The organism is Pseudomonas sp. EggHat1 (assembly GCF_014892995.1).
Taxonomy (GTDB): domain Bacteria; phylum Pseudomonadota; class Gammaproteobacteria; order Pseudomonadales; family Pseudomonadaceae; genus Aquipseudomonas; species Aquipseudomonas chaetocerotis.
Genome location: NZ_JACKQK010000003.1, coordinates 55,108 through 112,778, shown reverse-complemented (window position 1 = coordinate 112,778; position 57,671 = coordinate 55,108). Strand labels below are relative to the sequence as shown.

The following is a 57,671-nucleotide window of genomic DNA, read 5'->3' as shown; positions in this document are numbered from 1 at the left end:
CAGGCAGATGGTCGCGATGCCCTGTGGGCTGCCGAACAATGTTTGCGCTCAGGGAGTTGTGGTGCAGTGTTGAGCTGGTTGCGTCAGGCCGATGATCGCTCGCTGAGACGTCTGCAAGTAGCGGCTGCTACCGGACAAACCCTGGCTTTTGCCTATCGGCCGCAGGTAGAAGCGACCAATCCTTCACCAGCAGCACTACGACTGGTGCTCGACAGCCAGCCGGCGCAGCTGCGGGTGATCAAGTGCCGCGGTGGTCTACCACCCGCGCAGCCGCTCGCGTTTGCCTGGCATTGAGCCTGCCATGCTCTGGGCTTGCATCTTGTTGCCGCAACTGGCCATGGACGGCGTGCAGCGCCACCGCGCCAATCCCGACGAGCCGTTGGTGCTGCTTACCGGCTCGCCACAACGGCGCGTTCTACAGGCGGTCAACCCGGCAGCCCGAGCCCTGGGACTGAAGCCCGGCCAGTCACTGACTGCAGCGCAGGCGCTGACACGTGGGTTTGCCACGGCAGAATACGATCTTGCGGCCATCGAGCGCTGGCAGCAGTTTCTGGCCGCCTGGGCCTATGGGTTCAGTGCCCAGGTCAGCCTGCACTATCCGCGCTGCCTGCTGCTGGAGGTGCAGTCCAGCCTGGGACTGTTCGGTCCATGGTCGCGTTTCGAAGCACGCCTGCGCGCCGAGCTTTCGGCGCTGGCCTTTCAGCACCGCATTGCCGTCGCGCCGAATCCGGCAGCGGCCCGAGTGCTGGTCAATGTCGGTGATGGGTTGATGGCAAGTGATGAGCGGATGCTCAAGCAGATGCTCGATCCCTTGCCAGTGGATCGGCTCGGGCTATCCGCTACGGTTACCATGGCCTTCAATCGCATGGGGCTCAGGCAGTTGCGGCAATTGTTGGCTCTACCGCGTGACAGCCTGGCCAAGCGTTTTCCTGCCGAAGTGCTACGTCATCTCGATACCCTGTCTGGCCAGCGCCCGTTAGCGCTGGATTTCTTCATGCCTGCGGATGTTTTCGATACTCGTATCGAGCTGAATTTCGAAGTGGAATCGCATCAGGCACTGCTGTTCCCGTTGCGCCGGCTGACAGCCGATCTGGCGGCTTACCTAGCCTGTCGTGACAGTGGCGTGCAGCGTTTCACCCTGCATCTGGAACACCGCGCGGGTGCCGATACGCAGATACAGGTGGGCCTGCTCAGCGCCGAGCGTGATCCCGGCATGCTGTTCGAGCTGACACGCGGCCGTCTGGAGCATCAGCAGCTACCAGCGCCAGTGCTGGCCGTGCGACTGGAGGCGCGTGAATTGCCGGTCTTTGCGCCGCAGCATCAGCAACTGTTCGACGAGCGTCCACAACAGAACCAGCCCTGGGAGCAATTACGTGAGCGGCTAAGGGCGCGCCTCGGTGATGACGCCCTGCATGGCCTCGGTGCCAGAGCCGATCACCGTCCCGAGCATGCCTGGCAACATGAACCGACCAACCCCTTGCTGCCTCCCAGGGGCCCGCGCCCCGGCTGGCTGCTGAGCGAGCCCCAGCCGCTGCGTGAGGCCTCGCTGCGCATTCTCTCCGGCCCGGAACGCATCGAGTCCGGCTGGTGGGATGGCGAGGATGTGCGCCGCGACTATTACGTGGTGCAAACCCGTGCCGGTCAGCGCGGCTGGGCGTATCGCACAGTCGGTAGTGATGGGCCATTGCTGCTGCACGGCTGGTTTGCATGAGTGATTACGCCGAGCTGCATTGCCTGTCGAACTTCAGCTTCCAGCGCGGCGCGTCCAGTGCGCAGGAATTGTTCGAGCGCGCGGCAAGGTTGGGTTATCGCGCCCTGGCAATCACCGATGAATGCACACTGGGGGGCATCGTGCGCGCCTGGGAAGCCTCGAAGAAGACTGGCGTAAAGCTGATCGTGGGCAGCGAGGTGGTCATTGAAAAAGGCCCGAAGCTGGTGCTGCTGGCCGAGAACCTGACGGGCTATCAGGCACTATGCGGCCTGATCACTCGGGCGCGGCGCCGAGCGGCAAAAGGCACCTACCGATTGCTGCACGAGGATTTCGTGGCGCCGCTCGATGGCCTGCTGGCCATCTGGCTCAGCGACGGTGACGCCAGCGCCCTGCCCTGGCTTCGCTCGCTGTTTCCCGAGCGCCTGTGGCTGGGCGTTGAGCTGCACCGCAGCGCGGACGATACCGCGCGCCTGCAGCGCCTACTCGAGCTGGCAGGCGATCACGGCCTGCCGGCCGTGGCCTGTGGCGACGTACATATGCATGCCCGTGGCCGCCGCGCCCTGCAGGATTGCATGACCGCCATCCGTCATCATCTGCCCGTGGCTGAGGCCGGCGCCTATCTGTTTGCCAATGGCGAACGGCATCTGCGCCGAGTTGAGGAGCTGGCCGAGCTGTATCCGCCCGAGCTGCTCGCACAGAGCCTGCGTATCGCCGAGCGCTGCAACTTCGATCTCGATCAGCTGGAGTATCACTACCCGCACGAGCTGGTGCCGGCAGGTCATGACGCCACATCCTGGCTGCGCGTTCTGGTGGAGCGTGGCACTGCCGAGCGCTGGCCTGAGGGAGTGCCGGCCAGGGCCCGCGCACAGATCGAACACGAGCTGGCACTGATCGCCGAACTGGAATACGAAAGCTACTTTCTGACCGTGCACGACATCGTCCGCTTCGCCCGCGAGCAACATATTCTTTGCCAGGGTCGGGGATCGGCAGCCAACTCGAGCGTCTGTTTTGCGCTCGGCATCACCGAGCTGGACCCCACGCAAAGTCGGTTGTTGTTCGAGCGTTTTCTCTCTCGCGAACGTAACGAGCCGCCGGACATCGACGTCGACTTCGAGCACGAACGGCGCGAGGAAGTCATCCAGTACGTGTTTCGTCGCTACGGTCGAACGCGGGCTGCGCTCACGGCCGTGGTCAACACCTATCACGGCGCCGGGGCGATACGCGACGTCGCCAAGGCTCTTGGTTTGCCGCCTGATCAGGTCAATGCGCTGGCTGACTGCTGTGGCCGCTGGAGCAGCGGCCCGCCAGCGCCCGAGCGCCTGCTGGAAGCGGGGTTCGATCCGCAGAATCCACTGCTCAGGCGTGTGCTGATACTGACTGGCGAGTTGATCGGCTTCCCTCGCCATCTGTCGCAGCATCCGGGCGGTTTCGTCATTTCCGAGCATGCCCTCGATACGCTGGTGCCGGTGGAGAACGCGACGATGGCCGAGCGTACTGTCATCCAGTGGGACAAGGACGATCTGGACAGGGTCGGCCTGCTCAAGGTCGACGTGCTGGCTTTGGGTATGCTCAGCGCCCTGCGCCGTTGTTTCGGCCTGATCGAGCGCTACCGCGGCACACAGTGGACGCTGGCCACCCTGCCCAAGGAAGACCCGGCCACCTACGCCATGATCAGCCGTGCAGACACCATCGGCGCGTTCCAGATCGAGTCCCGTGCGCAGATGGCGATGCTGCCACGACTGCGCCCGAACACCTTCTACGACCTGGTGATCCAGGTGGCCATCGTCCGTCCGGGACCGATCCAGGGTGACATGGTGCATCCCTACCTGCGTCGGCGAAACGGCGAAGAACCAATCGACTATCCCTCTGATGAACTCAAGCCGGTCTTCGAGCGCACGCTCGGCGTGCCGCTGTTTCAGGAGCAGGTCATGGAGCTGGCCATCGTCGCTGCCGAGTACACACCCGGCGAGGCGGATGAACTACGCCGCAGCATGGCCGCCTGGAAACGTCATGGCGGGCTCGAACCGCATCGTCAGCGGCTGACCTCGCGCATGCTGGAAAAGGGTTACACGCAGGCATTCACCGAGCGGATCTTCCGCCAGATCGAGGGCTTCGGTAGTTACGGTTTTCCCGAGTCGCACGCGGCCAGCTTCGCCCTGCTCGCCTATGCCAGTTGCTGGCTGAAGTGCCACGAGCCCGCTGCCTATGCCTGCGCGCTGGTCAACAGTTGGCCGATGGGCTTCTACAGCCCGGATCAAGTGCTGCAGGATGCACGGCGGCATGATGTCGAGGTGCGTCCCGTGGACGTGCGCTACAGCGACTGGGATTGCAGCCTGGAGCCCGATGAACATGGCGAGCCGACCATCCGCCTGGGGCTGAGGATGATTCGTGGCATGCGCGAAGACGATGCGGGCCGTATCGAACAGGCGCGCCAGTGCGGCGCATTCCGTGATGTCGAAGACCTCAGCATACGTGCATGCCTGGATGCATCGGCGCGCGAGCGATTGGCCGATGCAGGCGCACTCTGCGGCCTGGTTGGCCACCGCTACCAGGCGCGCTGGGCGGTTGCTGGCGTCGAGGAGCAACTGCCTCTGTTCGCTGGCGTGTCTGCGCCGAGTGAAGAAATCCTGAGTCTGCCTGCACCATCGCAAGGAGAAGACCTGCTGACCGACTATGTCACGCTTGGCACCACGCTCGGTCCGCATCCTCTGGCCCTGCTGCGCCAGGCGCTGCGCGCGATACGCTGCAAGAGCTCGCGGGAGCTACAGGCAGTCGAGCACGGCCGGCCTGTCAGCATTGCCGGTCTGGTGATCGGCCGGCAAAGGCCGCAAACCGCCAGCGGCGTCATTTTCGTCACCCTCGAAGATGAGTTCGGTCTGGTCAATGTGGTCGTCTGGCACGACCTGGCCGAGCGGCAGCGCCGAGTTCTGGTGCAGTCGCAGATGCTGCGCATCGATGGCCACCTGGAGACCGTCGACGGTGTGCGCCACGTGATCGCCGGGCGTCTGACGGACATGACGACTATGCTGACGGGGCTGGATATACGCAGTCGGGATTTTCACTGAGCCGTCGACTGCACCACCAAGCACTGTACGAACGCAAAAAAAAGCCGCACTGGATCACCAGGCGGCCACAAGTCGTCTTAACCAAAGGAGATGAAGTGGAGCCAGAGTGTCGGCTTGCGGGAGAGATGCAAAAGCCGCCACCCCTGGAATCTTCATCGGGGAGAAGCCTACCCCCGCTCACTGCCAAGCCCTCATCGAAGAAGTCGATAGTGACCATCGACCACCTTCAGTAGTGCCTGCGCCGTCTCGGTGGTATCTATGAGCGGTCCGTCTGGACTGGGCTTTGTCTCGATGCGAGGCCTGACAAGAAAACATACCAACACCGGAGCACTCATGCACAAGAAGCACTGTCTCGCGCTGGCTTGCGGCCTCGCGCTTGGCGGGCAGTTGGCCCACGCCAGCAGCCAGTCCGAAGCCAATGGTTTCGTCGAGGACGCCAGCCTCGATCTGTTGCTGCGCAATGCCTACTTCAACCGTGATTTCAAAGACAACACCAACGATGCGAAGACCTGGGGTCAGGGTTTCATCGCTACCTTCGAGTCCGGTTTTACCCAGGGCACCGTCGGCTTCGGCGTCGATGCTTTCGGCCTGCTCGGGGTCAAGCTCGACAGTGGCCGCGGCCGCAACTATCGCCCCTTCTTCGATACCGACAGCGAAGGTCGCCCAGTGGACGAGCTGTCCCAGGCAGGCGGTGCGGTGAAGCTGCGCATCTCCAATACCGTGATCAAGTACGGCAACCAGTTCCCTTCCCTGCCGGTTCTGGCCCATGACGACACTCGTCTGCTGCCACAGTCTTTCACCGGCACGCTGGTCACCAGCAACGAAATTGAAGGCCTGGAACTGAATGCAGGTCGTTTCACTGCTGACAGCCCGATGGGTGACTCGGCACGCGATCCCAACCGACTCAAGAGCATCGACGTGCTCGGTGGCAGCTACGCTGTCAGCGACGATCTGAGCCTGGCGCTCTATCACGCCGACCTTGAGGACATGTACAAACGCTATTACGCCAACGTCAATTACAACCTGGTGTTGGCCGCCGAACAGGCGTTGAATTTCGACTTCAACATCTATCGCACCAAGTACGACACCGGTTCCGTGGCAGCCCTGGATTACGGCGGCGATGGTAAAGGTGACCGCAACACCATCTGGAGCCTGGCGGCCAAATACAGCATTGGCGCCCATGCCTTTATCGTCGCTCACCAGCGCAACAGCGGCGATGCCGGATTTGCCAAAGATTATGGCGACGGCGGCGGAAGCATCTATGTGGCCAACTCCTACTACTCGGACTTCAACCTGAAGGACGAGCGCTCCTGGCAGGCCAGCTACGAGCTGAACTTCGCCGAGTACGGCGTGCCGGGTCTGCGCTACAAGTTCGCTTACGTACGTGGTGACAACATCGATACCGGTAGCGACAACAACGGTACCGAACGCGAGATCTTCAACCAGATCGGCTACACCTTCCAGAGTGGCGCGGCCAAGGATCTGCATCTGCGCCTGCGTAACTCCATCTACCGTTCCAGCACCGACGTAGGGCCGGATCTCAACGAGATTCGTGCCTTTGTCGAATACCCGCTGAGTATCCTCTGATGGTCGCTGCCCCGGCCTTGGCCGGGGCAGTTCTCAACCACGCAGAGCTTGCGCAACGGCCCTGGTAGCATCCTCGATGGCCCGTTCCTCATAGGGCGCAAAGCCCATTACCAGTCCCGGCCCTCGCGGCTTGACGCAGTAACTCGCCAGTGGCAGCGCGTCGATACCGGCAGCCTGCAGACGGCCAAAAACATCCTGTTCGGTCTCTACCTGCAAACGACAGGCGATATCCATCCCAGCACGAATTTCCGGCACCTCGATCAGCCCTTGCCAATGCTTGTGCGCAGCTTCGGCGAAGGCGTCGGCACGTGATGCGTAGATCTTGCGCATGCGCCGCACATGGCGGTCGAAATGCCCCTCATGGATGAAGTCGGCCAGCACGGCCTGCGCCAGGCTGTTGGCATGGCGCGACATTAGTGCCGAAGCACGGGTGAAACTCTCCATCAGATGCTCAGGCAGCACCAGATAGGCCAGGCGAATCGAGGGGAACAGCAGTTTGCTGAAGGTCCCGGCCATGATGACCGAGTGCTCGGCACCCGGCATGGAGCGCAACGCTGGAATGGGCTTGGCGATGAAACGGTACTCGCTGTCGTAGTCGTCTTCGAAGATGTAACTGCCCTGCTCCGTCGCCCACTTCAGCAAGGCCAGGCGGCGTGCAGGCGACAACTCACCGCCCAGTGGTGCCTGGCGTGAAGGTGTGACGTAGGCCAGTCGTGCACCAGGCGCCGAACGTATGCCCTCTTCCACTCGCAAGCCTGCTTGATCCACCGAAACGTCCACTCGCGTCACACCAGAGATGTCCATCAACTGCCGTGCGCCGGGATAACCCGGATCTTCCATCCACACCTGAGAGTCGCCTGGTGCCAGCAAGCGCAGGCAGATATCCAGGCCTTGTTGCACGCTGCCGAGCACCAGGATGCGCTCCGGCGAAACCTGTACCCCGCGAGCGATGGCCAGGTAGCCGGCGATGGCTTCACGCAGCTCGGGCAAGCCTGCCGGGTCGGCGTCGAGCAGCATCGTCAGGCGCGAACTGCGCAACTGCTGCGTGTGCAACTTGCGCCACAGGTCGATGGGAAAGGCGTTGATATCGCCACGGTGAGGAAAGAACGGGCGCACGCCGGTTGGCAGCGTTCGCCGAGAGAAGATGGGCTCGTTCTCGGCCAGACGCCTCAGCCAAGGCGTGTCAGGTGCTGTGCGCTTCTCTTCCACCTCGGCCACCACCTTGCGCCGAACGTATCCCGCGTTCAGCGTCGGGTCCGGTAATACCTCGCTGACGCGCGTACCACTGCCGGTCCGAGCTTGCAGATAGCCTTCGGAAAGCAGTTGCTGATAGGCAGCCTGCACCGTCCCGCGCGCCAAGCCGTAGTACTCGGCCATGGAGCGAGTACTGGGCAGCTTGCTGCCAGCGGGCAGGCGCCCACCCAGAATCGCGCGGCGCAGCGATTCGTATAGCCATGCCTGTAGGCTGACTCCCTCCTCCGGCGTTCCCAGCGGCAGAAAGACCACTTGCGGTGGGGTTTTATCGAGTGGCATAGGGCCTCGAAGTGGACTAGTTATTTTTGCAGATACTGGATCAATACCTTGATCCAAAACAACCACACAATCGATCCCGTAGCCAGCCAACACTTCTTTTCTTCAACGACTATGGGAATTCACGATATGAAACAGCAGATCCTGATCATCGGTGCCGGCTTCGGCGGTATGTGGAGTGCGCTGAGCGCCGTTCGCCTGCTGGACCAGCACCAGCGCCTGGACGTCGCCGTTACCCTCCTCGCTCCGCAAGCGGAACTGCGCGTACGCCCGCGTTTCTATGAAAGCGACCTGGCCACCACCGTTGCCCCACTCGGCCCGTTGTTCGATGCAGTCGGCGTGCAGTTCGTCCAGGGCAGCGCTACGCGTATCGATGCCGCAGGCAAGCGAGTGGTCTACCGTGACGCGAGCGGCGCCCAGGCCGAACTGAGTTTCGATCGGTTGATTCTGGCCTCTGGTAGCCAGGTCGCCCGGCCTCCACTGGCCGGTATCGACCGCTTCGCCTTCGATGTCGACAGCCTGGAGTCGGCGCAGAAACTTGAAGCCCATCTGCAGAGCCTACACGACAAACCGTCCAGCCAGGCTCGTAACACCGTGGTGGTGGTCGGAGGTGGTTTCACAGGTATCGAAACGGCCACGGAAATGCCGGCGCGGCTGCGCGCCATTCTGGGTAAAGAAGCCGATGTGCGGGTGATTGTCGTCGACATGGGCAAACAGGTCGGCAGCATCATGGGCGAGCAGATCGCCTCGGTGATCGCCGAAGCCAGTGACACACTGGGCGTGACCTGGAAGCTCGGTAGCCCGGTGTCGATAGTCGATGAGCATGGCGTCCAGCTCGACAACGGCGAACGTATCGAAGCCAGCACCGTAGTCTGGACCGTCGGGGTTAAGGCCTCGCCGCTGACGCAGCAGATCGATGGCGAGCGCGACGCCTTTGGCCGCCTGCACGTCGACCGTAACCTGAAAGTACTCGGTCAGGACGCCATCTACGCCACCGGCGATACCGCCTATGCCGCGGTGGATGAACTTGGCAACCACGCACTGATGACCTGCCAGCACGCCATCGCTCTCGGCCGCTCCTCCGGCAATAACGCGGCAGCCGATCTGCTGGGTGTCGAGCCGATTCCCTACAGCCAACCCAAGTACGTCACCTGCCTGGACCTGGGCGCCTGGGGCGCTGTGTTCACCGAAGGCTGGGAGCGCAAGGTGGTGCTGACCGGCAAGGAAGGCAAAGAGCTGAAAATGCAGATCAACACCCAGTGGATCTACCCGCCGGAGGCCAAGCGCGAGATCGCCCTGGCAGCCGCCGACCCGCTGATTCCGGTCGTCGCCTGATCGATGAGACATGCTCAGGGCGTCGGCTGCCCTGGGCATGTCACGCTCAATCGCGGTAAATCTGCACCTGCAGCTTCGCCGGCGGGTCCTCCCCTTCAGTCCGCAACCATTCGCCTGGCGGTTGCCCGACCTGCTGGGCAAAGGTGCGCGAGAACGACGCCTGCGAGGCGTAGCCCACAGCATCGGCGATCACCTTGATCGGCTTCCCCTCACGCAGCAGGTCCTGCGCCACCTTCATGCGCCAGGCCGTCACATAGGCCATGGGCGTCATGCTCATGACCTCAGAGAACAGCGCTGCGAACTTGGTACGCGACATCTTCGCCAACGCTGCCAGACGCTCGACGCTCCAGGCCAGCTGGGGTTCCTGGTGAATGCAGATCAGCGCGGGCCCCAGTTGACTGTCTTGCAGCGCATAAAGCAGGCCGCTGGTTATGCGCCCTTCGTTCACCGCGCGGCGCACCAGCAGGACGAACACGTATTCGAACAGCAGGTTCAACGCCTTGCTCCGGCCGGGTGCCTGTGTACGGAATTCGTTGACCAGTGAGCCGATCACCGGCCCGAGCTGCTCGAGGGCGCTCAGCGGAAACACCAGGGTTTCCAAAAGGCCCAGCGGAAACGGCTGCTGCCCCGAACGCCCGAACTGGAACGAGGAGCAGATCAGATCCACGCCGCCGGGCTGGTGCGCTCGCAGCTTGTAGCAGCAGGTGCTGGGACAGAACAGAACGCTGGGTTCACTGATCGCGATACGAGGCTTGTCGGCGTGCACCATATCCAGTGCACCTCGCTCGATCACGTGGATGAATGCCATGCCAGGGGGCTTATCCAGCACCAGGGTACCGTCTACCGGGCCGGCGAATAACAGTCGCCCTTGCAGGCTCGTGCGCTCGAAGAACTCGGAAAGAACATCCATATTGGTAACGACCTGATAAAGATTCTCTACGTTGGTGAAAGCTCAACCGGTTAGAGCCCATGGGTTGAACCGTCGTCGATTGATAGACAGTTAAACCCATGAAAATTCCAACGGTCATTCACCAGGACGGAGAATCATCCGTGATTTACATCACGGTTTTTACAGGCCCAACCCTGAACTACCCATCCAACAAGGCGCACGCCGATCAGACCAGCCCATAGGAATGACCATTGTCTTCTGACTGGGCCTGCATCTTGGCTCGCTCCTCCATGCGCTGGGCAATTTCTTCTTCGACTGCCTTCTGCTGCTCAGGTGGCAGCGCCTCGATCTCCTCTTCTGTCATGCCTATTTCCTTGAGGATACTGTCGCGCATCTTCTCGGCCGGAGTCATCGCCATGTAGGCCTTGAAAGCCTCCAGCGCGGCGTTACCACCCTCATCTCCCAGTGGCTTTTCAACGCGCCCTGAACTGACTGATGTCTCGACCTTGCCATCCGACGCGTTCTGCAGGGCGACGCGCAAACGAGCAAAGCCCTCCTCAGTAGCCTGCCTGGCGCGGAACTCGCGTTCAGACTCGGCGTTCGCCGTGCGCGTGGTCTTCTCGACATTGCGCGCCAACTGGGCCAGCTCGCCCTGCTCTTCACTCTGCTTGTTGCGAAATCCCGTCAGGGATATGCCACCGTAACTGCCAATACCTCCAATCGTGCTCATGCCGTGCTCCTTGACTGAGTTGCAATTGCCAGGCGCACTGATTCAAAGCGCATGCCAGCTCATGAGGCGCGCTTAACCAATTGAAAGTATTGAATTTTATAATCGACTAGAAAGGAAGCGAGGCAACCCCTTGCCGCCAAGCGGCAAGGGGTTGCAGTGGCGGGCTCAGTGCTGCCCGCTCATTTGCCGGAAGGCATCGAGCAGTGCCTGGCTGAGATCGACCGAGGAAAACTTGGTCAGTACTGCGTTGGCTCCGACCGAACGCGCCTTCTCGGTATTCATGGTGCTGTCCAGCGAGGTGTGCAGCAGCACGTAAGTGTCGGCAATATCGGGACTGCGACGAATTTCCTGAACCAGGCTGTAGCCATCCAGCTCCGGCATCTCGATGTCCGAGACCAGAAGCTCGAATGGCATGCCAGCCTGATGGTATTCGTGCAGTTGCTGCAGAGCAGCCTGGGCACTGCGTACCGCCGTGCAATCGAGCCCCAGCTGGCGCAGTACGTTGAGGGTCTGTTGCAGCGCGACTTGCGAGTCGTCGACCAGCAACACGCGGCGACCTTGCAGCAAGCGGGCATCCTGGCCGTCGAGCAGTTGCCCGACGGGGGCTTCCTCCAGCGCAGGTGCAATGTCGTGCAGTACCTTCTCGATATCGAGAACCTGCACGATGGCGCCATCGATCTGGGTCACACCCGTAATGAAGGCACGATTACCGGCCCCGGCAGGTGGCGGACGCACGTCACGGGTGGAGCACTGCACGATACGCTCGACACTTTTCACGTGCAGCCCCTGACGCGAGCGGCTCAACTCGGTGACGATCAGGCAGCCGTCGTCTTCGTCAGCCGCACCGCGTTCGCCGATGGCGCGAGCCAGATCGATCACCGTCATCGCGGCGCCACGCAAGGTGGCGATGCCGCGCACGTTGGGGTGACGATTGGGCAGCTTGGTCAAGGCTGGACAGGGAATGATCTCGTTGACCTTGAGCAGGTTGATCCCCAGCAGGCGGCCGCTATGCAAACGAAACAACAACAGCGATAGCGCGTCGCCGGTAACCAGACTCATGTACCTATCCTTAGAACGAACGTAGACCTAGGTTATAGCGACCGCATGGCCAAGGACTTTAGGGTCTGTGCGAAAAGTCGTCGAGCGAAGGTCAGGCAAGGCAAAAACAGGCGAAGAACGGCCGGGGTCGCGCACGACTTTACGTGCTGTAAATGAGCATTCTGAGCCTGTTATTAACGCAGCATCACCGAGCGCAGGCACTTTTCGTACAGAGCCTAATCCGTGGCCAGTTTCAGGGCCACTCGCCCGCGGTTCGGGCAGGTTTCCATGTAGCGATGCGCTTCGACAAAATCTTCGAAGTCGAACACCTTGTCGATCACCGGCGTCAGCAGGCGGTCCGCAGTCATCTGATTGATGTGCGTGAGCGCGCGTTGCACGGCATCATTGTTCGGCTCGATACCCAGCTCCGGGCACCCGGTGAAATCCAGCACGCAGTGACGGAAGAACTGCAGGTGCTTCTTGAATGCGGCGCAAGCAGGGAAAGCCGTATCGTTGCCGCCATTGATGCCATACAGGATCAGCTTGCCGCGCGGCGCGGCGATATCACCCAGCAGCTTCATCTGCGGGCCGGCACACTGGTCGAGAATCACCTCGACACCCTTGCCTTCGGTGTAGCGCTCGACTTCCAGGACCAGGTCCTGTTCCTCGGTGGCGATCACCTTGTCGGCACCCAGGCCACGCAGAAACTCGCGATCCTCCGAAGAACTGGTGGAAACGATGACCTTGGCACCCAGCGCCTTGGCCAGTTGCACGGTCTGTGGTGCCATGCAGTGGCTGGCCTCGGTGATCAGCACATGCTGGCCGGGTTTGAGGTGAGCGAGATCGTTCAGCGCCAGGTAGCCGAACAGCAGGCTGGTGTAATGAACACTGGCCTCGACCGGGCTGAGAACGTCGGGATAACGGGTCAGGGCATGGCTGGGCATCAGCACCAGATCACCCCAGGTCGGGTAACGGTTCGGCGTGCTCGCCGGGAAACCTGCAACGGCGGTGCCGACTTCGAAGTCGTTCACGCCCTCGCCCAGCACCGCAACGGTGCCGGCCAGTTCGAAACCGGTACCGGCTGGAAGCTTGGCCTGCTCGGCCGCCAGGTTCTGACGCCACAGCACGTCTTTCCAGCCCAGGCCGACGGCCTGAACGCGCACCAAGACTTCGCCAGGGCCGGGCACAGGGGTCGGAACCTCTTCGTACTGGAGCACATCGGCATCGCCGAACTTATGAAAACGGATCATGCGGGACATCGCTTACCTCGAGCTTGATCGCGGATTAACACTTCAATGACTGTGGACTCTATCCGCTGTGCGGCGGCGACACTATCAGACTCTATCGATAGTCTTCATGCCTGTCAGTGATTCAGCGACTTTCAATCCGCTACACACTGCCCGTACTATTGCCCGGGCAAAGGCTCTCATTTGCAGCGCCGTGCTGACAAGGCCCGTATCCCTCGAATGGTACCCGGATGAACCGCAACGACCTGCGCCGCCTCGATCTGAACCTGTTGATTGTCTTCGAGACCCTGATGCACGAGCGTAGCGTGACGCGAGCCGCGGAAAAGTTGTTTCTCGGCCAGCCCGCCATCAGTGCGGCGCTTGCTCGCCTGCGTACCCTGTTCGATGACCCCCTGTTCGTGCGTACCGGTCGCAGCATGGAACCGACACCGCGCGCGCAGGAGATTTTTGCCCTGCTCTCGCCGGCGCTTGACTCGATCTCCACCGCTGTCAGCCGCGCCGCCGATTTCGATCCCGCGACCAGCAAAGCTATATTTCGCATCGGCCTCTCCGACGACGTCGAGTTCGCCCTGCTGCCGGCTATGCTCCGACGCCTGCGCGCAGAAGCGCCGGGCGTGGTGCTGGTGATTCGCCGCACCAACTATCTGATGATGCCCGGCCTGCTGGCATCTGGTGAGATTTCGGTGGGCGTGGCCTACACCGAAGAGCTGCCGGCCAACGCCAAGCGCAAGGTGCTGCGTCGCACAAAGGCCAAGCTGCTGCGCGCCGACACCGTACCCGGCGCGCTCAGCCTTGACGATTTCTGTGCACGTCCCCATGCGCTGGTCTCCTTCGCCGGAGACCTAACCGGTTTCATCGATGACGAACTGGCCAAGCTTGGACGCGAGCGCCACATCGTATTGGCCGTTCCGCAGTTCAACGGCCTGGCGACTCTGCTGGCGGAAACCGATATCGTCGCCAGCGTGCCGGACTACACTGCAGCCGCCTTGACCGCAGCCGGCGGCCTGCGCGCCGAGGATCTGCCGCTAGAGGCGCAAACCTACGAACTGCATATGGCTTGGCGTGGCGCCCAGGACAACGACCCAGCCGAGCGCTGGCTGCGCTCACGCATCCAGATGTTCTGCGGCGACCCAGACAGCCTCTGACAAACATCCGGAAACGCACCATCCAGGTGCCGCCAGGAACCTTGGCGCACCTTCGTAGATCGAAATTGATATAAGTGCGTCGTTTATCATTCCCGATGATATTCAAATTCATGGCATTCGATTCGTAGCCCTTCAATACTCGTCGCAGACTCCGCCAATCCACAAATCCGACTGGCGGAGTCACCCATGGAACAGCAGCACAAGAACATCTGGATATTCCCCCTGGCCCTCGCCGGTGTACTCGCACTCAGCGGGTGCGAACAGGCTGCGCAAACTCAGGCGCAAATGCCCGCTCCCAAGGTCAGCGTCGCCGAAGTCATCGAACAGCCGATCAACGAGTGGGACGAGTTCACCGGGCGTCTCGAAGCGCCGCAGTCCGTCGAAATCCGCCCGCGCGTTTCCGGTTACATAGACAAGGTCGCTTTCGACGAAGGCACCCTGGTGAAAAAAGGCGATCTGCTGTTCCAGATCGACCCGCGTCCGTTCCAGGCGGAAGTCAAACGCCTCGAAGCCCAGCTGCAACAGGCCCGCGCCGGCCAGGCCCGCGCCGCCAACGAAGCACGCCGTGGTGAGCGTCTGCGTCAAAGCAACGCCATCTCCGCCGAACTGGCCGATGCTCGTGCCAGCGCCGCCACCGAAGCACAGGCTCAGGTCGCCGCAATCGCCGCCGAGTTGGAAAACGCCCGCCTCAACCTCAGCTTCACCCGCATCACCGCGCCCATCGACGGCCGCGTCAGCCGCGCCGAAATCACCGAAGGCAACCTGGTCGGAGCCGGCGAGAGCCTGCTGACCTCGGTGGTCTCCACCGACAAGGTCTATGCCTACTTCGATGCCGATGAACGTGCCTTCCTCAAGTATGTCGAGCTGGCCCGTGAATCCGGCTCCGACGCCCGTGGTGCCAGCCCGGTGTACCTCGGTCTGTCCGATGAGACCGACCATCCACACCTGGGCCAACTGGACTTTCTCGACAACCAGGTCAACCCGCGCACCGGCACCATTCGCGGCCGCGCCGTGTTCGACAACCAGGATGGCCGCTTCACCCCGGGCCTGTATGCCCGTCTGAAGCTGGTGGGCAGCAAGCCCTACGCTGCCACCCTGATCAAGGACGAAGCCGTCGGTACCGACCTGGGCAAGAAGTACGTGCTGGTGCTGGGTGACGACAACGCCGTGGCCTATCGCTCCATCGAGCTGGGGCCGAAGCTTGAAGGTCTGCGCATCGTCCGCAGCGGCCTGAGCAAGGGCGAGAAGATCGTGGTCAACGGCCTGCAGCGCGCCATGCCTGGCTCCACCGTCGATCCGCAACCGGTGTCCATGGCCGATGACAGCACCCTCGAACAACTGGCCCGTATGCGCCAGGCCGTCGATGGTAGCCAGGCCCCGCGCATCGCCGCCGACAAAATCGAAGCTCGCTCGCCGCGCGGCTGATCAAGCCCGCGCGACTAGAGGAAAGACTCATGAATTTCTCGCAATTCTTCATCCAGCGGCCGATATTCGCCGCGGTGCTGTCGCTGCTGATCCTGATCGGCGGTGCCATCTCGCTGTTCCAGCTACCGATCAGCGAATACCCGGAAGTGGTGCCTCCCACCGTCGTGGTGCGTGCCGACTTCCCGGGTGCCAACCCCAAGGTGATCGGTGAAACCGTCGCCTCGCCGCTGGAACAGGCCATCGTCGGCGTCGAAGGCATGCTCTATATGTCGTCGCAGTCGACCATCGACGGCCGCCTGACGCTGACCGTGACCTTCGCCCTCGGCACCGACCTGGACAATGCCCAGGTACAGGTGCAGAACCGCGTCACCCGCACCATGCCGACACTGCCCACCGAAGTGCAGCGTCTCGGTGTGACCGTGGACAAGGCCTCCCCGGACCTGACCATGGTGGTGCACCTGACCTCGCCGGATCAGCGCTACGACATGCTCTACCTGTCCAACTACGCCGCGCTCAACGTCAAAGACGAGCTGGCGCGCCTGAACGGCGTGGGCGACGTACAGCTGTTCGGCATGGGCAACTATTCACTGCGCGTGTGGCTCGACCCGAACAAAGTGGCCTCGCGCGGGCTGACCGCCACTGACGTGGTCACCGCCATTCGTGAGCAGAATCGTCAGGTCGCCGCCGGTGCCCTCGGCGCGCCGCCTTCCGATGCAGGCAACAGCTTCCAACTGTCGATCAACGCCCAGGGCCGCCTGGTCTCCGAGGAAGAGTTCGAGAACATCATCATCCGCGTCGGCGACAACGGCGAGATCACGCGTCTTCGCGATATTGCCCGCATCGAACTGGGCTCCAATCAGTACGCACTGCGCTCGCTGCTGAACAACCAGCCGGCGGTCGCCATCCCGGTGTTCCAGCGACCCGGCTCCAACGCCATCGAGATTTCCGACTCGGTGCGCGAGCGCATGGCCGAACTGAAGAAGTCCTTTCCGCAAGGCATGGACTACGAAGTCGTCTATGACCCGACCATCTTCGTCCGCGGCTCCATCGAGGCGGTGGTGCACACCCTGCTCGAAGCCGTTGTGCTGGTGGTGCTGGTGGTGGTGCTGTTCCTGCAGACCTGGCGTGCCTCGATCATCCCCCTGGCTGCCGTGCCGGTGTCCTTGATCGGTACCTTCGCGGTGATGCACATGTTCGGCTTCTCGCTCAATGCCCTGTCGCTGTTCGGCCTGGTGCTGGCAATCGGTATCGTGGTGGATGACGCCATCGTCGTGGTGGAGAACGTCGAGCGCAATATCGCTCTTGGCAAATCGCCGGTCGAGGCCACTCGGCAGGCCATGAAGGAGGTGACCGGCCCTATCGTCGCCACCGCCCTGGTACTGTGCGCCGTATTCGTGCCGACTGCTTTCATCTCGGGGCTCTCGGGCCAGTTCTACCAGCAGTTCGCACTGACCATCGCGATTTCCACGGTGATCTCGGCGATCAACTCGCTGACCCTGTCGCCAGCACTCGCCGCCATCCTGCTCAAGGATCACAACGCGCCGAAGGATGCCTTCTCACGCTGGCTCGACAAGTTGTTCGGTGGCTGGCTGTTCGCTCCGTTCAACCGCATGTTCGAGCGCGCCAGCAACCGCTATGTCGGCACTGTGCGCCGTGTGCTACGTGGCAGCAGCATCGCCATGCTGGTCTATGGTGGCCTGCTGGTGCTCGGTTACCTGGGCTTCGCCAGCACTCCGACCGGTTTCGTGCCGCAGCAGGACAAGCAGTACCTGGTGGCCTTCGCCCAGTTGCCGGACGCCGCGACGCTCGATCGCACCGAAGCAGTGATCAAGCACATGAGCGAAATTGCCGGTAAACATCCGGGTGTGGAAAACACCATTGCCTTTCCCGGCCTGTCGATCAACGGTTTTACCAACAGCCCGAACAGCGGCATCGTCTTCGTCGCCCTCAAGGACTTCAGTCTGCGCAAGGACGAAAGCATGTCTGCCGGCGCCATTGCCGCAGAGCTCAATGGCCAGTTCGGTGAGATTCAGGAGGCCTACCTCGCCATCTTCCCGCCACCGCCGGTACAGGGCCTGGGCACCATTGGCGGCTTCCGCCTGCAAGTTCAGGATCGAGGCAACCTGGGCTATGAAGAGCTGTACGCGCAGACCCAGAACATCCTCAACAAGGCCCGCCAGTTGCCGGAGCTGAACCCAATGTCGGTGTTCACCAGCTATCAGGTCAACGTACCGCAGGTCGATGCCGCCATCGACCGCGAAAAGGCCAAGACCCACGGTGTGGCCATCAGCGATATCTTCGACACCCTGCAGGTGTACCTGGGCTCGCTGTACGCCAACGATTTCAACCGTTTCGGCCGCACTTACCAGGTCAACGTCCAGGCCGACCAGCAATTCCGCCTGGAGCCGGAGCAGATCGGTCAGCTCAAGGTGCGTAACAACCGTGGTGAGATGGTGCCACTGTCGACCTTCGTCAAGGTCGATGACAGTTCCGGCCCTGATCGGGTGATGCACTACAACGGCTTCCTCACCGCCGAGATCAACGGTGCCGCCGCGCCGGGTTACAGCTCGGGCCAGGCTGAAGCGGCCATCGCCAAACTGCTCAACGAGGAACTGCCGATCGGCATGACCTTCGAGTGGACAGATCTGACTTACCAGCAGATCCTCGCCGGCAATACTGCGATCTTTATCTTCCCGCTCTGCGTGCTGCTGGCCTTCCTCGTGCTGGCCGCCCAGTACGAAAGCTGGAGCCTGCCAATGGCGGTGATCCTGATCGTGCCGATCGTGCTCTTCACCGCCATCGCCGGGGTGATCATCGCGGGTCTCGACAACAACATCTTCACTCAGATCGGTCTGATCGTGCTGGTGGGCCTGGCGTGCAAGAACGCCATTCTGATCGTCGAGTTCGCCAAGGAGAAACAGGAAGAGGGGCTCGATCGTGTCGCGGCCGTGCTTGAGGCCTGCCGCCTGCGTCTGCGCCCGATCCTGATGACCTCGATCGCCTTCATCATGGCCGTGGTGCCGCTGGTGCTGTCCAGCGGTGCAGGCGCCGAGATGCGCCATGCCATGGGCGTGGCAGTGTTCTCCGGGATGATCGGCGTGACCTTCTTCGGTCTGCTGCTGACGCCGGTGTTCTATGTCCTGATCCGCGGCTTCGTCGAAAAACGCGAAGCCCGCAAAGCCGCCCGTCTGCAGGAGTCGCATGCATGAAAGCCTTTGCCCCCGCTCTCCTGACCCTGGCGCTGTCGGCCTGCGCCGTCGGCCCGGATTATCGAGCGCCCGTGACCGACCCAGCGCGCATTGCCGCGCTGGAAGCGGCAGATTACGACCGCAGCCGTTTCGAAGCCGCCTGGTGGCAGCAATTCGACGACCCGACGCTGAACCAGTTGGTGCAGCGCTCGTTGCAGGACAACCGCGAGCTGCGCGTGGCCTTCAACCGCCTGCGTGCGGCACGGGCGATCCGCGATGACGTGGCCAACGACCGCTTCCCCACCGTCACCAGCCGCGCCAGTGGCGAGTTTGGCAAGGCCCAGCAGCCGCCGACCACGGACGAGCGCATCCGGCAGGAACGCTACGACCTGGGGCTGGACATGGCCTGGGAAGTGGACCTGTTCGGTCGTATCCAGCGCCAATTGGAAGCCAATGAAGCGCGCATCGAAGTGGCCGAAGCTGATTACTACCAGTTGCAGGTCAGCCTGATCGCCGAACTGGTCGATGCCTACGGAACCCTGCGTGGCGCACAACTGCGCGAAAGCATCGCCCGCGAGAACCTGAAGAATCAGCAGGATTCGCGTGCCATCACCGAGCAGTTGCGCGATGCCGGTGTTGGCAACGAGCTGGACGTACTGCGCGCCGATGCACGTCTGGCCGCCACCGAAGCCAGCCTGCCGCAACTGCAGGCGCAACAGGTGCGTGCACAGAATCGCATCGCTACCCTGCTTGGCCAGCGCCCGGAGCAGTTGCAGATCGATCTGTCGCCAAAACCCCTGCCGGTGATTGCCAAGGCGCTGCCCATCGGCAATCCGGCCGAGCTGCTGCGTCGTCGTCCTGATATCCAGGCTGCCGAGCGGCAACTGGCGGCGGCTACTGCAGAGGTTGGCGTGGCGACGGCAGATTTGTTCCCGCGCGTCAGCCTCTCCGGCTTTCTCGGCTTTACCGCCGGACGTGGCTCGCAGCTGGGTTCGTCAGCTGCCCGCGCCTGGGGTGTAGCGCCAAGTATCAGCTGGGCGGCCTTCGATCTCGGTAGCGTGCGGGCGCGCCTGCGTGGCGCCGAAGCCGAGGCCGATGGCGCGTTGTCGCAGTACGAGCAGCAGGTGTTGCTGGCGTTGGAAGAATCGGAAAACGCCTTCAGCGACTACGGCAAGCGCCAGCAACGTCTGGTTTCCCTGGTGCGCCAGGCCGAAGCCAGCCGCGCGGCGGCGGATCAAGCGGCGATTCGCTATCGTGAAGGCACGGTGGATTTCCTCGTGCTGCTGGACGCCGAACGTGAGCGCCTGGCCGCCGAAGATGCCCAGGCCTCGGCGGAGGTCGAGCTCTACAGCGGTATCGTCGCGATCTACAAGGCGCTCGGTGGCGGTTGGCAGCCGCAGGCCTGAACCCACTCTCCCCGGTCGGCGTCATGCCGACCCTCCTCAGCCCCAGGGTTCGATGCTCTGGGGCTTTTTTATGAGTCGCTCGCTACCCGGTTACGGCCCAGCGCCTTGGCCCGATACAACGCGGCATCGGCCCGTTGCAGGAGGCTTTGTGGCGGGCTTGCGGCATCGCTTCGCATCGAGGCGACGCCGATGCTGATGCTGATATGGCCCAACGGCGAGTGCTCGTGCGGCAGCGCCAATGCCGCCACGGCTTCTACCAGCTTCTCTGCCATGCTTTGCGCGCCATCGAGGCCGGTAGACGGTGCCAGAAAGACGAATTCCTCACCCCCATAGCGCGCCACCAGGTCGGTGGAGCGATTGATGGTCGCAGCCAGGGTATGTGCAATCTGCTGCAGGCAGCTGTCGCCAGCCAGATGGCCGTAGTGGTCGTTATAGGCCTTGAACCAGTCGACATCCACCAGGGCCAACGCCAGAGGGTAGCCAACACGCTGGGCACGCTGCCATTCCTTGATCAAGACCTCGTCGAAGTGTCGGCGGTTGGCGATACCGGTCAAGGCATCGGTCAGGCTCAGCGTCTGCAGGCGGCTGTTGAGCACTCGCAGCTCTTCGGTACGCTCGGTGACGCGGTACTCCAGCTCGCGCTCCGAACGTTGCAGGGTTTCGACCAGTTGCTCCTGAGTTTGCAAAAGTCGTGCTTGCGCCTGGAGCTTTTCCTGGCGCATGACGTTGATACGGTCGGCCAGGGCGAAGGCCAGTAGCAGCATCTCCAGCGATGAGCCGATCTGCAGGCCATCCACGGTAAAGGCATTGGTCGGCAAGATGCCCATGGCACGCAGGGTGGTGGTTGCGCCACCCAGAATCAGCAGGCCAAAGGCGGCCAGGAAGAAGTAGGCGCTGCGCTGACGCTTGAGGGCGCAGGCCAAGGCCACGCCCATCATCACGAAAGCCGTCAGCAGATTGATCACGATGGCTATGCGCGATACCTGCGCCAGGGCGGCGGCGTAGATCAGCGGGGAAATCAGATACAACGCTACCAACGCCAGCAACCAGCGGTCGACCCGCGGCAGAAGACGTGCGGTCTGCAACATGCTGCGCATGAACAGCAGCATGCCGCTCAGCGCCAGTGATGCGCCCGAGTAATAGGCCACGTTGGAGTTGAGCGGCAGGCCGAACAGCGTCCAGTGTGGCGCCATACCGTTCTTTATGGTCAGGGCGCAGACGGCGCACAGCACGAAGGTCACGTAGAGCAGGTAAATACGCTCACGCAGGGCGATGAACAGCATCAGGTTGAACAGGATCATCGCGACGGCGATGCCCATGTAGCCGGCGCGCGCCATGTAGTCCTCACGCGCATAGGCTTGAAAACCTTCGACGGTCCAGAGCTGCAGCGGCACCAGCAGGCCAATGCTCGACTCGACCCGAAGGTAGATCTCCTGCTGCGAGTTCGCGGCCAGTTGCAGCGCGAAGACGAAGTTGCGGTTGTCGTAGGCCTTGGCAGTCTGCGGTCGGTCAGCACCTGTGCGCCAGACACGATAGCCGCCCTGCCCGTCCGGCACGTAGGCGTCGACCTGGGAAATGCGCGGGTTGTCCACCACCAGCAAACGGGTCAGTGCCTGGTTGCTGCTGTTGCCGATGGCCAGGCGGAACCAGTAGGCCGAACGCGTGAAACCCAAAGCAAACGACGCGCTTGCGATGCGCTCATGATGGAAGCGCTCGGCCATTTCGGCCGAGCGAGCGGTCTCGATCGTCAGTGTACGAGTAGAATCCTCCAGGAGCCCTACCCATGTCGTCAGTGACAAAGGCTCCTCTTTCAGCTGCGCACTATCGAGTACACGATCGTCTGCCCACGCGCCAAGCGAGCAGATCATCGAACTCAACAACAACCAGCGGATTAACCGAAGACGATGGCGGCGATTCATGAGCACATTTCGAGGGCAGCGCGGACCGAGATATGGTCGGCGCATGATCAGAGACCTAAAGGCTTCAGCACAAGCTTAATAGATGCCAAAAAGCCAGGAGCCTTTACTGGCCAGCCCAGGCTGTCACCCTGGACACTCAAAACAGGCAAGGAGACCCACTATGACGCCGGATCAGATCGCCGCCTTCTGCCTCGCCTTGCCCGGCGCCCGCGAAGACCTCAAGTGGGGTAGCAACCGGGTGTTCTCAGTGGCCGGCAACAAGATGTTCGCCATTCTCGATTTTCTTGGCGAGGACCTGGCCTTCAAGGTCGATAACGACTTGTTTCTCGGTCATGTAGACCGACCTGGCATCCGCCCTGCCCCATACCTGGCTCGTGCCTACTGGATCAGCATGAACGCTCACCGGCCGCCGCTGGGCGACGATGAGCTGCGCCAACTATTGACTCGCTCGCATCAACTGGTGGTTCGCCGCCTGCCCAAGCGCCTGCAACCTGGCCTGCTACTGGACGAATAAGGGTATGTGGCGGGCGACGTAGATGCCGTCGAGCAACAGCAGATCGATCCAGAACAGCTGATGAACTGCGACAATCAGCCAGAAAACGGCCTGATAGGACGCCTTGCGCGTCTTGTGCCGGAACATCTGCTGAGCGATCAGCGCACCTGGCCAGCCACCCGCCAGCTCGACCAGATGCAGCATATTTTCCGCTGTGCGTCGGTCACCCGTCTGGGCACTGCGTTTATCCAGCCAGTACTGCAGGAAACTCAGCAGGCTGGCCAGCAGATAGAGCGGTAATACCCACCACCCCCCCTTGCCGAACAGAGTTACGGCGCCGAGCAATGGCAGGAGGCAGAGCAACGCGAGCACCACAGCCTTGCTGGAGACGTTGTGGATGGAGCCTTGAGTGGATGACCGCAGTGCGGGTTTGGCAGCAGCCTTGCGTGCTGCAGGAACAGCCTTGCCGGGCGCTTTCGGTTTACGCCGGATCGATTGGCGATCGAGACTGAGCTCGCCAGCCAGGCGCAAGTGCTCGGCGCGTGGCCGCCCTTTTTTGTCACGCCCTTCGATGAACAGCACCTCGTCGCCCGGCTGCGGACGGCGATCACCGCGCATCACCGAGATGTGCGCGAAGACCTCAGCGCCACCATTGAGCGGCTGGATGAAACCAAAACCCTTGGCGTCATCCCAGCTTTTCAGGCGCCCCTTGCGCTCGTTGCCAATCACGGCTGCGCCGTGCTCCAGTCGATCAGGTGCAACTGCCAGGTCGCGAGAATCACCAGGCCGAAGGCGATGCGGTACCAGGCGAACACCGCATAACTGTGGCTGGTGATGAACTTGAGCAGCGCGCGCACGGTGATCATTGCAACGATGAAGGTGCTGATGAAACCGATGGCGAAGATCGGCAAGTCACTCATCTGCAGGATGTCGCGGTACTTGACCAGCGAATAGACCGTAGCTGCGACCATGGTCGGCATGGCCAGGAAGAAGGAGAACTCGGTCGCCGCCTTGCGCGACAAACCGAATACCAGGCCGCCGATGATGGTGGCACCCGAACGGGACGTACCCGGAATCAGCGCCAGACATTGCGCAAAGCCAACCTTCAGCGCCAGCTTCCAGGTCATGTCGTCGACCGTTTCGGCCTTGATCGCGTGCTCGCGCTTCTCTGCCCAGAGCATGATGATGCCGCCAATGATCAACGCCATGGCGACCGTGATCGGATTGAACAACCAATGCTCGATCAGATCGGCGAAGGCCAGGCCGAAAATCACCGCAGGAATGAATGCCAGCAGCAGGTTGAAGGTGAAACGCTGCGCGTTCGGGTCGCTGGGCAAGCCGATTACGACACCGAGTACCTTCGCTCGAAACTCCCAGATGACAGCCAGGATGGCGCCAAGCTGGATGATGATCTTGAACGCCGTCGCCTTCTCGCCATTGAACCCCAGCAAATCACCAACCACGATCAGGTGCCCGGTGCTGGAAATCGGCAAGAACTCGGTCAGGCCTTCCACTATGCCCAGAATCAGGGCCTGAAAGGCCACCCATAAATCCATCAAATCCCCCAAAGCGCGGCAACTACCTACGCGTAAAACTCAGAACGTGGAGCATGGCCCCGGCCCTGGGACACAAAACCGTCATGGAGGTTCCTTGCAACGGTCTAGCCCGGTACTCATTCAGGTTCTGCGCCGGGCTGCCGAAATGCTATCAGACAACTAGAGTGAATAATGCCTCGATGTGACAGTATTGCTCTGCGCCCTTCGAGGCGGCCCTGAAGCCGACAATTACAACAATCAGGAATTCGTCCATGAACAGCTTACGTAGTCTTCCCATCAGCCGCCGTCTATGGCTGATCCTGGCGCTGGCCATTCTGACGCTGATCTTGCAGGGCGCTTATATGCTGCGCCAGATCCACATTGATCTTTACGCCGGCAAATCGGAAAAGACCGAGCATGTGGTGCAGAGTGCGGCCGGTATTCTCAAGCATTTCCACAGCCTGGAAAGCGCCGGCAGCCTGAGCCGCGAAGAGGCGCAGAAGCAGGCCATGGAGACGGTGCGCGGTTTGCGCTACGACGGCCAGGAGTACTTCTGGATCAACGACCAGACCCCGGTCATGCTCATGCACCCGATGAATGCCAAGCTCGAGGGCCAGAATCTTTCCGGCTTCAAGGATCCAGACGGCAAGGCGCTGTTCAACGAGATGGTCGCCATCTCCCGTAGCCAGGGGGCCGGCCAGGTCGACTACCGCTGGCCGAAACCCGGCGCCACTGACCCGGTACCGAAAATCTCCTACGTCGAACTGTTCCAGCCCTGGGGCTGGATCATCGGCTCCGGCGTCTATGTCGATGACGTGCAGGTGGAGTTCAGGGCCCAGGCGGTGAAAGCCATGAGCATCGGCCTGCTGATCGCCCTGCTCCTGACTGGACTGGTGGTGCTGATCACTCGCAGCATCGTGCAGCCTCTGCAGGCGGCCGTGGACGCCATGGCCAGCATTTCCAGCGGCGAAGGTGACCTGACCCGCAACCTCGACACCCACGGGCGTGACGAATTGACCGCCCTGGCGACCTATTTCAATGCCTTCACCGCGAAGCTGCGCCATGTGATCCGGCAGATGCTCGATTCGGCGGGGTCGCTCGACCAGGCCGCCCGCTCGCTTGGCGACATCTCCAGCGAAGCGCAGCGCCACAGCCAGCAACAGGCGCAGCAGATGGAGCTGGTGGCGACCGCTGTCAACGAGGTGACCTACGGCGTGCAAGACGTGGCGAAGAACGCCGAGCACGCCTCCAGCGAGATGCATACCGCCGAGGACCAGGCCAGCCAGGGCCAGCAAAACATCGAAGCGAGCCTGCGCCAGATCGATCAGTTGTCGGGCACCATCGACAAGGCTGTCGAGGTGATTCAGTCACTGGCCAGCGAGAGCACGCAGATCGGCAGCGTGCTCGAGGTGATCCGCTCCATTGCCGAGCAAACCAACCTGCTCGCTCTCAACGCCGCCATCGAGGCTGCCCGCGCCGGTGAGCAGGGCCGTGGTTTCGCTGTGGTCGCGGACGAAGTGAGACTCCTGGCGCAGCGGACGCAAACGTCCACCGCCGAAATTCAGGGCATGATCGAGCGCCTGCAAGGCAACTCCGAAGCCGCCGTCAAGGTGATCAACGAAAGCAGCCGCGCTTCCCAACTGACCGTGGAGCAGGCCAGCCAGGCTGGCGAGAGTCTCGCCCAGATCGCCCAATCGCTGCGCAACCTGACCGGGCTCAACGCCTCGATCGCCAGCGCCACCCTGCAACAATCTCACGTGGTGGAAGACATCAATCAGAACGTCACGCAGACGGCAGCGCTGGCACACAACACCGCCGAGGCTGCCGAGCAGTCGAGCGCGGCCAGTCAGCACCTGAAACAGCTGGCCGACCAGCTCAATCGTCTGCTTGGGCAGTTCCGCGTATGAGACGGACATGAGCAGCATGCAACATCAGGAGGTCGATTTCAGTCGGCCACAGAACCAGGACCTGATCTGGGACCTGGACAGCATGGCCCGCCGCGAGCTGGCCGAGCGTTTCATCAAGCTGTTCGAGAATCGCCTGTGCGTCTATTCCGAATCGGTGGGGCAGTTGTACACCAACTACAGCCTGCACTTCCCCACCGATCTTGGGCGCAAGATGGTGGTGCTGCCCAACCCCTACGCCTTCCACGACACCCTGCACGGCATCGATAGCCAGGCCATCCGCAAGACGGGCCTGTGCGTGTTGCCGGGCAAGGTCATGGGCAAGCCGGGGCTCTTGCTCAGCACCCAGATCAAGGATGGTGGGCCGGCGCCCAAGACCATGCCCTTCAAACCGGCACTGGCGCAGATCATCAGCAACCAGAAGAAAATTGGTGATCTGTTCTTGCCGGTATTGATGAAGGGCGATCTGCGCGAATTCGACCAGCAGATGCCCTATATCCACCTGCATCGCTTGCAACTGGCACGTCTGGAGCGATTGTCGAGCTTCGAGCGCGACGACATCCAGCAAACCATCACCCGCAAGCTGCTGATGCTCTATCGACAAGCCGACAGCCTGGTGTGCTGAGTCGCCTGCATCAGTACAATCGCCACCCTTTCCTTATTTGAGGGCGCCGGATGTCCTGGCTCGAACTCGTTGCCGCCGGATTCGGCATCGTCGCCGTCTGGCTGACCGTCAGACAGAACCCCTGGTGCTGGCCCATCGGCCTGATCATGGTGTTGCTCTACGCCTGGCTGTTCTATGACTGGCGGCTGTATTCCAACCTGCTCCTGCAACTGTTGTTCGCTGCGCTGCAGCTCTACGGCTGGTGGCAGTGGACCCGTGGCGGCGAACGCCACGATGGGCGCAATGTCAGCCGCCTGAGCGCGGTCGCAGTCCTGACTGGGCTACTGATCGGCGCGCTCGGTACCGGGCTGCTCGGCTATCTCATGGCGACCTACACCGACGCCAGCTCGCCCTGGCTGGATTCGGCGCTGACCGCATTCAGCCTGGTCGCACAATTGTGGATGGCGCAGAAGCGCCTGCAATGCTGGGTGCTTTGGGTAATCGTCGACCTCTGCTACGTGGCCTTCTTCCTCTATAGCGAGCTGTATCTGACTGCGGGTCTCTACGCCGCCTTCACCGCTTTGGCCGTCAGCGGTTGGCTGAGCTGGCGCCGCGACCCCGCGTTGCAGTGCGCGCCATGAAGGTGCTGGTACTGACCGGGCCGGAGTCCAGCGGCAAAAGCTGGCTGGCGGCGCACATACAGGCGCGCTTCGGTGGCATTGTGGTGGGCGAGTACGTGCGCGACTTCATCGACGAGCAGCAGCGCGATACCTGCTACGCAGACATCGACGAGATCGCTCGCGGTCAACTGGCCTGGGAGGATGCTGCGCGGGCAGCCAGGCCGCCGCTGCTGATCCTCGACACGCACCTGCTGAGCAACATGCTCTGGAGCCGTTGCCTGTTCGGCGATTGTCCACAGTGGTTGGAGGCCGAGTTGCTGGCGCGCCACTACGACCAGCATCTGTTGCTCGACCCCGCTGGCGTGCCCTGGATCGAAGATGGCCAGCGTTGCCAGCCACAGCTGGCAGAGCGGCAGGCCTTTCATCAGGCCTGCCGCGGCTGGCTGCAGGGTAACGGGCAGCGTTTCTGCGAACTTTCAGGTGGCTGGGACGAACGACGCCAGGCAGCGCTGAAGCAGGTCGCAATGCTCCTCGGCTCAGCGGATCAGGACGCTGGCCCAGGCCACTAACAGGCTCAGGCACACCACCAGCGTCAGTGGCGTACGTAGTGCCGGATACCATTGCGGCGCCAGTTCGACGCGTACCGCGTGCATGTCCGCCAGATACAGACCGATAAAGGCAAAAAGGAAAATCGGCAGCGACAAGCCCATCGGCAGTCCGCCAGCCAGTGCAGCCCAGCCCAGCAAGGGTGGAATCACCGAAAGCCCCAGCTGCAACTTGGCCTTCTCGTCGGTTTCCTCCGCACGCATCGCCAGCCCCCAGTGAATGGCGCCCATGAAGGCCAGGATCACGGCAGCGAAATCCAGCAATGCATCCAGCACGAAAGGCCGCCAGCCGATGGGAATCACCCAGATGCCCAGCGCACCGCCAACGAATGGCACCAGCCCGGCATAACCCAGCAACACGGCCAGTTGCGGCGGCTTCTCGGCGTCGAACGGGTGCATGACGATCTCCTTGGCGATAGGTGTGCCGAGCACCTTAGCAGTGTTTCTCGAGCGTTACAGCCATGAGCCTCAGCGCAGGCGATGCTTGTGCAGCAAGCGATAGAAGGTTGGTCGCGACACCCCGAGCGTCCGCGCCGCCTGGCTCATGTTGTTGGTGTAGCGACCCAGGACGTCGTTCAGCGCCTGCCGTTCGGCGCGCAGTATGTAGTCCTCCAGCGTCACCGGGGCGTCGATGCTGGCCTGTGCCGGGCGCAAGCCAAGGTCGGCTGCGAGAATCTGTCGTCCTTGAGCCCGCACCAGCGCGCGGACCACGCGATTGCGCAGCTCGCGAACATTGCCTGGCCAGGGATGGCTGATCATGGCGTCTATCGCTTCTTCGCTGAAACGCCGATGATGCCGCCCGATCATTGCCCCGTGCTGTTTGGCGAAATGCTCGGCCAGCAGCGACAGATCACCAGGATGCTCGCGCAGATTCGGCGTTTGCAGCTGTTGCGCTGCCAATTGATGAAACAGATCCCGTCTGAAACATCCCTGATGCAGGGCCTGCACCAACTCGCCTCGGTCCAGGGTCAACAGATGCGCTTGAGGATTGCGCTGCAGGTAGTCCAGCAACCTTTGCTGGTCCATCTCAGAAAGCCGAGAGGCGTTTTCGAGTAGCACGCTGGTGATGCTCGATGCGGCGAGAGCAGCACCGTCGAGAGGTTCGGCGCAGTCGATAACGCGCATGGCCTCGGCTGAGAAAGATGAACGCTGGTGGAGCAAGCGTGCCAGAAGATGCTTGCCGCTGCCGCGCTCCCCGCTGACAAGCAGCGGTCCATCGGTATGACTCAGGCGATCCAGCTGCCGACGCAGACTGCGCGCTGCAGCGCAATTGCCCAAAAACTGCGGCGCATGTCGTCCTTCATTTTTTAATCTGCGCAAGCGAGTGGCTGCCTGCGCCTGTTGCAAGGTTTCCAGTAACCGGGGCATTTCCACTGGCAATGTCAGCGCGGCGAAACACCATTCACCGACCAGCTCATCACCGCCGACCTGCATCAATCGCTCGGCATCCGCCAGCACGATGCAGCCAAGCTTTGTCAGTTGCAGTTGCTTGAGCAGCGCATGACCAGGTTGCTGATCGAGGTAAAGCAGGAGTGCATCGCCTGCATGGCCGTTGAGCGTTTCTGGCGTGCAGCGCTGCACGGTCCAGCCAGCGGCCTGCAACGGCTGAAACAGCACTTCGCATGCCTCGAAAGGATCGAGCACGAGTAATTGCCGGGATGCGACGGAAACAGCCTCCAACATACTCCATCCTTGGCGCCATTATTTTGTAATTCCAATAAAAACAACAATTTGGCGCTCGCAAACGTAAAGTTAGCAAGAACTTTGACGCTTCATGGATCATTTCTCTATATGCATTGTTCCTGCTGGTTATTGAAGAGTTTTCATGATCACGGCGATGGCACCTTGCCAATAGCCTGCAGTATTGGCATAACAGGCTGATTAATAAGAACGCTACAAGGAAGTCTCTGATGCGTCTGCTGCGCCGCACCCTGAAACTCGTCATTTTGTTGGCACTGATCGGCCTGGCGGTTGCGCTGTATTACGTGGCCAACCCCAACCTCCCGACCTATCAGCAGCCCAGTGAGCTGCACTATCTGGACCAGTGGAGCGAGGAGCAGCGCCAGACCTATTACTACACGCCACAGGGCACCACGGTTAAAGGCCTGCGTTATGACTGGTTCAGCGCGCTGGAAATGCCGTTCGGCACCGAGAAATTCGCCCGCCTCGATTATCTGGCCCGCTTCGGTTTTCTCACCGATCCCGGGCAGCGGCCAAGCGATCTGAATCCCGGCAATCTTCCGGTCGGCTTTACCCGTCACCAGGACAGCGAAAGCGGCGAGCACTTCCTCGATATCAGCTGCGCCGCCTGCCATACCGGCGAGCTGCGCTACAAAGGTCAGGCCGTACGTATCGACGGTGGTGCAGCCCTGCACTCGCTGGCCTCCACCGTGCCGACCCTGCGTGGCGGCGGCTTTGGCCAGGCGCTGGGTATGAGCATGGCCTTCACCTATTACAACCCACTGAAATTCCGTCGTTTTGCCCAGGAAGTCCTGGGTGATCAATACCCAGAGGGCCGTGATCAACTGCGCGAAGATTTCAAGCAAGTGCTCGACCGGCTGCTGGCGACCGCCTTCAACGACTGGCACCGCGGCCTGTATCCGACCGAAGAAGGTTTTGGCCGTACCGATGCATTCGGTCGTATCGCCAATACCGTGTTCGGTGATGTGCTGGATGACGCCAACTACCGCGTCGCGAATGCCCCGGTCAGCTACCCGCAACTCTGGGATATCTGGAAATTCGACTGGGTGCAATGGAATGGCTCGGCCATGCAGCCGATGGCGCGCAACGTTGGCGAAGCCCTTGGCGTCGGCGCCAGCCTGCATCTGCTCGACGAACATGGCAAAGGCGTCGCCGAGGCTGATCGCTACGCCTCCAGCGTGCGCCTGCATGACCTCTACACCCTGGAGGAAACCTTGAAACGGCTGCAGCCACCCAAGTGGCCAGAGGCTGTATTCGGCAAGGTGGATCTGCCGCTGGCTAGCCGTGGCAAAGCGCTCTACACCGAGAATTGCGCCTATTGCCATGCCCCCGATCCCAAGCCGCGCGACCAGCGCCTGGCACCGTCGCGCGACCCTGAGTGGAAGATGCGTGTCGTACCAATCAGCATCGTCGGCACCGATCCAACTACCGCCGACAACATCGCTGACCATCGTTTCGACATCAGCCGTCTGGGCTGGACCAAGGCTGAACTATCGCGCCTGGATGTGAAGCTGTTCGGTTCCAGCCTGGATGATGTCGATTTCAAGAGCATTTCCAGCGCCAAGGGTCTGGCCTATATCACCGCCTACGTGGAAAACCGCGCCTATCAGGACGCCGGTATCGGACCACAACAGCGCAAGGAAATGGATGGCTATGGCCTGCCCATCGGCGTACAGGAAAAGCGCGGCTACAAGGCCCGTCCACTCGACGGCATCTGGGCGACCCCGCCCTTCCTGCACAACGGCTCGGTACCCAACCTGTTCGAACTGCTCTCTCCCGTATACGAGAGGCAGGCTCAGTTCTGGGTCGGCGACTTCGAATTCGACCCGGTACGCGTGGGCTATCGCAGCGACAAGTTTCCAGGCGGTTTCCTGCTCGATACCCGCGTTACCGGCAACGGCAATGGTGGCCATGAGTTCCGCGATGGCTGCCGCCAGGAGGGTGTCATCGGGCGCGCCTTGTCGCCGGACGAGCGCCTGGCGCTGATCGAATACCTCAAGGTGCTCGGTAACGCTGACCTGGAAACCCGGCTCAGTGACGTGCCGGTACAAGCCTGGACGCCCGGTCCGAGCTGCGAAGGCTGATTTCAACCAACAGGTTCGAGAACAAGGATTGCAACGATGTTGAAACGCTTCTGGCTCTGGCTCGGCCGCCTGCTCGGCAAACTGCTGCTCACCGTCGCCCTGGTCGGCCTGGTTGGCTGGGGATTGGGCGAAGCCTATTACGCTTGGAAATTCTCCGGCCCGGTCTCCACGCAAGAGCAGATCGAGCCGGATGAAGCCGCGCTCACCAGGCTGATCATCGAAGACGCTGTACGTATCGTCGAGCAACACCGCGATAACACCCGCGTGCTGCGTGACGCCCATGCCAAGGCCCACGGCTGTGTCAAAGCCGAGGTGCAAGTGCTCGATACACTGGATGAGTCACTGCGCCAGGGTGTGTTCAGTGAGCCGGGGCACACCTGGCAGGCCTGGATGCGCCTCTCCAACGGCAATGCCTACCCGCAGTTCGACCGTGCCCGCGATGCGCGCGGCATGGCCATCAAGTTGCTCGATGTGCCTGGCGAGAAGCTCATGAAGAGCCCGGCGCATGCTGGCGAGCAGGATTTCGTGATGTTCAACCATCCGGCCTTCTTCGTTCGCGACGTGGCTGAATACCGCACCAACTTCGCCGCCCAGGCCGATGGCAAGAAGGCCCTGGCGTTCTTCCCCAGCTGGGACCCACGCACCTGGGAGGTGCGTCACCTGATAATCGCCCTGAAAACGCTGGCTCCAGCCCCAGAAAGCCCCGTGGCCACTACCTACAACTCCATCGCGCCATTCAAGCTCGGCGAGTTGAACATCAAGTACCGCGTGGTACCGGCTCCACAGAATTGCCCACCCTACGAGCTGCCGGAACAAAACACTGACTTGCCCAACTTCCTGCGCAATGCGCTCTACCAGCAGTTGTCACTGGACCGCGCACCGGCCTGTTTTGAACTTCAGGTGCAAAAACAGAACGCGCAGTACTACATGCCCATCGAAGATCCGACAGTCGAATGGAGTGAAAAGATATCGCCCTTCGAGAGCGTTGCGCGTATTACCGTACACCCTCAGGACTTCGATAGCCGCGAACAAAACCTGTTCTGCGACAATTTGTCCTTCAACCCCTGGCATGCACTTCCCGAACACCGCCCTATCGGTGGCATAAACCGTTTGCGCAAAACGGTATATGAGGCGGTAAGCGCCTATCGTCATCAGCGCAACGCCCCAGCCCCTGCCAGCGCTGCGCCACAGCCACTTACGCAAGAAACAGAGGCGGAACTTTTGCAGTAGAAAGTTGTAGCCGGCTAGACGCCAGAAGTTTTTATCAAGGCACACTACGCCGGTAATAAAACTTTTTTCAGGCATGTGTGACTTATGGGTCGACTGAGTTCATCAACAACATTGAAAGGCCAACATCAATAACCTGTTGGTCGCCATTGATTGTTGGGATCAACTCGGAGAAACCGACCCCATGAACACACCGCTGCGTTTCAACGAAGCCCTGCTGATTGCCGATCGCGCCTTCCGCCCGTTCCAGTGCGTGGCCTGGGCTCCGCAGGATGGCACCGGCGTCGTCAGCATCAGCGTCATCGACCGCACCAACACTCGCCTGCTTGGCCGCACCCAGCTGTCCAGCGCTACCTACAGTGACCCGCAACAGCTGGAAGACGCACTGCAGCGCTCGCGCGATGAGTTGAGCCGCCAGGGCTTCGATCTCGCGCCGTGGAGCATGCCGGAGTAAGTACTTTTCGGGGCGCCTTGTGCGCCCCCAGATTTGCCCCGTTGCGCTTAATCTCCGGCGGTTGCAGACTGCTGCAACGACCCACTGTGCCGAGCTTAGCGCCATGCTTGAACTGCGCCCCAATTGCGAGAACTGCGACTGCGATCTGCCTGCAGCCAGTGTTGACGCCTTGATCTGCTCCTTCGAGTGCACCTTCTGCCGCTCCTGTGCAGAATCCGTGCTGACGCTACGCTGCCCGAACTGCGGCGGCGAACTGGTAAGGCGCCCGATTCGCCCTGCCGAAAAGCTCGAGCGTTTCCCCGCCTCCAGCGAACGTGTGCTCAAAGCCTGAAATAAAAAAGGGGCGACCTTGGTCGCCCCTTTTTCATGTGCATGCGCTTATCAGTAGTAAGCGTTCTCGCGATTGCTGTGGTCGGTCACGTCACGCACACCCTTGAGCTCCGGAATGCGCTCGAGCAGGGTTTTCTCGATGCCTTCCTTGAGGGTATAGTCGGCCTGACCACAACCTTGGCAACCGCCGCCGAACTGCAGGACGGCGATGCCCTCCTCGACCACGTCGATCAGCGTCACCTGGCCGCCGTGGCTGGCCAGGCCAGGGTTGATCTCGGTCTGCAGGTAGTAGTTGATTCGCTCGTTGAGCGGGCTGTCTTCGTTGACCATCGGCACCTTGGCGTTCGGCGCCTTGATGGTCAGTTGGCCGCCCATACGATCGGTGGCGTAGTCGACGACTGCGTCTTCCAGGAAAGGCTCGCTGACACCATCAATCCAGGCGGTGAAACTGGCCAGGCCGACGGCGTTGTCTTCAGGCTTCTGCTCACCCGGCTTGCAGTAGGCAATGCAGGTTTCCGCGTAAGGCGTACCTGGCTGGGTGATGAAAACTCGGATGCCGATACCCGGCGTGTCCTGCTTGCTCAGCAGCTCGGCCAGGTAATCTTCGGCAGCTTGGGTAATGATGATGGCGCTCATGGCAACTCCTCGCGAACATGGGCGCAGTGTACGCCAGAGCGCCGCCCGGTTAAAGCCCAACTAAATTAGTAGGAATTGATCGCAGCCATAGCCGCCATGTGACAAGCAATCCGGAGCGCACTTCACATGCGCTCCGGTGATGCGCTCAGAGGTTTTGGTAGCGGTTCATGTCCAGCACGCCCGCCTCCAACGGTTGGGTTTCGCGAATATGCTCGGCGATATCATGGAAATAGCGCCAAAACTCGGGATGACTACGCCGTACGCCCCAGCGCTCGACAAGACGCTCGAAGGATTTTGCGTCGCTGACGCCCTCCATCTGCTTGACGAAGGCATCCACCTCGCCCGCTTTGACCGTGAACAGGAAATTCGGATAACTGCTCAGCACTTCCGGGTAGATGGTCAGGGTGTCCAGGCGCGGCTGATAGCGCAGCTCCTCTCCCAGCATGAACGCCACGTTGCTGTGTGCGCGGTTGCGCAGCAGGCTGTAGATCTCACGCGAACCATCGCTCAGCTCCACCCGCAGCATCGTCGCTTCTGGCAGTTGATCGATCACCCGCAAGCCGCCCGCCGGACGACTGGCCAGGCGCGCCAACGTCTGCTCGACATGTTGCAGCTCCCTGGGCAAACCGTCGCGATAACACTGTGCGCCCGTGCAGCGGTTGATCGGATCAGGACGCGCGTTGAGTTTGCCGTAGCGTTGCAGCAGTTGCTCGGCGAACTGCTTCTTCGGATCGTCACCGGTCAGGCCAATGGCGCTTGGCGAGCGATGATCGACCGAGGTGTAGTCCAGCAGCATCTTCAACTTGCCGCTGTTCTGATACCAGTCATCCAGATAAGCCTCACGAGAACGTGCTGGCAGCAGGCGCAGGAAGTTCACCTCGGCACCATTGCGGATCAGATCGAAATACAACCGCGTCTGCGCCTGGTGCGAGACGTTACCGAACACGTCGAAGTTGACCACCAGTTGGTAGTAGGTGCGCTCCAGCAGCGGGTAATCCATCCACCACAGGGTCTGCGGAATCTCGCCGAGCAGGCCTTTGCGCACCGAGGCACTGTCGTGCTGACGGAAGATCGACAGCAGCGCGTTGTCGTTGCCGCTCCAGATATGCGCCCAGTCTGCAGGAGGGGCGTCGGCGTAAGCGTCCTTGCGCAGGTTCTCGTAATCGTTGCGCTTGTCGCGATAGTTGCGCCACAGCCCCAGCAGATCGCCGATATCGTCGAACTGGCCGGGCATGGCCAACAGCGGCGTGGCCTCGCGCTGGTAATTGGCATCGGTGATGTAGAGATCGTGCTCCGGCGCCTGGAACACGGCCCAAAAGTTGTCGCGAATCACGTCAGTGGCGATCTGCCCGCGACACACCGGGCCACGGATAAAGGTGCGGACGAAGTACTCGGCGTTATCCAGCATGAACTGATAACGCGCACGCGCCGGAATCGCGGCGAAGGTTTCGAAGGGGTTGGCGCGACGTTGTGCGCCGTAACCCGGTACAGCGTCCAGCGCCCAATCTTCGCCGAAGAACAGCTCCTTGACCCGCGCCAGCTTGGCGTCACCCAAAGGATAGGTGATGTGCGTCTTGTGCACGATCACACCCTGGATCGGCCACAGCCGGTAGTAGAACTCGGTGCCCGGATCGTCGTTGGGGCGGCGCGTGGCGATCGGATCGATGGGTTTGCCGCTGGGGGTGCGCGAACGGACCACCTGGAAGAAGTGCCCAGACTCACCGCCCTCGAAGTGCAGATGCGCGAGGAACAAATGCTCGTACAACCAGCGCGACACAAGATCCTGCCGCGCACCGGGCGCATTCATGAAGCTTTCCCACTCTGCCACCTGGCGCAACTCGACCGCGCTTGGCGTGAGCGCCAGCTCGGCGACCGGGGCGCCCTGCGCCAGCCACTGTTCCAGGGTGGCGTACTCGTCATCGTTCAGACCCGTCACGGCGAACGGCATACCGCCATGGGGATTCTTCTGTGCGTAGGCGGCGAACTCACCCGGCAATGAACAGCTGTTGCTGCGGGTGATGGCAATATCGAGATTGTCCGGGAGCTTGGCATTGGGCTCCAATGGCTGACTGCGACCCAGCTCCAACATGCGCTTGATCAGCGCAGCCTGGCCGTTCTCGCCATCGAGCACCGAATGAAAGTCGCGCTGGCGCCAGGCGGCCTCGCCCTGTGCATCCAGATAAAGCCGAGTGGTCGCTTGCGCCTTGCTGCGCGTGCCGTCGTACACCAGCTGCTTGCTGGCGCCGCGTGCAATGCCTTCGCCACTGCCAAGATTGAGCTGGCACGGCGCGTCATAGCAGGTATGGCAGGCCACACATTTGTGGGTAAGGATCGGTTGGACGTCGTCGATATAGGAAATCGCTTCCGCTCGGGCCAGGCCGGCTGCGAAAGAAAGAAGAAACAGAGCAGCGGGCTTGAGCATGACCACGTCCTTGATTGCGATGCTGGCAATTCTAACGAGACGCCGCCCCTAGCAACATGAATGAAATTCATGGAAAGTCCTCTGGCGCTCCAGAACCCTGCAGCTTTGCTATCATCGCGCCCCTCTGTTTTCGCTTTGCTCAGGTAGTTCTCATGTCCGATCGCAGCGCCCGCCTCCAAGCCCTCCAGCAAGCTCTGAAGGAGCGCATCCTGATCCTCGATGGCGGCATGGGCACCATGATCCAGAGCTACAAGCTGGATGAGGCCGACTACCGTGGTGAGCGCTTTGCCGACTGGCCGAGCGACGTAAAAGGCAACAACGACCTGCTGCTGCTCAGCCAGCCGCAGATCATCGCAGCCATCGAGAAAGCTTATCTGGATGCCGGCGCCGACATTCTGGAAACCAATACCTTCAACGCCACTCAGGTATCCCAGGCCGACTACGGCATGGAAAGCCTGGCCTATGAGCTGAACCTGGCCGGTGCCCGCGTAGCCCGTGAAGTGGCCGATGCCAAGACGTTGGAAACCCCGGATCGCCCGCGCTTCGTTGCAGGCGTGCTGGGCCCAACCAGCCGCACCTGCTCGATCTCCCCGGACGTCAACGATCCCGGCTACCGCAACGTCACGTTCGACGAACTGGTAGACAACTACACCGAGGCCACTCGCGGCCTTATCGCCGGCGGCGCCGACCTGATCCTGATCGAGACCATCTTCGACACCTTGAACGCCAAGGCAGCGATCTTCGCCGTGCAGCAGGTCTTCGACGAAGACGGCGTCGAGCTGCCGATCATGATTTCCGGCACCATCACCGATGCCTCCGGCCGTACGCTGTCCGGACAGACCACCGAGGCATTCTGGAACTCGGTGCGGCACGCCAACCCAATCTCCGTCGGCCTGAACTGCGCCCTTGGCGCCAAGGACCTGCGCCCCTACCTGGAAGAACTGGCCAACAAGGCCGACACCCATGTGTCCGCCCACCCCAACGCCGGCCTGCCCAACGCCTTCGGCGAATACGACGAATCGCCCGCCGAGATGGCTGCGGTGGTCGAAGAGTTCGCCGCCAGCGGTTTTCTGAACATCATCGGCGGTTGCTGCGGCACTACGCCGGGACATATCCAGGCCATCGCCGAGGCCGTGGCCAAGTACCCGCCGCGCGTGATCCCGGACATTCCCAAGGCCTGCCGCCTGTCCGGCCTCGAGCCCTTCACCATCGACCGCAACTCGCTGTTCGTGAACGTCGGCGAGCGTACCAACATCACTGGCTCGGCCAAGTTCGCCCGCCTGATCCGCGAGGAGAATTACACCGAGGCGCTGGAAGTCGCCCTGCAGCAGGTGGAAGCCGGCGCTCAGGTGATCGACATCAACATGGACGAGGGCATGCTCGACTCGAAAGCCGCCATGGTCAGGTTCCTTAACCTGATTGCCGGTGAGCCGGACATCTCTCGTGTGCCGATCATGATCGACTCCTCCAAGTGGGAGGTGATCGAAGCCGGCCTGAAATGCATCCAGGGCAAGGGCATCGTCAACTCCATCTCCATGAAGGAAGGCGTCGAGCAGTTCAAGCACCACGCCAAGCTGTGCAAACGCTATGGCGCCGCCGTGGTGGTGATGGCCTTCGACGAAGTCGGACAAGCCGACACCGCTGCACGCAAGAAGGAAATCTGCCAGCGCAGCTACGATATCCTGGTCAATGAAGTGGGCTTTCCGCCGGAAGACATCATCTTCGACCCGAACATCTTCGCCGTCGCCACCGGCATCGAGGAGCACAACAACTACGCGGTCGATTTCATCGAGGCCTGCGCCTTCATTCGCGACAACCTGCCCTATGCACTGAGCTCGGGCGGCGTGTCCAACGTGTCGTTCTCGTTCCGTGGTAACAACCCGGTGCGCGAGGCGATCCACTCGGTGTTCCTCTACTACGCGATCCAGAACGGCCTGACCATGGGCATCGTCAACGCCGGCCAGCTGGAAATCTACGATGAGATTCCCAAGGAGCTGCGCGACAGGGTCGAGGACGTGGTGCTCAACCGCACACCCGGCGGCACCGACGCCTTGCTGGCAATCGCCGATCAATACAAGGGTGACGGCGCCGCCAAAGAAGTCGAAAACGAAGAGTGGCGTTCGCTTTCGGTCGTCAAGCGCCTGGAACACGCGCTGGTAAAGGGCATCACTGCCTTCATCGTCGAAGACACCGAGGAGTGCCGCCAGCAGTGCGCGCGCCCCATCGAAGTCATCGAAGGCCCGTTGATGAGCGGAATGAACATCGTTGGCGACCTGTTCGGCTCGGGCAAGATGTTCCTGCCCCAGGTGGTCAAGTCCGCCCGGGTGATGAAGCAAGCCGTGGCGCACCTGATTCCCTTCATCGAAGCGGAGAAAGGCGACAAGCCGGAAGCCAAGGGCAAGATCCTCATGGCCACGGTCAAGGGCGACGTGCACGACATTGGCAAGAACATCGTAGGCGTGGTGCTGGGCTGCAACGGCTACGACATCGTCGATCTGGGCGTGATGGTGCCGGCGGAGAAGATCCTGCAGACCGCCATCGCCGAAAAATGCGACATCATCGGCTTGTCCGGCCTGATCACCCCGTCGTTGGATGAGATGGTCCACGTCGCCAAGGAAATGCAGCGGCAGGGCTTCACCCTGCCGCTGATGATCGGCGGCGCCACCACTTCCAAGGCGCACACGGCGGTGAAGATCGACCCGCAGTACAGCAACGACGCGGTGGTCTACGTGACCGACGCCTCGCGCGCCGTGGGTGTTGCTACCCAACTGCTGTCCAAGGAACTCAAACCTGACTTCGTGCAGCGTACCCGCGACGAGTACGTGGTCGTGCGTGAGCGTACCTCCGCTCGCGCCTCGCGAACCGAACGTCTGAGTTACGACAGTGCCATCGCCAACAAGCCGAAGTTCGACTGGCCGAGCTACACCGCACCGAAGCCAAGCTTCACTGGCGTCAGGGTGCTGGATGACATCGACCTCAACGTACTGGCCGAGTACATCGACTGGACGCCTTTCTTCATCTCCTGGGACCTGGCCGGCAAATACCCGCGCATCCTCACCGATGAAGTCGTCGGCGAAGCGGCCACTGCCTTGTTTACCGATGCCCGGCAACTGCTGAAAAAACTCATCGACGAGAAGCTGATCAAGGCGCGCGCGGTGCTGGGTTTCTGGCCGGCCAATCAGGTGCGTGACGACGATATTGAAGTGTATGGAAAGGATGGCGAGCAGTTGGCCACCCTGCACCACCTGCGCCAGCAGACCATCAAGCCCGATGGCAAGCCGAACCTGTCGCTGGCCGACTTCGTCGCGCCCAAGGATAGCGGCGTGACCGACTACGTCGGAGGTTTCATCACCACTGCCGGCATCGGCGCCGAAGACGTGGCCAAGGCTTACGAGGCCAAGGGCGACGATTACAACGCGATCATGGTCAAGGCCCTTGCCGACCGCCTTGCCGAAGCTTGTGCCGAATGGCTGCACGAGCGCGTGCGCAAGGAGTACTGGGGTTACGCCAGGGACGAGCAACTGGACAACGACGCGCTGATCCGCGAGCAGTACAAGGGCATCCGCCCTGCCCCTGGCTACCCGGCCTGCCCGGATCACACCGAGAAGGCTACGCTGTTCAAGCTGCTCGACCCCGAGGCCGACTACCACAAGGCCGGCAAGAGCGGCGTGTTCCTCACCGAGCACTATGCAATGTTCCCGGCGGCGGCTGTGTCCGGTTGGTACTTCGCCCACCCCGAGGCGCAGTACTTCGCCGTGGGCAAGGTCGACAAGGATCAGATCGAGCAGTACAGCGAGCGCAAAGGTCAGGACATCGCCGTCAGCGAACGCTGGCTGATGCCCAACCTGGGCTACGACGACTGATGCAAAAGAGCCCGCAATCGCGGGCTCTTTTCATTCATGCAGCGACGAACAAGGTGCGGCTCGCGCCGATCATCTAAAAACTCGAACTCTCCTGCATGAGTGCAGCTCCAAAACATGTCGAGCCAATTTGGCTCAATCGACGGAGCGATGACATGTACAAGCACAGCCTTGCAGTACTGGCCGTAGCGGCGGCGGTGAGCGGTTGCTCGACCTTCGAGAACCCGGCCGATTACCTGACCTTCCGCAATGAGCCATTGGTCAAGCAGGTCGACCACGGCATGACTCAGGAGCAGGTGCGCACCATCGGTGGGCCACCCTCTTCGGACGTGCGCAACAGCGTCACAGGCGGCACCTGCAACAACTATGTGCTGAATGTCGACGGCCTGGAACAGCCCTATTACGTGGACTTCGACGTCAACGGCCGGGTCGATAGCAAGGGCTTCATGACCTGCGAGCAGCACCAGGGCAACCAGCGCAAGCGGCTCTGAATGCGATCAGCCCCGCTGCACGCAGCGGGGCCATTCATTGGCTAGAAGATCAGTGAGAGCAATCCCACCACCACGATCAGGCCGATGATGAAAATGATACCGACGGTACCGCCCAGAAACTTCAGCATGCTGACTCTCCTTTTTCGAGGTTCACTGGTTGTGACCTCGGCCTGGCAGTCAGCGTTTAGCTTTTTTCTTCACCTACAGCGGCAAGCATCAAGCGCCCGGGCGACGGACGATCTTGATGCTGTATTCCATCTGCGGCTTGCGCGTCACGCTCACCGCTTTACGACTCACGGTATCCAGCGTGATGTTCCAGAAACCGCTGGAGGGCACGCGGATCTTCGCCGGGAACTTGATGAAGGCGCCGCCGTGATAACTGTGCCGACCACGGTTCCTGAACGCGCGGAAGTTGGCATCGTTCATCAGGCGGATGTTGCAGGGCTGCGAACACTGGATGACCACCAGATCGCCCTCTTCCAGATGCTCGCGTTGATGGATGAATTTCATCGTTTTCGGACTCGGTGGTGAAACGGGGGCGCAATAGTGCCGCAAGCGGCCCAACACCGCCAGCGCAGCTGACGACTCGCTTGCAGCCAAAGCTCGCGCTACCTAGGATGCGCGCCCAACACTGCCATTTGCTGCTGCCATGAAAGTTGTGCTCGACCGCATCCCCACGCTGATCGCCCTGCTGCGCCGTTACCCAGGCCTGGTCGCCCTGTTCGGCTTCTGCTCGGGCGTGGCCAGTTTTCTCCTGGTCGACCGCCAGGCGCATCTGGCCAAGGTGCTGGGTGTGGTATTGCTGGTCAGTTGGGTCTGGTTGATCCTGGAGAACCTGCTGCGCGAACGCGTTGCCCGGCGCTTCGGCTTCGAATTGCCGTTGCCGCTACTGCGCTACGGCACACAGATGATCCACCAGGAAAGCCTGTTCTTCGTCCTGCCGTTCTTCTTCATCACCACCACCTGGAACAGCGGGCAGTTACTGTTCAGTGGCCTGCTTGCGATCGCCGCCCTGGCCTCGATCACCGACCCGATCTACTACCGCTGGCTGGCGCCGCGCCGTTGGCTGCTGCTGATCTTTCACAGCCTGGCGCTGTTCGCGGTGATGCTCACTGCGTTGCCGATCATCTTTCACCTCAGCACCCCGCAGAGCTATCGCATCGCCCTGCTGGTCGCCACGGTGCTGGCGCTACCGAGCCTGCCGGGCCTGATCGGTTTCGCTGGCTGGCGACGCATCGTACTGCTGGCTGCCCTGCCTCTGGCGATGGCCAGTGCCGGCTGGATGGCGCGGAGCTGGGTGCCACCGGCAACGCTGTGGCTGACCGAGGTAGCGATCAGCGATCATTTCGACGGCGCGCAACGCACGCCTGGCGAGAGCCTGCAACAGATCAGGCCGGAACAACTGCGCGATGATGGGCTTTACGCCTACACCTCGATCAACGCCCCACGCGGCCTCAACGAGCGCATCTACCACGTCTGGCAGCACAACGGCCAGGAAGTCGACCGCATTGCGCTGGACATCAACGGTGGGCGCAAGGAGGGCTATCGAGCCTGGACGCACAAACTCAACTTCCCGGCCTCGCCCGAAGGCCGCTGGCAGGTGCGGGTCGTCACTGAAGCCGGGCAGATGATCGGCGTGCTGCGCTTCGACGTGGTCGCCCCCACGGCCAAGTGATAGCATGCGCGCCCCATGCAGCTCACCGAACTCAACCAACGCCTCGCCGACCTTGGCGCCAAACCCCAGCATATCGGGCGCATTACCCGTGCCTGGCTGCAGGGCAAGGCGTTGGATACCGGTACCAAGCACCAGAAGACCGAGAACTTTCTGCCACTGACGGTACGTGAAGGACTGCCAGCCATCGCCAGCGAACTCGACGCACTGGCCCGGCTGCGCTCCGAGCACCCTGGCGCCGATGGCTCGGCACGCCTGCTGGTGGAGTTGGCCGACAAACAGATGGTGGAAAGCGTACTGCTGCCGCGCGATGGCCTGTGCATCTCCAGTCAGGTGGGCTGTGCCGTGGCCTGCGTGTTCTGCATGACCGGCAAGAGCGGCCTGCTGCGCCAGCTCAGCAGCGCCGAAATGGTCGCCCAGGTCGCCCTGGGCAGGCGCTTTCGTCCGGTGAAGAAAGTGGTGTTCATGGGCATGGGCGAGCCGGCGCACAATCTCGACAACGTGCTTGAGGCCATCGATCTGCTTGGCACCGAGGGCGGCATCGGACAGCGCAACCTGGTGTTCTCCACCGTTGGTGACCCGCGAGTGTTCGAGCGCCTGCCCAGGCAACGCGTGCGCCCTGCCCTGGCGCTGTCGCTGCATACCACTGACGCCGAACTGCGCCAGCGCCTGCTGCCCAAGGCGCCGCGCATCGATCCCGAAGAGCTGGTGGAACTGGGCGAAGCCTACGCGCGCACCATCGACTACCCGATCCAGTACCAGTGGACCCTGCTCAAGGGCATCAACGACAGCCAGGAAGAAATGGACAACATCCTGCGTCTGTTCAAGGGTAAGTTCGCCGTGCTCAACCTGATCCCCTACAACAGCCTGGAAGCCGACGACTACCAGCGTCCCGACGGCGAGCGCATCGTCGAGATGGTGCGTTATCTGCACAGCCGTGGCGTGCTGACCAAGGTGCGCAACTCGGCCGGCCAGGATGTCGACGGCGGTTGCGGCCAACTGCGCGCCCGCGCAGTGGATGTGGTCAATACCAGTCGCTTGCACAGAAAGCGCGGCTGAGGCTCAAGAACGGCACCTGAGAGCCGATACAAACGCATACAGAGAGACCACACGTCCAGCAGGCAAAACGCCAGCACTGTACTAGGTTTGCAAAGAACCGCATTGCATGGATGCAGCCCCGTCGTTTTGGCGCCCAGGAGCCCATTCATGAAAATCGCCCACAAGGTCGGTATCGCCGCCGCTACCGTGCTGTTCCTTACCACCAGCCTGCTGTCGCTATCCCAGGTCAGCCAGGTCCGCGACACCCTGCGCAGCCAGGTCGAATCGAGCATTGCCGAATCGAGCAATGCATTGGCCAGACAGATCGAGAATTGGCTAAACGCCAAACTGCGTCTGATTGACCTGATGTCGCAAACCATCGACAGCAGCTACAGCCCGCAGGAAAACCAGCGCGTATTCGATGCGCCACTGCTCAAGAACGAGTTCATTCTGGTCTTCGGTGCGCTGGAAGCGGACGGCAAGCCAATCAAGAACAGCGACGACTGGAAACCCAGCGCCGACTGGGACGGCCGTAAACGCCCCTGGTATGCGACCGGCAAGGCTGGCAACCAGGCAGTGCTGACCGAACCCTACGTCGACTCCACCACCAATGAAATCCTCATTTCCGCCGTGGCCCGGATCAGCGACGCCGGCCGGTTCCTCGGCGTGTTCGGTGGCGATATCCGCCTGCAATCGGTCGCCGATGCAGTCAACACCCTGGACTTCAATGGCGCCGGCTACGCCTTCTTGCTCAGTCGTTCGGGCAATATCATTTCCCACCCCAATGCCGAGTACAACGGCAAGTCCTACAGCGACCTGTTCGACGGCCAGAGTCCGGCGCTGGGCAAGGAACTGCGCGAAGTCGAAGCCGGTGGCAAGAACCTGCTGGTCTCCTTCACCCCGCTACCCAACCTGCGCGGCATGGATTGGTACATCGGCGTGGTGCTGGACGAGAGCGTGGTGATGGCCGAAGCCAACCGCCTGACCTGGCTGGCCGTGATTGGCACCGTGGTCGGCGTGGCCATCAGCCTGGTGGTGCTGGGCCTGCTGATGAACAGCCTGCTCAAGCCGCTGAGCCTGCTCAGCACCTCGTTGCGTGAGATCAACAGCGGCGAAGGTGACCTGACGCGCCGCCTGGCGATCACCAGCAACGACGAGATTGGCGAGCTGTCGCAGGAGTTCAACCGCTTCCTGCAGACCCTGCAGACCTTGATTGGCGACGTCATGGGCAGCTCGCACCAGGTCCGCGAAAGTACGGCCCTGACTTCAAACGAGTCGGAGCAGGCCGCCCGCCGCCTGCAGGAACAGCTGCAGGAACTGGATCAGCTGGCCACCGCCATGCAGGAAATGGCCTCCACTGCCGAAGAGGTGGCGCGTAACGCTCAGGCTGCAGCCCAGGCTGCCGTTGCCGCCAACGAAGAAACCGAGAATGGCGTGCGCGTGGTCTCGCAATCGAGTTCGGCGATTCGCCATCTGGCCAACGAGATGGACGAAACCAGCCACGCGATCAACGAACTGGCCAAGCTCAGCCACAACATCGAGTCGATCCTGCAGGTAATCACCAGCATCGCCGAACAGACCAATCTGCTGGCACTGAACGCCGCCATCGAAGCAGCACGCGCCGGCGAGTCAGGCCGTGGCTTTGCCGTGGTGGCCGACGAGGTGCGCTCGCTGGCCTCGCGTACCCAGCAAGCTACCCAGGAAATCCGCCAGATGATCGATCAGCTGCAAGGCGGTGTACGCCAGGCCGAAAGCCGCATGCAACAGAGCCGCGACACGGCCAGCAAAACCGCTGAGGACGCTGGCGCGGCCAACGATATGCTCGGCCGTATCCGTGAGGCGATCACCCGCATCAACGACATGAACCTGCAGATCGCCACGGCGGCCGAAGAACAGAGCGCCACCACCGAGGAGATCAACCGCAACACCACCAACATTCGTGATATCAGCCACGAACTGGCCGGCGGCGCCGAGCAGCAGGTGCGCCAGTGCGCCTCGATGGTGGAGCAGGTCGGGCAGCAGGATCGCCTGCTTGGTCGTTTCAAGGTCTGAACCATGAGCGATTGAATGACGCACAGGAAAAGCCCCGGCATGCCGGGGCTTTTTCATCGAGTAGACGCTCAGACGCCGCTCTTCACCTTGCTCCAGATACGCGTGCGCACCCGGTCAATCTTCAGCGGCATGGCCTCCAGGGTGTACAGCTTGTCCATCACCGACTCCGGCGGATACACGGTTGGATCAGCCTTCAGCGCCGGGTCGACCAGAGCGTCGGCCTTGGTATTACCGTTGGCGTACTTCACGTGATTGCTGATGGCAGCCATCACCTCGGGCTGCAGCAGGTCGTTCATGAAGGCGTAAGCACCCTCCTCGTTGCCGGCATCGACCGGCATGGCCACCATGTCGAACCAGATCGGCGCGCCTTCCTTGGGAATCTCGTACTGGATCTTCACGCCGTTGCCCGCTTCCGTAGCCCGAGCACCGGCCTGCATGATGTCGCCGGAGAAGCCCACGGCCATGCAGATCTCGCCGTTGGCCAGATCGCCGACGTACTTGGAGGAATGGAAATAACGCACGTTCTTGCGCATCTCCATCAGCAACGCCTCGGCGCGCTTGTAGTCCTCGGGGTTCTTGCTGTGGTGTGGCAGGCCCAGGTGATGCAGGGCGATTGGCAGCATTTCCGGGCCGTTGTCGAGGATCGCGACGCCACACTCGTTGAGTTTGGCCAGCTTGGCTGGGTCGAACAGTACGTCCCAGCTGTCCATCTTCGCGTCATCGCCCAGCACTGCGCGCACCTTGTCGACGTTGTAGCCGATACCGGTGCTGCCCCACAGATAGGGGAAGCCGTGCTCGTTGCCCGGATCGTTCACCTCCAGCGTCTTCATCAGCACCGGGTTGAGGTTATTCCAGTTCGGCAGCTTGCTACGGTCGAGCTTCTTCAACGCACCGCCCTGAATCTGCCGGGCCATGAAGTGGTTGGAGGGGAAGACCACGTCGTAGCCTGAGCGACCGGCCATCAGCTTGGCGTCCAGGGTCTCGTTGCTGTCGTAGACATCGTAATGGGTGCCCAGGCCGCTGCTCTTTTCGAACTGCTTGAGGGTGTCCGGGGCGATGTAGTCGGTCCAGTTGTAGATGCGCACGCTATCAGCGGCATGAGCGGTGCCAGCCAGGATCAGGCACGGCAGGAGTTTCTTCAGCATGGGATACCTCGTGAGTTGTTGTTCTAGGCAGTACTGAAAAGGTGCTGACTCAGAAGATCAGCACATAGGTCTTGCGCACCGTTTCTTGTATGTCCCAGATGCCGAGGGTATTGGCCGGCATCATCAGCGCGTCGCCGGCGCGAATCTCGATGGGCTCGCCGCCGTCAGGGGTGAAGGTGCAACGCCCCGCCACGAAGTGGCAGAACTCCTGCTGGACGATCTGCCGGCGCCAGCGCCCCGGCGTGCATTCCCAGATACCGGTCTCTACGCCGTCACTGCGCTCGACGCTGGTGGTCGAGGTAACTGCCACCGGCTTGCTCAGGGGCACGGCGACCGGGTTGGACGTGTCCAGGGCGACATTGGGGGTGTCACGAAAATGGGTGATGTTCATGTGAACTCCAGATCAAAGGACGGCTGGCACTCGCTCAGCCCATCAGGCTTTCCATGCGCGCCGCGACCGCTTGCGCCAGGCGTCGACGCCAGGCCGGGCTGCGCGGGTTGGCGAGCACCTCGTCCTCATGGACGAAACTGCGGATGATGGCGTTGTAACCAAGCCAGCGGCAGGGTTCGGGCTCCCAGCGCCGCAGGCTGGAAATCGGACTGTCAGTCGATACCCAGGGCTGGCGCAGCAGTTCGCTGTCGCGGCCAAGAATCAGGTCAGCCAGGGTGCGCCCACCGAGGTTGGTGGCACCGACACCCTCACCGCCATAACCGCCAGACAGCGCGATGCGGTTGCGGGTGTCGCGCAGCATGTGTGGCTGGAAACGCCGCGCCATGCCCAGATTGCCGCCCCAGGAATGGGTGAAACGCACGTTGCGCAACTGCGGGAAGATCTCTCCCATCAGGTAGCGGCGCAGGCCCAACTCGTCCTCGGTGAGATTGAAGTCACTGCGTAGGCGTCCGCCAAAGCGATAACCACCGCGCGCACCGAAGATCAGGCGATCATCGAGGCTGCGCTGGCCATAGGTGACCTGACGGCTGAATTCGCTGAACGCCTGTCCTCGCTCCAGGCCGATTCCGGCCCAAATGTCCGCTGGCAGCGGTTCGGTGGCGACGATCAGGCTCTGCACCGGCAACTGGTGATTGCCCAGCGGCGGCAAGCTGGCAGCGTAACCTTCGATTGCCGGCACCACCCAATCAGCTGTGACGCGTCCCTGAGCGGTGCGCACCAGGCCGGGCTGCCAGTCGATCACCGGGCTGCGCTCGTAGAGTTCGACCCCCAGGCCCTCGACGCAACGCGCCAGCCCCCGCACCAGCTTGGCTGGCTGGATCGTCGCGCAATGCGGGCTGTACAGCGCGCCGTAGGCATTGGCCAGGCGCAACTGTGCGGCCAGTTCGCTTGGCGCCATCCAGCGGTAATCGTCTTCGCTCAGGCCCAGCGCACGCAGTTCGTCGAGATACTCACGCAGGCGTACTTCCTGCTCGGGATAGCGCGCAGCGCAATACAGCACGCCGCCCTTGCGCAGGTCGCAGTCGATACCTTCCCGGGCAACCACCGAGGCCACTTCATCAGGAATACCGTGCAGCAGATCGAAGGACGCCTTGCGCTCCGCCGCTGGCAGACCGGCCAGCAGGCGATCTTCGCCGAGCAGGTTGCCCATCAGCCAGCCGCCGTTGCGCCCGGAGGCGCCAAAGCCGGCGGTCTCGGCCTCCAGAATCACCACGCGCAGTTGCGGTGCCTGGCGCTTGAGGTAATAGGCCGTCCACAGGCCGGTGTAACCCGCTCCGATGATCGCCACGTCGGCGTGCAGTTCGCTTTGCAGGCTGGGCCGCGCCTGCAGTGGATCATCGAGCTGATCCATCCACAGACTGATGTTGCGCCAGGGATTCATCCACGCCTCCGTCATCAATCGATGACACAAGGCTAGTAGTGACAGTCAGTCGCTGTCTTGCGTGCGTGCCCGCGAGGAAATCTGCTTGAGATAGGCAGTGGGCGACAGCCCGGTGTGGCGCTTGAAGCAGCTGTAGAAGGCCGACAAGGAGTTGAAGCCGGCGGCAAAGGCCAGCTCGTCGATACGCTTGAGGTCGCTACCCGCCTGCAAGCCATCGAGCAGGTACTGCAGGCGCGCGCGGTTGACGTAGCGGTAGAAGCTCTCGCCCAGCACCTGATTGAGCAGGTGGGAAATCTGGTTGCGGCTGTAACCCGTCGCCGCCGCCACCTGCTGCAGATCCAGTTCGGGGTCGAGAAAGGGCTGGCTGCGCTGGAAATAGTCCTGCAGATCCTGCGCCAGTTGACCGAGCTGGCGGGTCGACAGCCCCAGGCGGCTGATGGCCGGGCGCGAACTGGCCGCTTCGCCAGTGCCACGTGCTTCACGTACCAGGGTGGCGTATTCGTTGATCCGCCAGATCAGCCCGTCGCGCACGGTGATGGCTTCACCGGTGCGAAACGACACCAGCCCTTCCCCACCCTGCAGGCTGGTGCAGTACTGGATGAAGGCGGTATGACCGTCGATGCGGATGCGGTCGACGTGCTCCAGCAGCTCGCCAGGGCGGCGCGGCAGGTTGTTCTCGACGTACTCGCGCAGATCGCCCAGGCGCATGCAGCGCTGCTGGTAGAAATCGTTGTACTCGATCTCGGGGTGATACAGCGCCATCACCGCGTCGAGGTCGCGGTGCTTCCAGCTAAGGTGGTAGCGCAGGATGGTTTCGCGAGTACGCTCGGTCTGCGCAGCGTCGTCGGGGAAGGGATCGTCAGACATGGTCAGGGTCGGTGGTCAGCGACCAGGCAGATTGCCTGATTCGCCGGAACCGGCCTAGCCCCTTCGTGGCGACTTCGCGGCTGCAGACTATGCTTGCAGGACTGACGTAGAGGCCAACCATGAGCAATCAGGACAAAGACCCCGAGCAGAGCCCGCTGACACTGCGCGAGATGTTGCAGAGCGTGCTGGCGGCAGCGCTCGGTGTGCAGAGCGGGAAGAACCGCAGCCGCGACTTCAGTCGCGGCAAGCCCAGCCACTTCATTCTGCTCGGCGTGCTGTTCACCGCGCTGTTCGTGATCGTGCTGCTGGTCACGGTGAAGTTGATTCTGCATCTGGCTACCCGTTGATCAGTCCAGCAGGCGTGCTATCGAGCAGTCGTAGCGCTGCTGTTGGGGCTTAGTCAGCGCGCTGAACCGGCTAAAGTCCATATCGATGTCCGGCTGACCGAGGCGTGCCAGCAGTTTTTGCGATTGCGCCCTGTCGAGCAGGCGCAGCAGCGATGCAACCTGATCCTGGCCGCCGCGCTCGATGAAATCCAGATCACGGGCATGGTCACTGAGCATCACCAAGGCACAAGCACCCAGAATGAAGTGGCCGCTCGCCAGAACATCGATTCGTCCATCGATGTGCGCCTGCAGCACCCGAGCCGAGTTGTTCAGGGCGGCATAACGCAGCTCTCTACCCTGCTCGCCAGCAGCACGCATCACGCCAAATGCCATTGCATCGTTCGCCGACCAGACCAGGCTCACATCCGGATAGCGCGGCAACAGGCTCATCGCCTGCTCATAGGCGCGCTGCTCCTGCCACTCGCCATGCACTGCCTGCACCAGACGCACATGCGGCGCCTCGTTCAGCGCACGTTGCAAACCGGCCAGACGCAAGATCGATGACGGCGTTTGCTTGACCCCGGAAAATGCCAGCAGCTCGGCCGGCTGTCCCTTGACGAGCGCGATGAGCTCGCGCCCCATCAGGTAACCCGCCTCTTCATCATTGGGAACCAGGCTACCCAGCCAGTTGCGATGACGCTCGCGACTGCCACCGATCAACCCCTGCTGCTCGTCGGTGAGCGTGCTGTGCAAGGCGAAAAGACCAACCTGGCTGCCCTCGAACAGGCGCAGAAGCAAAGGCCCCAGGAACTGCTCGTTGGTGAAGACCAGATAGTCCGGATGCTCACCGTCCAGAACCTGCCGGGCGTTGCTTAGCATGCGCGCTGGATCACGCTCGCCGTAGAGGACTTTCAGCTCGAGGCCGAGATCGCCTGCGGCGTCCTGCATGTAGCGGGTGTAATCGGCCCAGAATGGCTCGTCGGAATGACCAGGGTTGAGGAAGATCACTGACGGCGCACGGGGTTGTGCTGACGCCAATGCGCAGCACAGTAATAACCACAGGCCCAACACCCACCGGATCACGGCTCCCCTCCCCAATTAACCGGGGCGCAGTATAGGGCGCAAATGATAAAAGGCCGACCGCTAATGCGTGTCGGCCTTTGCCCTCACTGTCCGCTGACCCAGAAGACTGCCGTGCCTACCGCAATCAGGATCAGGCAAAAGATCGCCCAAGCATCGATAACGCTGTCGGAATTTTCCACTTCGGTGTGTTCGGTCATGGTTCCCCCTCTTCTTGTGCTTTTGGGTGATGCACACTGCATTTAAGACCAGGCTTGGCCATCGCTCAAACCATATGGTTATGCTCTAGGGCAGTCTTATTCCTTAAACCTAGGTTTATATATTCAAACATCACTTTTACGCATAAACCTGAGCTGGTATCGTGCCCCGGCTCCTCGGGAGTGCGCGGCCGTGCGCGCTGATTGGCAGTAAGTAGCCTGAAAACAGGACCCTTCATGTACGTTTATGACCAGTACGATCAACAGATCGTCGAGGATCGCGTCAAGCAGTTCCGCGATCAAACCCGCCGCTACCTCGCCGGAGAGCTGAGCGGCGAGGAATTCCGTCCGCTGCGCCTGCAGAACGGTCTGTATATCCAGCGTTACGCGCCCATGCTGCGCGTCGCCGTGCCCTACGGCCTGCTGTCGTCCGCCCAGGTTCGCGTACTCGCGCGCATCGCCCGCGACTACGACAAGGGTTATGCCCATATCAGCACCCGGCAGAACGTCCAGTACAACTGGCCGGAGCTCGAAGACGTGCCGGAGATTCTTGCCGAGCTGGCCACCGTGCAGATGCACGCCATCCAGACCAGCGGCAACTGCATCCGCAACACCACCACCGACCAGTTTGCCGGCGTGGCCAAGGACGAGATCGTCGATCCGCGCCCCTGGTGCGAAATCATCCGTCAGTGGTCGACCTTCCACCCCGAGTTCTCGCACCTGCCGCGCAAATTCAAGATCGCCGTCAACGGTGCCGTGAGCGACCGTGCCGCCATCGAAGTGCATGACATCGGCCTGGAAGCGGTGAAGAACGAAGCCGGCGAGCTGGGCTTCCGCGTTTCCGTCGGCGGCGGCCTGGGTCGTACCCCGATCGTCGGCAGCTTCATCAACGAATTTCTGCCCTGGCAGCACCTGATCAGCTATCTCGACGCCATCCTGCGCGTGTACAACCGCTATGGCCGTCGCGATAACAAGTACAAGGCGCGCATCAAGATTCTGGTCAAGGCACTGACTCCCGAGGTGTTCGCCCAGCGTGTGGACGCCGAGTGGGCGCACCTCAAGGATGGCCCGAGCACCCTGACCGAAGCCGAAGTCGCCCGCGTTGCCGCGCACTTCGTCGATCCGGCCTATCTGCCCCTGCAGGAGGAAGACGCCCTGCTCGCCCAGCAGAATGCCGAACATCCCGGCTTCGCCCGCTGGCGCGAGCGCAACACCTTCGCCCACAAGAAGCCTGGCTACGTTGCCGTGACCCTGTCGCTCAAGCCCACCGGCGTAGCGCCGGGCGACGTCACCGACAAGCAGCTGGACGCCATCGCCGACCTGGCCGATCGTTATTCCTTCGGTGAAGTGCGCAACAGCCACAACCAGAACATCATCCTCGCCGACGTCGAGCAGCGTCAGCTGCTGGCCCTGTGGGGCGAGCTGCGCGAGCAAGGCTTCGCCACGCCGAACGTAGGCCTGCTGACCGACATCATCTGCTGCCCGGGCGGCGACTTCTGCTCGCTGGCCAACGCCAAGTCAATCCCGATCGCCGAAGCCATTCAGCGTCGTTTTGACGATCTCGACTACCTGTTCGACATCGGCAATATCGATCTGAACATCTCCGGCTGCATGAACGCCTGCGGTCACCACCACGTCGGCCATATCGGCATTCTCGGCGTCGACAAGAAAGGCCAGGAGTTCTATCAGGTATCGCTCGGCGGCAGCGCCGGCCGTGACGCCAGCCTGGCGCAGATCCTCGGCCCATCCTTCGCCGAAGCGGACATGGCCGACGTGATCGACAAGATCATCAAGGTCTACGTCGAGCAACGCACCGAAGAAGAAAGCTTCCTCGATACCTACCGTCGCGTCGGTATCGATCCGTTCAAGGAGCGCGTCTATGCAGCGAATCATTAAGAACGGTCAGGTGGTCGACGAGACCTGGCACCTGCTGGCCAAGGACGTGACCCTGGACGTCATCCCCAACTGCGACGACATCATCGTCCCGCTGGCCCTGTGGCGCGAGCATGCGCACGCCCTCAAGGTCCGTGACGGCGGCCTCGGCGTATGGCTGGAAGCCGGTGACGAGATCGAGGAGATCGCCGATGACCTGGCGCATTTCCAGGTCATCGCCCTGGAGTTCCCGGCCTTCACCGACGGCCGTCACTCCTCTACCGCCTACCTGCTACGCACCCGCTACGGCTACAAGGGCGAAGTACGCGCCATTGGCGACGTGCTGCGCGACCAGCTGTTCGCCCTCAAGCGTGTCGGTTTCGATGCCTTCGCCGTGCGTGCGGACAAAGACCCGTACGACGCGCTGAAAGCCTTCGAGGACTACAGCGAGGTTTACCAGGCTTCGGCCGATCAGCCGCAACCGCTGTTCCGTCGCCGCGCCTGATCACGGCGGCTGAAACCCCCAAAACGCCCCGACTGGTTCGGGGCGTTTTGCTTTGTGTACTCCGCTCGCAGAATTCAGGTCGAACCGTAGTGCGTTGCTGAAGTCGGACTCTATAAGCCCATCGCATAGGGAGAGAGCGCCATGAAGCACGACTGGGACCTGATCGAACGCCTGCTGCACGAGGCACAGAACTCCGCTGGCAAGCCCTTCGCCCCGCGTCGCTACGCCGAAGACCTGGCCGATGAGCATGAGAGTGCCGGCGACCCCGTGGACAATCTCGATCATCTGCGCGCCGAGGCCACTCGCTACGAAGCGCGCCTGCTGAAGAATGGCTTCATCGAGCCGCGCCCGGAAGACGAAGGTGGCAACGGTGAAAACTTCGTGCTCACCGCTCGCGGCGCGCAGCTGCTGGGCATGCTCGACAGCAGCATCCCTGGCAGTGAGCGACCACGTGCAGTGCTCGACGAAGTGGGTGAAGCAGCATTGACGCCCGAAGTGTTCGACCGCCTGGCGCCCAGGGCCAATCTCGGCGAAACCAGCTGAGTAGGTAGCGCATAAACAAAAACGCCGCGCCCTTACAAGGGGCGCGGCGTTTTGCTGATCCTGAAGCAAGGCACAAGGCCTGGCGGATCAATCCTCGCGGTAGCGACGCAGCTTCAGTGCCTTGCCGGCCACACGGGTGTCTTTCAGCTTGCCCAGCAGACGGTCCAGGCCGTCTTCCGGCAGTTCGACCAGGCTGAAGGTTTCGCGGATCTGGATACGACCGATCGCTTCGCGAGCCAGACCACCCTCGTTGAGGATAGCGCCAAGCAGATTCTTCGCGGCGATACCGTCGCGCGTCCCCAGTGCAGTGCGGCAGCGCACGCGACCTTCGGTCAGCGGTACCGGCGCACGGCGCTCGCGATATTCGCTGCGCTCACCACCACGATCAGCACCACGGTCGCCGTCGCGCTCACGACGCTCACGCGGAGCACCGCCAGCGCCCGGCACCAGCGGCTGCTCGCGCTCGACAGTGGCCAGATCCAGGGCCTGGCCGTTGGTGGCCTTTTTCAGCAGCGCAGCGGCCAGGGCGCGCGGGCTGCAGCCGATATCGGCGGTCAGGCGGTCGAGCAGATCGCCATGACTGGCTTCGGCATCGGCCACCAGCGGCGCCAGACTGTTGGTCAGTTTCTTGATGCGGGCATCGAGAACCTGCTGGCCGTTCGGCAGTTTGACCTCACCGACCTTCTGCCCGGTGACGCGCTCGATCACCTGCAGCATGCGACGCTCACGCGGTGTCACCAGCAGCAGCGCACGGCCATCACGACCGGCGCGACCGGTACGACCGATACGGTGTACGTAGGACTCGGGATCGTACGGCATGTCGACGTTGAAAACGTGGGTGATGCGCGGTACGTCGATACCACGAGCAGCCACGTCGGTCGCCACGACGATGTCCAGGCGGCCATCCTTGAGCGATTCGATCACGCGCTCACGCTGGTTCTGGGCGATATCACCGTTCAGCGCCGCGGCCTTGTAGCCTTTGGCTTCCAGGGCACTGGCCAGATCCAGGGTGGCTTGTTTGGTACGCACGAAGGCGATCAGCGCGTCGAAATCCTCGACTTCCAGCAGACGCAACACGGCGTTGGTCTTCTGGTCGGCGTGGATCATCAGATGCGCCTGCTCGATGCGCGAGACGGTCTGAGTCTTGGCAGCGATCTTGATGTGTTGCGGCTCACGCAGGTGCTTCTCGGCAATGGCGCGAATCGAGTGCGGCAGCGTGGCGGAGAACAGCACACTCTGGCGGCTTTCCGGCATGGCTTCGAAGATCACTTCGAGGTCATCCATGAAGCCCAGCTTGAGCATTTCGTCTGCTTCGTCGAGTACCAGGTACTGGATGGTCGACAGCACTTTCTCGTCGCGACGCAGGTGGTCGACCAGGCGACCAGGCGTGGCGACGATGACCTGAGCGCCCTGGCGAATGGCCTTGAGCTGCGGACCCATCGGCGCGCCGCCGTAGACGGCGACCACATTGAGGCCAGGCATCTGCTTGGAATAGGTTTCAAACGCGGTGGCGACCTGCAGGGCCAGCTCGCGGGTTGGCGCCAGAATCAGCGCCTGTGGCTCACGCTTGGCCGGGTCGATTTTCGACAGGATCGGCAACGCGAACGCTGCGGTCTTGCCGGTGCCGGTCTGGGCCTGGCCGATCATGTCCTGGCCGGCGAGGATCACCGGAATGGCCTGCGACTGGATCGGAGACGGCTCTTCGTAACCAACGGCGGTCAGAGCGGCGAGAATATTGGAGTGAAGTCCGAGCGCGGCGAAGCCGCCGATTTCCTGGGTCATGGGTCTGCCTCAAGTGCATCCGCAAAGACCCATGTTCCAAAGCTGCGCATGCCGTGTAAGACCTTGTGGGTCACCCTGGCAGCCTGGTCGGCGGGGATTTGCGAAAACGTGATGAAAGTGAATCGTCAAGGATAGTCCGCTGGGGACTGGCTGCCGGGTGTTAATTTCCCGGGCGAGTTGCACTACCTGAACGTGGCCAGAAAATTGGCCGGCGCGAACTATACCGGAAAATCCTGACTCGGGTGCTGGTTTTTATCGATTGGCACGCATCCAACCGCTCAACGGCGCATCAAGTGGCCGGGCGCAGCGCTTCGATCAGCGGTTGTAGCGAGTACCCCAGGCGCGGCGCCAGCTCGCCAGCACGCATCTGCAGGCGCCCCATGTTCAAGCGCTGTTCGAGTTCGGCGGGGATCAGCAGCACCACGTTGCCCTCCTTCACCGGGCACTCCCAATAGTGCCTGTGATAGAGGCCACGCAGCAGCGCAGCACCCAGCGGCTTGCCGTCGTTGCCTGCCCATTGATTGATGATCAGCCAGCCGCCCGGGTTGAGTTTCTCGCGGCAGCGCTCGAGAAACCGCCAGGCCAGATGCCCGACGCCCGGCCCCTGGTCGGTGTACAGATCGAGAAAGATCAGGTCGGCGGTTTCCGCGCTGTCGAGCAGCTCGGTGGCATCGCCGATGCGAATGGTCAGCCGTGGGTCATCGTCCAGGCCGAGAAACTCCATGGCCAGGCGCGGTACGTCCGGGCGCAGTTCGATGGCCTCGACGTCCTCCAGCGGCAGGAACTTCAGGCAGGCCTGGGTCAGGTTGCCGGCGCCAAGACCCAGGAACAGTGCGGTTTCCGGCGCATCGTGGCACAGCGCGCCCAGCAACATGGCGCGGGTGTAGTCGTATTCCAGCCAACTGGGATCGCCCTGGAACACGCAACTCTGTTCGATGGCATCACCAAACTCGAGAAAGCGGTAGGCGCCGATCTGCACTACACGGATCACCCCGAATGCGTCGCGCACCTCGGCCAGCAGAACCTCTTCCTGCTGCTGCAACTCGTCGTCTGGCGGCAACCCTGGCATCGATACCTCTCCCACAGTGACATCCCGTACCACAAGAACCGGGCTAAAGGCGCCGATTGTCATTGAAGCGGCCGCCCCCGGTCACGCAATAATTCCATCACTTGCGCTGCTACTCATAACAATAACGAGGTTCGCCATGTACGCCATCATAGGTGCCGGCCCCATGGGCCTGTGCACGGCCCGGCAATTGAAAAAACACGGCATCAATTTCATTGGCTTCGAGCTGCACAGCGACGTCGGCGGCTTGTGGGATATCGATAACCCGCACAGCAGCATGTACCAATCAGCGCACCTGATTTCCTCCAAGGGCACCACCGAGTTTCGCGAATTCCCCATGCGCGCCGAGGTAGCGCCCTACCCGCACCACAGCGAGATGCGCCGCTACTTTCGCGACTACGCCAGGCAGTTTCGTCTCTATGAGCATTATCAGTTCGATACCCGTGTGCTGCAGGTGCAACGCGAGCAACACGGCTGGAAACTGATCAGCGAGTGCAACGGCGAGCAACGCGA

General features: G+C 61.8%; 48 protein-coding genes and 1 pseudogene (2 of these 49 only partly in view). 29 read left to right on the top strand and 20 right to left on the bottom strand.

The window, feature by feature from the left end; translation table 11 throughout:
- The 4 genes from imuA to INS93_RS06860 form a co-directional block, all read left to right on the top strand.
- A protein-coding gene (gene imuA, locus INS93_RS06875) for a translesion DNA synthesis-associated protein ImuA (RefSeq protein ID WP_160018030.1) crosses the window boundary here: on the top strand, positions 1 to 294 show its 3' end. It extends 324 nt beyond the left edge of the window; only the last 294 of its 618 coding nucleotides appear in the window; the start codon falls outside the window, past its left edge; its stop codon occupies positions 292 to 294.
- 7 nt (positions 295 to 301) lie between these two features.
- Positions 302 to 1,711: a Y-family DNA polymerase gene (locus INS93_RS06870; protein ID WP_192980805.1), complete on the top strand. Its 1,410-nt coding sequence runs from the start codon at positions 302 to 304 to the stop codon at positions 1,709 to 1,711.
- Entirely contained in the window at positions 1,708 to 4,776 is a 3,069-nt protein-coding gene (locus tag INS93_RS06865) for an error-prone DNA polymerase (RefSeq protein ID WP_192980804.1), read from the top strand. The genes INS93_RS06870 and INS93_RS06865 overlap by 4 nt, the downstream gene beginning before the upstream one ends.
- Before the next feature lie 333 nt (positions 4,777 to 5,109).
- Complete coding sequence (locus INS93_RS06860) at positions 5,110 to 6,363, top strand: OprD family porin (RefSeq protein WP_192980803.1); 1,254 nt, start codon at positions 5,110 to 5,112, stop codon at positions 6,361 to 6,363.
- 33 nt (positions 6,364 to 6,396) lie between these two features.
- On the opposite strand, the gene INS93_RS06855 is transcribed toward INS93_RS06860, so the two are convergent.
- Complete coding sequence (locus INS93_RS06855) at positions 6,397 to 7,896, bottom strand: PLP-dependent aminotransferase family protein (protein ID WP_192980802.1); 1,500 nt, start codon at positions 7,894 to 7,896, stop codon at positions 6,397 to 6,399.
- A gap of 126 nt (positions 7,897 to 8,022) precedes the next feature.
- On the opposite strand from INS93_RS06855, the gene INS93_RS06850 reads away from it, so the two are divergent.
- Positions 8,023 to 9,228: an NAD(P)/FAD-dependent oxidoreductase gene (locus INS93_RS06850; RefSeq protein WP_192980801.1), complete on the top strand. Its 1,206-nt coding sequence runs from the start codon at positions 8,023 to 8,025 to the stop codon at positions 9,226 to 9,228.
- A gap of 46 nt (positions 9,229 to 9,274) precedes the next feature.
- Here INS93_RS06850 and INS93_RS06845 read toward each other — a convergent pair whose 3' ends face one another.
- From INS93_RS06845 to INS93_RS06830, 4 genes are all read right to left on the bottom strand, one after another.
- On the bottom strand, positions 9,275 to 10,138 hold the full coding sequence (locus INS93_RS06845; protein ID WP_192980800.1) for an AraC family transcriptional regulator: 864 nt from the start codon (positions 10,136 to 10,138) through the stop codon (positions 9,275 to 9,277).
- Positions 10,139 to 10,343: 205 nt separating this feature from the next.
- Positions 10,344 to 10,847, bottom strand: coding sequence for a hypothetical protein (locus INS93_RS06840; RefSeq protein ID WP_192980799.1), 504 nt, complete (start codon positions 10,845 to 10,847; stop codon positions 10,344 to 10,346).
- Positions 10,848 to 11,012: 165 nt separating this feature from the next.
- Positions 11,013 to 11,906, bottom strand: a complete 894-nt coding sequence (locus INS93_RS06835) for a chemotaxis protein CheV (protein ID WP_072424018.1) — start codon at positions 11,904 to 11,906, stop codon at positions 11,013 to 11,015.
- Positions 11,907 to 12,121: 215 nt separating this feature from the next.
- A complete protein-coding gene (locus INS93_RS06830; RefSeq protein ID WP_160018038.1) occupies positions 12,122 to 13,144 on the bottom strand; it encodes a zinc-dependent alcohol dehydrogenase family protein in 1,023 nt (340 codons plus the stop codon).
- A 218-nt stretch (positions 13,145 to 13,362) separates the two neighbouring features.
- On the opposite strand from INS93_RS06830, the gene INS93_RS06825 reads away from it, so the two are divergent.
- The 4 genes from INS93_RS06825 (at position 13,363) to INS93_RS06810 (ending at position 20,296) form a co-directional block, all read left to right on the top strand.
- Positions 13,363 to 14,277, top strand: coding sequence for a LysR family transcriptional regulator (locus INS93_RS06825; protein WP_100548906.1), 915 nt, complete (start codon positions 13,363 to 13,365; stop codon positions 14,275 to 14,277).
- Between the two features lie 186 nt (positions 14,278 to 14,463).
- Positions 14,464 to 15,702 (top strand): multidrug efflux RND transporter periplasmic adaptor subunit MexE, encoded by a 1,239-nt coding sequence (gene mexE / locus INS93_RS06820; RefSeq protein WP_160018039.1) that lies wholly within the window; start codon positions 14,464 to 14,466, stop codon positions 15,700 to 15,702.
- Between the two features lie 29 nt (positions 15,703 to 15,731).
- Positions 15,732 to 18,911 (top strand): efflux RND transporter permease subunit, encoded by a 3,180-nt coding sequence (locus tag INS93_RS06815; RefSeq protein WP_192980798.1) that lies wholly within the window; start codon positions 15,732 to 15,734, stop codon positions 18,909 to 18,911.
- A complete protein-coding gene (locus INS93_RS06810) occupies positions 18,908 to 20,296 on the top strand; it encodes an efflux transporter outer membrane subunit (protein ID WP_192980797.1) in 1,389 nt (462 codons plus the stop codon). The genes INS93_RS06815 and INS93_RS06810 overlap by 4 nt, the downstream gene beginning before the upstream one ends.
- Positions 20,297 to 20,364: 68 nt before the next feature.
- On the opposite strand, the gene INS93_RS06805 is transcribed toward INS93_RS06810, so the two are convergent.
- A complete protein-coding gene (locus INS93_RS06805) occupies positions 20,365 to 22,164 on the bottom strand; it encodes a diguanylate cyclase (protein WP_226945384.1) in 1,800 nt (599 codons plus the stop codon).
- A gap of 211 nt (positions 22,165 to 22,375) precedes the next feature.
- On the opposite strand from INS93_RS06805, the gene INS93_RS06800 reads away from it, so the two are divergent.
- Positions 22,376 to 22,729, top strand: a complete 354-nt coding sequence (locus INS93_RS06800; protein WP_192980795.1) for an MmcQ/YjbR family DNA-binding protein — start codon at positions 22,376 to 22,378, stop codon at positions 22,727 to 22,729.
- Here the strand turns inward: INS93_RS06800 and INS93_RS06795 are convergent.
- Together INS93_RS06795 and INS93_RS06790 are read right to left on the bottom strand one after the other, a co-directional pair.
- Positions 22,715 to 23,437 carry a DUF1294 domain-containing protein gene (locus tag INS93_RS06795; RefSeq protein ID WP_192980794.1) on the bottom strand — a complete coding sequence of 241 codons (723 nt, stop codon included), beginning with the start codon at positions 23,435 to 23,437 and terminating at the stop codon, positions 22,715 to 22,717. The two genes, INS93_RS06800 and INS93_RS06795, sit on opposite strands and share 15 nt — an antisense overlap.
- A complete protein-coding gene (locus INS93_RS06790; protein WP_192980793.1) occupies positions 23,434 to 24,264 on the bottom strand; it encodes an undecaprenyl-diphosphate phosphatase in 831 nt (276 codons plus the stop codon). Before INS93_RS06790 ends, INS93_RS06795 begins: the two co-directional genes overlap by 4 nt.
- Before the next feature lie 251 nt (positions 24,265 to 24,515).
- Here INS93_RS06790 and INS93_RS06785 point away from each other — a divergent pair, with 251 nt between their 5' ends.
- From INS93_RS06785 to INS93_RS06770, 4 genes are read left to right on the top strand one after another with little or no spacing between them, the layout of a single operon-like run.
- Positions 24,516 to 26,150: a methyl-accepting chemotaxis protein gene (locus INS93_RS06785; RefSeq protein WP_192980792.1), complete on the top strand. Its 1,635-nt coding sequence runs from the start codon at positions 24,516 to 24,518 to the stop codon at positions 26,148 to 26,150.
- Between the two features lie 7 nt (positions 26,151 to 26,157).
- A complete protein-coding gene (locus INS93_RS06780) occupies positions 26,158 to 26,772 on the top strand; it encodes a hypothetical protein (RefSeq protein ID WP_160018046.1) in 615 nt (204 codons plus the stop codon).
- Positions 26,773 to 26,822: 50 nt separating this feature from the next.
- A complete protein-coding gene (pnuC, locus tag INS93_RS06775; RefSeq protein ID WP_192980791.1) occupies positions 26,823 to 27,392 on the top strand; it encodes a nicotinamide riboside transporter PnuC in 570 nt (189 codons plus the stop codon).
- The gene (locus INS93_RS06770) at positions 27,389 to 27,940 is read left to right on the top strand and encodes an AAA family ATPase (RefSeq protein WP_192980790.1); all 552 of its coding nucleotides are present in this window, start codon (positions 27,389 to 27,391) and stop codon (positions 27,938 to 27,940) included. The genes pnuC and INS93_RS06770 overlap by 4 nt, the downstream gene beginning before the upstream one ends.
- Here the strand turns inward: INS93_RS06770 and INS93_RS06765 are convergent.
- Positions 27,908 to 28,375: a DUF3429 domain-containing protein gene (locus INS93_RS06765; protein WP_160018049.1), complete on the bottom strand. Its 468-nt coding sequence runs from the start codon at positions 28,373 to 28,375 to the stop codon at positions 27,908 to 27,910. The genes INS93_RS06770 and INS93_RS06765 overlap by 33 nt on opposite strands.
- Before the next feature lie 69 nt (positions 28,376 to 28,444).
- Entirely contained in the window at positions 28,445 to 29,620 is a 1,176-nt protein-coding gene (locus INS93_RS06760; protein ID WP_319017541.1) for a sigma 54-interacting transcriptional regulator, read from the bottom strand.
- 266 nt (positions 29,621 to 29,886) lie between these two features.
- Between INS93_RS06760 and INS93_RS06755 the strand changes: the two genes are divergently transcribed.
- The 4 genes from INS93_RS06755 to INS93_RS06740 all read left to right on the top strand — a co-directional run bounded on the left by INS93_RS06755 (position 29,887) and on the right by INS93_RS06740 (position 33,773).
- On the top strand, positions 29,887 to 31,761 hold the full coding sequence (locus INS93_RS06755) for a di-heme-cytochrome C peroxidase (RefSeq protein WP_192980788.1): 1,875 nt from the start codon (positions 29,887 to 29,889) through the stop codon (positions 31,759 to 31,761).
- Between the two features lie 36 nt (positions 31,762 to 31,797).
- The gene (locus INS93_RS06750; RefSeq protein WP_192980787.1) at positions 31,798 to 32,991 is read left to right on the top strand and encodes a catalase family protein; all 1,194 of its coding nucleotides are present in this window, start codon (positions 31,798 to 31,800) and stop codon (positions 32,989 to 32,991) included.
- A gap of 181 nt (positions 32,992 to 33,172) precedes the next feature.
- A complete protein-coding gene (locus INS93_RS06745) occupies positions 33,173 to 33,442 on the top strand; it encodes a hypothetical protein (protein WP_160018052.1) in 270 nt (89 codons plus the stop codon).
- A gap of 103 nt (positions 33,443 to 33,545) precedes the next feature.
- A complete protein-coding gene (locus INS93_RS06740; protein ID WP_192980786.1) occupies positions 33,546 to 33,773 on the top strand; it encodes a DUF1272 domain-containing protein in 228 nt (75 codons plus the stop codon).
- A gap of 50 nt (positions 33,774 to 33,823) precedes the next feature.
- Here INS93_RS06740 and nfuA read toward each other — a convergent pair whose 3' ends face one another.
- Entirely contained in the window at positions 33,824 to 34,408 is a 585-nt protein-coding gene (gene nfuA / locus INS93_RS06735; protein ID WP_160018054.1) for a Fe-S biogenesis protein NfuA, read from the bottom strand.
- Between the two features lie 145 nt (positions 34,409 to 34,553).
- On the bottom strand, positions 34,554 to 36,830 hold the full coding sequence (locus INS93_RS06730; RefSeq protein ID WP_192980785.1) for a fatty acid cis/trans isomerase: 2,277 nt from the start codon (positions 36,828 to 36,830) through the stop codon (positions 34,554 to 34,556).
- Between the two features lie 152 nt (positions 36,831 to 36,982).
- On the opposite strand from INS93_RS06730, the gene metH reads away from it, so the two are divergent.
- Positions 36,983 to 40,693: a methionine synthase gene (metH, locus tag INS93_RS06725; RefSeq protein ID WP_192980784.1), complete on the top strand. Its 3,711-nt coding sequence runs from the start codon at positions 36,983 to 36,985 to the stop codon at positions 40,691 to 40,693.
- Between the two features lie 152 nt (positions 40,694 to 40,845).
- Positions 40,846 to 41,181 carry an osmotically-inducible lipoprotein OsmE gene (osmE, locus tag INS93_RS06720; protein ID WP_192980783.1) on the top strand — a complete coding sequence of 112 codons (336 nt, stop codon included), beginning with the start codon at positions 40,846 to 40,848 and terminating at the stop codon, positions 41,179 to 41,181.
- A gap of 216 nt (positions 41,182 to 41,397) precedes the next feature.
- Here the strand turns inward: osmE and INS93_RS06715 are convergent, their stop codons facing one another.
- Positions 41,398 to 41,691: a DUF1883 domain-containing protein gene (locus INS93_RS06715; protein WP_074678475.1), complete on the bottom strand. Its 294-nt coding sequence runs from the start codon at positions 41,689 to 41,691 to the stop codon at positions 41,398 to 41,400.
- Positions 41,692 to 41,830: 139 nt separating this feature from the next.
- On the opposite strand from INS93_RS06715, the gene INS93_RS06710 reads away from it, so the two are divergent.
- The 4 genes and pseudogenes from INS93_RS06710 to INS93_RS25020 all read left to right on the top strand — a co-directional run bounded on the left by INS93_RS06710 (position 41,831) and on the right by INS93_RS25020 (position 45,943).
- Complete coding sequence (locus INS93_RS06710) at positions 41,831 to 42,856, top strand: DUF5924 family protein (protein ID WP_192980782.1); 1,026 nt, start codon at positions 41,831 to 41,833, stop codon at positions 42,854 to 42,856.
- Positions 42,857 to 42,871: 15 nt separating this feature from the next.
- Positions 42,872 to 43,912 carry an RNA methyltransferase gene (locus INS93_RS06705; RefSeq protein ID WP_192980781.1) on the top strand — a complete coding sequence of 347 codons (1,041 nt, stop codon included), beginning with the start codon at positions 42,872 to 42,874 and terminating at the stop codon, positions 43,910 to 43,912.
- Positions 43,913 to 44,059: 147 nt separating this feature from the next.
- A pseudogene (locus tag INS93_RS25025) lies at positions 44,060 to 45,085 on the top strand (cache domain-containing protein); the annotation flags it as partial.
- A 30-nt stretch (positions 45,086 to 45,115) separates the two neighbouring features.
- The gene (locus INS93_RS25020) at positions 45,116 to 45,943 is read left to right on the top strand and encodes a methyl-accepting chemotaxis protein (protein ID WP_397428113.1); all 828 of its coding nucleotides are present in this window, start codon (positions 45,116 to 45,118) and stop codon (positions 45,941 to 45,943) included.
- 68 nt (positions 45,944 to 46,011) lie between these two features.
- Here the strand turns inward: INS93_RS25020 and INS93_RS06695 are convergent, their stop codons facing one another.
- From INS93_RS06695 to INS93_RS06680, 4 genes are read right to left on the bottom strand one after another with little or no spacing between them, the layout of a single operon-like run.
- Entirely contained in the window at positions 46,012 to 47,088 is a 1,077-nt protein-coding gene (locus INS93_RS06695; RefSeq protein ID WP_192980779.1) for a polyamine ABC transporter substrate-binding protein, read from the bottom strand.
- A gap of 49 nt (positions 47,089 to 47,137) precedes the next feature.
- On the bottom strand, positions 47,138 to 47,479 hold the full coding sequence (locus INS93_RS06690) for a cupin domain-containing protein (RefSeq protein WP_192980778.1): 342 nt from the start codon (positions 47,477 to 47,479) through the stop codon (positions 47,138 to 47,140).
- Positions 47,480 to 47,513: 34 nt separating this feature from the next.
- Positions 47,514 to 48,920, bottom strand: coding sequence for an NAD(P)/FAD-dependent oxidoreductase (locus INS93_RS06685; protein WP_192980777.1), 1,407 nt, complete (start codon positions 48,918 to 48,920; stop codon positions 47,514 to 47,516).
- A gap of 45 nt (positions 48,921 to 48,965) precedes the next feature.
- Complete coding sequence (locus INS93_RS06680) at positions 48,966 to 49,787, bottom strand: helix-turn-helix domain-containing protein (protein ID WP_192980776.1); 822 nt, start codon at positions 49,785 to 49,787, stop codon at positions 48,966 to 48,968.
- 119 nt (positions 49,788 to 49,906) lie between these two features.
- Here INS93_RS06680 and INS93_RS06675 point away from each other — a divergent pair, with 119 nt between their 5' ends.
- Positions 49,907 to 50,134 (top strand): DUF2970 domain-containing protein, encoded by a 228-nt coding sequence (locus INS93_RS06675; RefSeq protein WP_192980775.1) that lies wholly within the window; start codon positions 49,907 to 49,909, stop codon positions 50,132 to 50,134.
- Here INS93_RS06675 and INS93_RS06670 read toward each other — a convergent pair whose 3' ends face one another.
- Entirely contained in the window at positions 50,135 to 51,163 is a 1,029-nt protein-coding gene (locus INS93_RS06670) for an ABC transporter substrate-binding protein (protein ID WP_192980994.1), read from the bottom strand.
- Positions 51,164 to 51,627: 464 nt separating this feature from the next.
- Here INS93_RS06670 and INS93_RS06665 point away from each other — a divergent pair, with 464 nt between their 5' ends.
- From INS93_RS06665 to INS93_RS06655, 3 genes are all read left to right on the top strand, one after another.
- On the top strand, positions 51,628 to 53,286 hold the full coding sequence (locus INS93_RS06665; protein WP_192980774.1) for a nitrite/sulfite reductase: 1,659 nt from the start codon (positions 51,628 to 51,630) through the stop codon (positions 53,284 to 53,286).
- Positions 53,270 to 53,767 carry a DUF934 domain-containing protein gene (locus tag INS93_RS06660; RefSeq protein ID WP_192980773.1) on the top strand — a complete coding sequence of 166 codons (498 nt, stop codon included), beginning with the start codon at positions 53,270 to 53,272 and terminating at the stop codon, positions 53,765 to 53,767. The genes INS93_RS06665 and INS93_RS06660 overlap by 17 nt, the downstream gene beginning before the upstream one ends.
- A gap of 141 nt (positions 53,768 to 53,908) precedes the next feature.
- Positions 53,909 to 54,310 carry a transcriptional regulator gene (locus INS93_RS06655; RefSeq protein ID WP_192980772.1) on the top strand — a complete coding sequence of 134 codons (402 nt, stop codon included), beginning with the start codon at positions 53,909 to 53,911 and terminating at the stop codon, positions 54,308 to 54,310.
- Between the two features lie 87 nt (positions 54,311 to 54,397).
- Here INS93_RS06655 and INS93_RS06650 read toward each other — a convergent pair whose 3' ends face one another.
- Positions 54,398 to 56,092, bottom strand: a complete 1,695-nt coding sequence (locus INS93_RS06650; protein ID WP_192980771.1) for a DEAD/DEAH box helicase — start codon at positions 56,090 to 56,092, stop codon at positions 54,398 to 54,400.
- Positions 56,093 to 56,381: 289 nt separating this feature from the next.
- On the bottom strand, positions 56,382 to 57,161 hold the full coding sequence (locus INS93_RS06645; RefSeq protein ID WP_192980770.1) for a spermidine synthase: 780 nt from the start codon (positions 57,159 to 57,161) through the stop codon (positions 56,382 to 56,384).
- Between the two features lie 136 nt (positions 57,162 to 57,297).
- Between INS93_RS06645 and INS93_RS06640 the strand changes: the two genes are divergently transcribed.
- Positions 57,298 to 57,671, top strand: the start of a protein-coding gene (locus INS93_RS06640) for a flavin-containing monooxygenase (protein ID WP_192980769.1). 955 nt of this gene lie beyond the right edge of the window; only the first 374 of its 1,329 coding nucleotides appear in the window; the start codon lies at positions 57,298 to 57,300; the stop codon falls past the right edge of the window.

Coding starts and splice junctions, on each gene's coding strand:
- INS93_RS06870 (WP_192980805.1), top strand. CDS start 302: ATGCTCTGGGCTTGCATCTTGTTGCCGCAACTGGCCATGGACGGCGTG.
- INS93_RS06865 (WP_192980804.1), top strand. CDS start 1,708: ATGAGTGATTACGCCGAGCTGCATTGCCTGTCGAACTTCAGCTTCCAG.
- INS93_RS06860 (WP_192980803.1), top strand. CDS start 5,110: ATGCACAAGAAGCACTGTCTCGCGCTGGCTTGCGGCCTCGCGCTTGGC.
- INS93_RS06855 (WP_192980802.1), bottom strand. CDS start 7,896: ATGCCACTCGATAAAACCCCACCGCAAGTGGTCTTTCTGCCGCTGGGA.
- INS93_RS06850 (WP_192980801.1), top strand. CDS start 8,023: ATGAAACAGCAGATCCTGATCATCGGTGCCGGCTTCGGCGGTATGTGG.
- INS93_RS06845 (WP_192980800.1), bottom strand. CDS start 10,138: ATGGATGTTCTTTCCGAGTTCTTCGAGCGCACGAGCCTGCAAGGGCGA.
- INS93_RS06840 (WP_192980799.1), bottom strand. CDS start 10,847: ATGAGCACGATTGGAGGTATTGGCAGTTACGGTGGCATATCCCTGACG.
- INS93_RS06835 (WP_072424018.1), bottom strand. CDS start 11,906: ATGAGTCTGGTTACCGGCGACGCGCTATCGCTGTTGTTGTTTCGTTTG.
- INS93_RS06830 (WP_160018038.1), bottom strand. CDS start 13,144: ATGTCCCGCATGATCCGTTTTCATAAGTTCGGCGATGCCGATGTGCTC.
- INS93_RS06825 (WP_100548906.1), top strand. CDS start 13,363: ATGAACCGCAACGACCTGCGCCGCCTCGATCTGAACCTGTTGATTGTC.
- mexE (WP_160018039.1), top strand. CDS start 14,464: ATGGAACAGCAGCACAAGAACATCTGGATATTCCCCCTGGCCCTCGCC.
- INS93_RS06815 (WP_192980798.1), top strand. CDS start 15,732: ATGAATTTCTCGCAATTCTTCATCCAGCGGCCGATATTCGCCGCGGTG.
- INS93_RS06810 (WP_192980797.1), top strand. CDS start 18,908: ATGAAAGCCTTTGCCCCCGCTCTCCTGACCCTGGCGCTGTCGGCCTGC.
- INS93_RS06805 (WP_226945384.1), bottom strand. CDS start 22,164: ATGATCTGCTCGCTTGGCGCGTGGGCAGACGATCGTGTACTCGATAGT.
- INS93_RS06800 (WP_192980795.1), top strand. CDS start 22,376: ATGACGCCGGATCAGATCGCCGCCTTCTGCCTCGCCTTGCCCGGCGCC.
- INS93_RS06790 (WP_192980793.1), bottom strand. CDS start 24,264: ATGGATTTATGGGTGGCCTTTCAGGCCCTGATTCTGGGCATAGTGGAA.
- INS93_RS06785 (WP_192980792.1), top strand. CDS start 24,516: ATGAACAGCTTACGTAGTCTTCCCATCAGCCGCCGTCTATGGCTGATC.
- INS93_RS06780 (WP_160018046.1), top strand. CDS start 26,158: ATGAGCAGCATGCAACATCAGGAGGTCGATTTCAGTCGGCCACAGAAC.
- pnuC (WP_192980791.1), top strand. CDS start 26,823: ATGTCCTGGCTCGAACTCGTTGCCGCCGGATTCGGCATCGTCGCCGTC.
- INS93_RS06770 (WP_192980790.1), top strand. CDS start 27,389: ATGAAGGTGCTGGTACTGACCGGGCCGGAGTCCAGCGGCAAAAGCTGG.
- INS93_RS06765 (WP_160018049.1), bottom strand. CDS start 28,375: ATGCACCCGTTCGACGCCGAGAAGCCGCCGCAACTGGCCGTGTTGCTG.
- INS93_RS06755 (WP_192980788.1), top strand. CDS start 29,887: ATGCGTCTGCTGCGCCGCACCCTGAAACTCGTCATTTTGTTGGCACTG.
- INS93_RS06750 (WP_192980787.1), top strand. CDS start 31,798: ATGTTGAAACGCTTCTGGCTCTGGCTCGGCCGCCTGCTCGGCAAACTG.
- INS93_RS06745 (WP_160018052.1), top strand. CDS start 33,173: ATGAACACACCGCTGCGTTTCAACGAAGCCCTGCTGATTGCCGATCGC.
- INS93_RS06740 (WP_192980786.1), top strand. CDS start 33,546: ATGCTTGAACTGCGCCCCAATTGCGAGAACTGCGACTGCGATCTGCCT.
- nfuA (WP_160018054.1), bottom strand. CDS start 34,408: ATGAGCGCCATCATCATTACCCAAGCTGCCGAAGATTACCTGGCCGAG.
- INS93_RS06730 (WP_192980785.1), bottom strand. CDS start 36,830: ATGCTCAAGCCCGCTGCTCTGTTTCTTCTTTCTTTCGCAGCCGGCCTG.
- metH (WP_192980784.1), top strand. CDS start 36,983: ATGTCCGATCGCAGCGCCCGCCTCCAAGCCCTCCAGCAAGCTCTGAAG.
- osmE (WP_192980783.1), top strand. CDS start 40,846: ATGTACAAGCACAGCCTTGCAGTACTGGCCGTAGCGGCGGCGGTGAGC.
- INS93_RS06715 (WP_074678475.1), bottom strand. CDS start 41,691: ATGAAATTCATCCATCAACGCGAGCATCTGGAAGAGGGCGATCTGGTG.
- INS93_RS06710 (WP_192980782.1), top strand. CDS start 41,831: ATGAAAGTTGTGCTCGACCGCATCCCCACGCTGATCGCCCTGCTGCGC.
- INS93_RS06705 (WP_192980781.1), top strand. CDS start 42,872: ATGCAGCTCACCGAACTCAACCAACGCCTCGCCGACCTTGGCGCCAAA.
- INS93_RS25020 (WP_397428113.1), top strand. CDS start 45,116: ATGGGCAGCTCGCACCAGGTCCGCGAAAGTACGGCCCTGACTTCAAAC.
- INS93_RS06695 (WP_192980779.1), bottom strand. CDS start 47,088: ATGCTGAAGAAACTCCTGCCGTGCCTGATCCTGGCTGGCACCGCTCAT.
- INS93_RS06690 (WP_192980778.1), bottom strand. CDS start 47,479: ATGAACATCACCCATTTTCGTGACACCCCCAATGTCGCCCTGGACACG.
- INS93_RS06685 (WP_192980777.1), bottom strand. CDS start 48,920: ATGAATCCCTGGCGCAACATCAGTCTGTGGATGGATCAGCTCGATGAT.
- INS93_RS06680 (WP_192980776.1), bottom strand. CDS start 49,787: ATGTCTGACGATCCCTTCCCCGACGACGCTGCGCAGACCGAGCGTACT.
- INS93_RS06675 (WP_192980775.1), top strand. CDS start 49,907: ATGAGCAATCAGGACAAAGACCCCGAGCAGAGCCCGCTGACACTGCGC.
- INS93_RS06665 (WP_192980774.1), top strand. CDS start 51,628: ATGTACGTTTATGACCAGTACGATCAACAGATCGTCGAGGATCGCGTC.
- INS93_RS06660 (WP_192980773.1), top strand. CDS start 53,270: ATGCAGCGAATCATTAAGAACGGTCAGGTGGTCGACGAGACCTGGCAC.
- INS93_RS06655 (WP_192980772.1), top strand. CDS start 53,909: ATGAAGCACGACTGGGACCTGATCGAACGCCTGCTGCACGAGGCACAG.
- INS93_RS06650 (WP_192980771.1), bottom strand. CDS start 56,092: ATGACCCAGGAAATCGGCGGCTTCGCCGCGCTCGGACTTCACTCCAAT.
- INS93_RS06645 (WP_192980770.1), bottom strand. CDS start 57,161: ATGCCAGGGTTGCCGCCAGACGACGAGTTGCAGCAGCAGGAAGAGGTT.